The sequence below is a fragment of the Enterovibrio baiacu genome (assembly GCF_004120195.1).
Lineage (GTDB): Bacteria > Pseudomonadota > Gammaproteobacteria > Enterobacterales > Vibrionaceae > Enterovibrio > Enterovibrio baiacui.
On the sequence record NZ_SCHN01000005.1, the window covers coordinates 1 to 57671 of the forward strand.

Annotated in this window: 54 protein-coding genes (1 of these 54 running past the window's edge); 29 read left to right on the top strand and 25 right to left on the bottom strand. The window is 47.4% G+C overall.

All coding sequences use genetic code 11. The annotated features are described in order from the left end of the window. Together EQP46_RS24510 and EQP46_RS00260 are read left to right on the top strand one after the other, a co-directional pair. A partial coding sequence (locus EQP46_RS24510) for a DNA/RNA non-specific endonuclease (RefSeq protein WP_192545466.1) occupies positions 1-3717 on the top strand: 3717 nt, incomplete at its 5' end. Between the two features lie 2 nt (positions 3718-3719). Next, positions 3720-4037 carry an immunity protein YezG family protein gene (locus EQP46_RS00260; protein ID WP_129491737.1) on the top strand — a complete coding sequence of 106 codons (318 nt, stop codon included), beginning with the start codon at positions 3720-3722 and terminating at the stop codon, positions 4035-4037. A gap of 422 nt (positions 4038-4459) precedes the next feature. Here EQP46_RS00260 and EQP46_RS00265 read toward each other — a convergent pair whose 3' ends face one another. Next, the gene (locus EQP46_RS00265; RefSeq protein ID WP_129491738.1) at positions 4460-4948 is read right to left on the bottom strand and encodes a YkgB family protein; all 489 of its coding nucleotides are present in this window, start codon (positions 4946-4948) and stop codon (positions 4460-4462) included. A 40-nt stretch (positions 4949-4988) separates the two neighbouring features. Further along, positions 4989-5258 (bottom strand): glutaredoxin 3, encoded by a 270-nt coding sequence (grxC, locus tag EQP46_RS00270; protein ID WP_074926891.1) that lies wholly within the window; start codon positions 5256-5258, stop codon positions 4989-4991. Positions 5259-5374: 116 nt separating this feature from the next. Between grxC and EQP46_RS00275 the strand changes: the two genes are divergently transcribed. Beyond that, complete coding sequence (locus EQP46_RS00275) at positions 5375-6223, top strand: AraC family transcriptional regulator (RefSeq protein ID WP_129491739.1); 849 nt, start codon at positions 5375-5377, stop codon at positions 6221-6223. A 113-nt stretch (positions 6224-6336) separates the two neighbouring features. On the opposite strand, the gene EQP46_RS00280 is transcribed toward EQP46_RS00275, so the two are convergent. Next, positions 6337-6813 carry an Lrp/AsnC family transcriptional regulator gene (locus EQP46_RS00280; protein ID WP_017015613.1) on the bottom strand — a complete coding sequence of 159 codons (477 nt, stop codon included), beginning with the start codon at positions 6811-6813 and terminating at the stop codon, positions 6337-6339. A gap of 223 nt (positions 6814-7036) precedes the next feature. On the opposite strand from EQP46_RS00280, the gene mdeB reads away from it, so the two are divergent. Next, positions 7037-9709, top strand: coding sequence for an alpha-ketoglutarate dehydrogenase (gene mdeB, locus EQP46_RS00285; protein ID WP_129491740.1), 2673 nt, complete (start codon positions 7037-7039; stop codon positions 9707-9709). Between the two features lie 40 nt (positions 9710-9749). Here mdeB and EQP46_RS00290 read toward each other — a convergent pair whose 3' ends face one another. From EQP46_RS00290 to uraH, 4 genes are all read right to left on the bottom strand, one after another. After that, positions 9750-11114 carry an 8-oxoguanine deaminase gene (locus tag EQP46_RS00290; RefSeq protein ID WP_129491741.1) on the bottom strand — a complete coding sequence of 455 codons (1365 nt, stop codon included), beginning with the start codon at positions 11112-11114 and terminating at the stop codon, positions 9750-9752. Positions 11115-11208: 94 nt separating this feature from the next. Further along, positions 11209-12654: a nucleobase:cation symporter-2 family protein gene (locus tag EQP46_RS00295; protein WP_129491742.1), complete on the bottom strand. Its 1446-nt coding sequence runs from the start codon at positions 12652-12654 to the stop codon at positions 11209-11211. Positions 12655-12824: 170 nt separating this feature from the next. Next, on the bottom strand, positions 12825-14159 hold the full coding sequence (locus tag EQP46_RS00300) for an NCS2 family permease (RefSeq protein WP_129491743.1): 1335 nt from the start codon (positions 14157-14159) through the stop codon (positions 12825-12827). Positions 14160-14276: 117 nt separating this feature from the next. Then, the gene (uraH, locus tag EQP46_RS00305; protein ID WP_129491744.1) at positions 14277-14630 is read right to left on the bottom strand and encodes a hydroxyisourate hydrolase; all 354 of its coding nucleotides are present in this window, start codon (positions 14628-14630) and stop codon (positions 14277-14279) included. A 416-nt stretch (positions 14631-15046) separates the two neighbouring features. On the opposite strand from uraH, the gene puuE reads away from it, so the two are divergent. The 5 genes from puuE (at position 15047) to EQP46_RS00330 (ending at position 19700) form a co-directional block, all read left to right on the top strand. Further along, positions 15047-15988 carry an allantoinase PuuE gene (gene puuE / locus EQP46_RS00310; RefSeq protein WP_129491745.1) on the top strand — a complete coding sequence of 314 codons (942 nt, stop codon included), beginning with the start codon at positions 15047-15049 and terminating at the stop codon, positions 15986-15988. 38 nt (positions 15989-16026) lie between these two features. Next, a complete protein-coding gene (gene uraD, locus EQP46_RS00315) occupies positions 16027-16542 on the top strand; it encodes a 2-oxo-4-hydroxy-4-carboxy-5-ureidoimidazoline decarboxylase (RefSeq protein WP_129491746.1) in 516 nt (171 codons plus the stop codon). 219 nt (positions 16543-16761) lie between these two features. Then, positions 16762-17763: an allantoicase gene (alc, locus tag EQP46_RS00320; RefSeq protein ID WP_129491747.1), complete on the top strand. Its 1002-nt coding sequence runs from the start codon at positions 16762-16764 to the stop codon at positions 17761-17763. A gap of 128 nt (positions 17764-17891) precedes the next feature. After that, positions 17892-18416: an ureidoglycolate lyase gene (locus tag EQP46_RS00325; RefSeq protein WP_129491748.1), complete on the top strand. Its 525-nt coding sequence runs from the start codon at positions 17892-17894 to the stop codon at positions 18414-18416. Positions 18417-18503: 87 nt separating this feature from the next. Further along, positions 18504-19700, top strand: a complete 1197-nt coding sequence (locus EQP46_RS00330) for a urate hydroxylase PuuD (protein WP_129491749.1) — start codon at positions 18504-18506, stop codon at positions 19698-19700. Positions 19701-20373: 673 nt separating this feature from the next. Here EQP46_RS00330 and EQP46_RS00335 read toward each other — a convergent pair. Then, positions 20374-20886 carry a hypothetical protein gene (locus EQP46_RS00335; protein WP_129491750.1) on the bottom strand — a complete coding sequence of 171 codons (513 nt, stop codon included), beginning with the start codon at positions 20884-20886 and terminating at the stop codon, positions 20374-20376. A gap of 215 nt (positions 20887-21101) precedes the next feature. Between EQP46_RS00335 and EQP46_RS00340 the strand changes: the two genes are divergently transcribed. Beyond that, the gene (locus tag EQP46_RS00340) at positions 21102-22835 is read left to right on the top strand and encodes an SgrR family transcriptional regulator (RefSeq protein WP_129491751.1); all 1734 of its coding nucleotides are present in this window, start codon (positions 21102-21104) and stop codon (positions 22833-22835) included. A gap of 50 nt (positions 22836-22885) precedes the next feature. Here the strand turns inward: EQP46_RS00340 and EQP46_RS00345 are convergent, their stop codons facing one another. From EQP46_RS00345 to msrP, 4 genes are all read right to left on the bottom strand, one after another. Next, a complete protein-coding gene (locus tag EQP46_RS00345) occupies positions 22886-23767 on the bottom strand; it encodes an AEC family transporter (protein WP_129491752.1) in 882 nt (293 codons plus the stop codon). A 199-nt stretch (positions 23768-23966) separates the two neighbouring features. Beyond that, positions 23967-24509, bottom strand: a complete 543-nt coding sequence (locus tag EQP46_RS00350; RefSeq protein ID WP_240671567.1) for a hypothetical protein — start codon at positions 24507-24509, stop codon at positions 23967-23969. 212 nt (positions 24510-24721) lie between these two features. After that, positions 24722-25339, bottom strand: coding sequence for a protein-methionine-sulfoxide reductase heme-binding subunit MsrQ (gene msrQ / locus EQP46_RS00355; RefSeq protein ID WP_129491754.1), 618 nt, complete (start codon positions 25337-25339; stop codon positions 24722-24724). Continuing rightward, positions 25339-26364, bottom strand: a complete 1026-nt coding sequence (msrP, locus tag EQP46_RS00360; protein WP_129491755.1) for a protein-methionine-sulfoxide reductase catalytic subunit MsrP — start codon at positions 26362-26364, stop codon at positions 25339-25341. The genes msrQ and msrP overlap by 1 nt, the downstream gene beginning before the upstream one ends. 435 nt (positions 26365-26799) lie before the next feature. Between msrP and EQP46_RS00365 the strand changes: the two genes are divergently transcribed. Next, complete coding sequence (locus EQP46_RS00365) at positions 26800-27210, top strand: hypothetical protein (protein ID WP_129491756.1); 411 nt, start codon at positions 26800-26802, stop codon at positions 27208-27210. Between the two features lie 189 nt (positions 27211-27399). Beyond that, positions 27400-28338, top strand: coding sequence for a L,D-transpeptidase family protein (locus EQP46_RS00370; RefSeq protein ID WP_129491757.1), 939 nt, complete (start codon positions 27400-27402; stop codon positions 28336-28338). Positions 28339-28699: 361 nt separating this feature from the next. On the opposite strand, the gene EQP46_RS00375 is transcribed toward EQP46_RS00370, so the two are convergent. The 6 genes from EQP46_RS00375 to EQP46_RS00400 all read right to left on the bottom strand — a co-directional run bounded on the left by EQP46_RS00375 (position 28700) and on the right by EQP46_RS00400 (position 32631). Further along, a complete protein-coding gene (locus EQP46_RS00375; RefSeq protein WP_017007952.1) occupies positions 28700-28945 on the bottom strand; it encodes an LPP leucine zipper domain-containing protein in 246 nt (81 codons plus the stop codon). 187 nt (positions 28946-29132) lie between these two features. Beyond that, positions 29133-29597 (bottom strand): copper chaperone PCu(A)C, encoded by a 465-nt coding sequence (locus EQP46_RS00380; RefSeq protein WP_129491758.1) that lies wholly within the window; start codon positions 29595-29597, stop codon positions 29133-29135. A 75-nt stretch (positions 29598-29672) separates the two neighbouring features. Then, positions 29673-30272, bottom strand: coding sequence for an SCO family protein (locus EQP46_RS00385; RefSeq protein WP_129491759.1), 600 nt, complete (start codon positions 30270-30272; stop codon positions 29673-29675). Beyond that, the gene (locus EQP46_RS00390) at positions 30269-30718 is read right to left on the bottom strand and encodes a hypothetical protein (RefSeq protein WP_240671569.1); all 450 of its coding nucleotides are present in this window, start codon (positions 30716-30718) and stop codon (positions 30269-30271) included. Before EQP46_RS00390 ends, EQP46_RS00385 begins: the two co-directional genes overlap by 4 nt. 139 nt (positions 30719-30857) lie before the next feature. Further along, on the bottom strand, positions 30858-31781 hold the full coding sequence (locus EQP46_RS00395) for a polyprenyl-phosphate transporter (protein ID WP_129491761.1): 924 nt from the start codon (positions 31779-31781) through the stop codon (positions 30858-30860). A 169-nt stretch (positions 31782-31950) separates the two neighbouring features. After that, complete coding sequence (locus EQP46_RS00400; RefSeq protein WP_129491762.1) at positions 31951-32631, bottom strand: methanol oxidase; 681 nt, start codon at positions 32629-32631, stop codon at positions 31951-31953. 264 nt (positions 32632-32895) lie between these two features. Between EQP46_RS00400 and EQP46_RS00405 the strand changes: the two genes are divergently transcribed. From EQP46_RS00405 to EQP46_RS00415, 3 genes are all read left to right on the top strand, one after another. Then, positions 32896-33735: a pirin family protein gene (locus EQP46_RS00405; protein ID WP_129491763.1), complete on the top strand. Its 840-nt coding sequence runs from the start codon at positions 32896-32898 to the stop codon at positions 33733-33735. A 176-nt stretch (positions 33736-33911) separates the two neighbouring features. Beyond that, positions 33912-34148 (top strand): hypothetical protein, encoded by a 237-nt coding sequence (locus EQP46_RS00410; protein ID WP_129491764.1) that lies wholly within the window; start codon positions 33912-33914, stop codon positions 34146-34148. A 117-nt stretch (positions 34149-34265) separates the two neighbouring features. Further along, positions 34266-36008, top strand: a complete 1743-nt coding sequence (locus EQP46_RS00415) for a bifunctional metallophosphatase/5'-nucleotidase (RefSeq protein ID WP_129491765.1) — start codon at positions 34266-34268, stop codon at positions 36006-36008. Positions 36009-36496: 488 nt separating this feature from the next. Here EQP46_RS00415 and EQP46_RS00420 read toward each other — a convergent pair whose 3' ends face one another. After that, positions 36497-37420: a hypothetical protein gene (locus tag EQP46_RS00420; RefSeq protein ID WP_240671571.1), complete on the bottom strand. Its 924-nt coding sequence runs from the start codon at positions 37418-37420 to the stop codon at positions 36497-36499. 258 nt (positions 37421-37678) lie between these two features. Between EQP46_RS00420 and EQP46_RS00425 the strand changes: the two genes are divergently transcribed. The 10 genes from EQP46_RS00425 (at position 37679) to EQP46_RS00470 (ending at position 47262) form a co-directional block, all read left to right on the top strand. Continuing rightward, positions 37679-37870 carry a hypothetical protein gene (locus tag EQP46_RS00425; RefSeq protein ID WP_129491767.1) on the top strand — a complete coding sequence of 64 codons (192 nt, stop codon included), beginning with the start codon at positions 37679-37681 and terminating at the stop codon, positions 37868-37870. A 319-nt stretch (positions 37871-38189) separates the two neighbouring features. Further along, entirely contained in the window at positions 38190-38465 is a 276-nt protein-coding gene (locus EQP46_RS00430) for an HlyU family transcriptional regulator (RefSeq protein WP_129491768.1), read from the top strand. Between the two features lie 324 nt (positions 38466-38789). Next, positions 38790-40343: a Re/Si-specific NAD(P)(+) transhydrogenase subunit alpha gene (gene pntA / locus EQP46_RS00435; RefSeq protein ID WP_129491769.1), complete on the top strand. Its 1554-nt coding sequence runs from the start codon at positions 38790-38792 to the stop codon at positions 40341-40343. Positions 40344-40355: 12 nt separating this feature from the next. Next, positions 40356-41750, top strand: coding sequence for a Re/Si-specific NAD(P)(+) transhydrogenase subunit beta (gene pntB / locus EQP46_RS00440; RefSeq protein ID WP_129491770.1), 1395 nt, complete (start codon positions 40356-40358; stop codon positions 41748-41750). Positions 41751-41895: 145 nt separating this feature from the next. Next, positions 41896-43329 (top strand): ATP-binding protein, encoded by a 1434-nt coding sequence (locus EQP46_RS00445; protein ID WP_129492163.1) that lies wholly within the window; start codon positions 41896-41898, stop codon positions 43327-43329. Continuing rightward, complete coding sequence (locus EQP46_RS00450) at positions 43301-43972, top strand: response regulator transcription factor (protein ID WP_017007936.1); 672 nt, start codon at positions 43301-43303, stop codon at positions 43970-43972. The genes EQP46_RS00445 and EQP46_RS00450 overlap by 29 nt, the downstream gene beginning before the upstream one ends. After that, positions 43969-44841 carry a DUF2861 family protein gene (locus EQP46_RS00455; RefSeq protein ID WP_129491771.1) on the top strand — a complete coding sequence of 291 codons (873 nt, stop codon included), beginning with the start codon at positions 43969-43971 and terminating at the stop codon, positions 44839-44841. Before EQP46_RS00450 ends, EQP46_RS00455 begins: the two co-directional genes overlap by 4 nt. A gap of 227 nt (positions 44842-45068) precedes the next feature. Further along, positions 45069-46226, top strand: a complete 1158-nt coding sequence (locus tag EQP46_RS00460; protein ID WP_129491772.1) for a conjugal transfer protein TraF — start codon at positions 45069-45071, stop codon at positions 46224-46226. 99 nt (positions 46227-46325) lie between these two features. Continuing rightward, positions 46326-46478 carry a YoaH family protein gene (locus EQP46_RS00465; protein ID WP_074926903.1) on the top strand — a complete coding sequence of 51 codons (153 nt, stop codon included), beginning with the start codon at positions 46326-46328 and terminating at the stop codon, positions 46476-46478. Between the two features lie 259 nt (positions 46479-46737). Next, complete coding sequence (locus tag EQP46_RS00470; protein ID WP_129491773.1) at positions 46738-47262, top strand: nucleotidyltransferase family protein; 525 nt, start codon at positions 46738-46740, stop codon at positions 47260-47262. 83 nt (positions 47263-47345) lie between these two features. Here EQP46_RS00470 and nadE read toward each other — a convergent pair whose 3' ends face one another. Then, positions 47346-48182 (bottom strand): ammonia-dependent NAD(+) synthetase, encoded by an 837-nt coding sequence (nadE, locus tag EQP46_RS00475; protein WP_129491774.1) that lies wholly within the window; start codon positions 48180-48182, stop codon positions 47346-47348. A gap of 302 nt (positions 48183-48484) precedes the next feature. On the opposite strand from nadE, the gene EQP46_RS00480 reads away from it, so the two are divergent. Beyond that, positions 48485-49012 (top strand): nicotinate-nicotinamide nucleotide adenylyltransferase, encoded by a 528-nt coding sequence (locus EQP46_RS00480; protein ID WP_129491775.1) that lies wholly within the window; start codon positions 48485-48487, stop codon positions 49010-49012. Positions 49013-49144: 132 nt separating this feature from the next. Further along, positions 49145-49579, top strand: a complete 435-nt coding sequence (locus EQP46_RS00485; protein ID WP_240671573.1) for a hypothetical protein — start codon at positions 49145-49147, stop codon at positions 49577-49579. Here the strand turns inward: EQP46_RS00485 and EQP46_RS00490 are convergent. Then, entirely contained in the window at positions 49573-50238 is a 666-nt protein-coding gene (locus EQP46_RS00490) for a hypothetical protein (RefSeq protein WP_129491777.1), read from the bottom strand. The genes EQP46_RS00485 and EQP46_RS00490 overlap by 7 nt on opposite strands. Positions 50239-50459: 221 nt before the next feature. Here EQP46_RS00490 and EQP46_RS00495 point away from each other — a divergent pair, with 221 nt between their 5' ends. Then, on the top strand, positions 50460-51572 hold the full coding sequence (locus EQP46_RS00495; protein ID WP_129491778.1) for a 1-acyl-sn-glycerol-3-phosphate acyltransferase: 1113 nt from the start codon (positions 50460-50462) through the stop codon (positions 51570-51572). Positions 51573-51688: 116 nt separating this feature from the next. On the opposite strand, the gene EQP46_RS00500 is transcribed toward EQP46_RS00495, so the two are convergent. Then, positions 51689-52615 carry a LysR family transcriptional regulator gene (locus EQP46_RS00500; protein WP_129491779.1) on the bottom strand — a complete coding sequence of 309 codons (927 nt, stop codon included), beginning with the start codon at positions 52613-52615 and terminating at the stop codon, positions 51689-51691. A gap of 617 nt (positions 52616-53232) precedes the next feature. Between EQP46_RS00500 and chrA the strand changes: the two genes are divergently transcribed. Continuing rightward, a complete protein-coding gene (chrA, locus tag EQP46_RS00505) occupies positions 53233-54387 on the top strand; it encodes a chromate efflux transporter (protein WP_129491780.1) in 1155 nt (384 codons plus the stop codon). A gap of 463 nt (positions 54388-54850) precedes the next feature. Here the strand turns inward: chrA and EQP46_RS00510 are convergent, their stop codons facing one another. From EQP46_RS00510 to EQP46_RS00520, 3 genes are all read right to left on the bottom strand, one after another. Beyond that, complete coding sequence (locus EQP46_RS00510; protein ID WP_129491781.1) at positions 54851-55879, bottom strand: Gfo/Idh/MocA family oxidoreductase; 1029 nt, start codon at positions 55877-55879, stop codon at positions 54851-54853. 228 nt (positions 55880-56107) lie between these two features. Further along, positions 56108-56872 carry a heme ABC transporter ATP-binding protein gene (locus EQP46_RS00515; RefSeq protein WP_129491782.1) on the bottom strand — a complete coding sequence of 255 codons (765 nt, stop codon included), beginning with the start codon at positions 56870-56872 and terminating at the stop codon, positions 56108-56110. Then, positions 56872-57671, bottom strand: the 3' portion of a protein-coding gene (locus tag EQP46_RS00520; protein ID WP_129491783.1) for a FecCD family ABC transporter permease. It continues 244 nt past the right edge of the window; 800 of the gene's 1044 nt are visible here — the last part of the coding sequence; the start codon falls outside the window, past its right edge — the gene reads right to left on this strand; its stop codon occupies positions 56872-56874. Before EQP46_RS00520 ends, EQP46_RS00515 begins: the two co-directional genes overlap by 1 nt.

A 57671-nucleotide genomic window follows, 5' to 3' on the forward strand; every position in this document is an offset into this window, starting at 1 on the left:
GCGGGCTATGAAATTTATACCCGGTATGACTCAGCGGGACGTGTACTGGAAACGCAAGGTAACGGACAGCACAAGCGCTACACCTATGACAGTTTTGGTAACAAGCAAGCAGATATCTTGCTGTACGGTGGGAGCGAGCGCGCGAGAAAAACGTCAGTCTATGATGCGTTCGGCAAACTCAGCACCGAGACCCTGTATGACGGGAGTGTGGTGGAGCACCATTATGATAAGTATGGGCAATTGGATGAGAAAGCCGGTGCCATTAGCATTAACTATCACTATTACGGAAATGGATTACTGGCGTGGCAGCAGACGGGCAGCAAGAGAGAATCATACACCTACAACGCTGACGGCAAAGAGACGCGCCGAACCCTGCAAGATGGTGATACGACACTCGTTACGACAACACAATGGGATAACTTGGGGCGCATAGCGAAAGTGACCGCGAGCCAGATATCCTTGATCCAAGAGGTGGACGAGTACGAATTCAGATGGCCTGTGGGCCGAGTGAAAAAACCTGATATTGCTCACTCATTATCAACATCAAGTGTGTCGTATCATTATGACGAAGTAGGTAACCGCCGGAAAATCATCACCACGGGCGAGCAAAACAGTACCCGTTGGTACCACTATGACAAAGACAACCGCATGGTGGGGTCACATACCCGCAGCAGTGATGTTGATTTTGACAGCATTGGCAACCGAGCCGGTGACCGCAAAATCACGTACAACACGTTGGGGCAGAAAGAAGTAGAGCATCGCTGGGAGAATAAAACCCGCGACGGTGCAACGGCGCTGATTAATACGTATGAAAAGTTCGGCTATGACGAACATGGGCACCTCAATCGGTTAGAAGCCTATGAAGGGAGCTATCAAACTCGTTTGATGACTCAGGAAAACAACCGTATGGGGTACGCACTCTACCAGACCGACTTGAACTATGAGTTCAACTATAACAACGGTCACATCAGTAGTCGTTCTGGGTTTAAAACCACGCAAACACAGTTTGGTTATCGTGATGGTCGTTTAAGTTCGCAGGTTGTGAGAGAAGCTAGCCAGTCAGTCTATTCGCTTTACTTTGATTATCACTTCAGCGGACAGATGCATCAGCAAAGGACCGTTTATCATAAAGATGACGGCGGTGTTGATACCCTTACGTATGCTTATAAAGGCCGCGAGAGCTTCCAGAAAAATACCATTACCGCGAACTCCACTCGAGAAGGCAATGGGAGTGGCTTTAAGGCGGGTACGACCACTTACGCGTACAATAGTGCGGGTCAGCTTAGCGGCATCACCAGTACCCGAGAAGAGAGTGAACGTAAGCTCCTTACTGATTTCAACGGACAAATCGCGCTGCAGCTGGATGTTGAGGAAAACACACTGCTAGCGAACCTCACGACCTCGGGCAACCCACTAGCAACCATCTCCAAAGGCAAAGTCGATGCCGACCTTCTCGATGACAGCGGCAGCAGCGCAGGCCAACAACCTGGCACCTATACCGTGGGCGCCAATGACACCCTGCAACGCATCTCCCAGATGGTGTACGGCGACAGCCGCTATTGGTACTTGATAGCTGATGCCAATGGCCTATCACCGACAGAGCCACTCACCGAAGGCAAACTGCTGGTCATTCCGAACCAACACACCCAAACCTTTAACGGCGCAGAGAGCTTCAAGCCGTATAACGAAAGTGAAATATTGGGCAATGTAAACCCAGACCCGATTGCCCTGCCACCACCGAAGAAGAGCTGTAACCCGATTGCGATGATCGTGATGGTTGTGGTCGCAGTTGTAGTGACATATTTCACAGCAGGTGCTGCAGGCCCAGCCTTTGCGAGTGCGTTTGGAGCAATCGGTGCAGGGATTGGCACAGCGGCTGGTGTTGGTATCAGCGCTGCCTCTGCAGCGGGGTTTGTCGCTGGTGCTGCAGTCGGAGCCGCTGCCGGCTCAGCGGCTTCTCAGCTTGTGGGCAAAGCCCTTGGCGTGGTTGACGATTTTTCTTGGAAACAAGTCGCGTTAAGTGGTCTAGCTGGCGGCGTAACTGCCGGAATGACGACGGCATTAAATCTAGGTGCACTTTCAATTCCTGGTGGGGCGGTGGGCGAGGGACTTACTCGCTCTGCAGTGTCATATGGCACACGCTATCTGGGAAGCAAAGCATTGGGGGTAGATACCTCTTTTAGTTGGACGAACTTGGCTGCATCTGCAGCGAGTGCGATAGCAAGTGTGGGATCTGCTGACTTAACCAGTGATATCGGTGTCGATATTATTAGTGACACTATCAATGGTTTTGTTGGAAGCGCAGCCGCTCTAGTCGTGAGTGGCGGCTCCTTTAGTGACAATGCAGGTTCATTAGCTCTTGATGCATTTGGGAATGCGTTGGGGAATGAAGTTGTTGGTCAGATTGAAAACTATGAATTGAGAGAATGGTTAGAAAGTCATAATAGTGAATCAATCCCTCTTGGTGGCATCGGGATGATGGCGATGGCAGGTAGGATACCAGCTAGAGTAATGCCTAAATTTGAAGAGTTAGATCACGACCAGCTTAACATGCTCAAACAACTGAAGAACATAGAAAATGCTGAAGGAGGGCTTAGTACAAATTCAGTCGCGCAAGTGCTAGATGCAAGTCGGGGAGAAGATGGATCTCTTGATAATATCCAACTGGCTGAGAGTTTATCGAAGGCAATTGATAAGACAATAGAGGGAGCTAAAACTGTTGCGGGCTTTGGTAAAGGCGTATTTGAATATGCTCGTGATAGTGTTGTTGGTGGTATTGAGGGCATATATGAGCTTGGAAAGTTTGCTGCGAGTTACGAGATAAATAGAGCTGCCTTCCTTCTTCATAACTCATCAAATATATTGGGCTTAGAAACAGACATCTTTGCAGCAGGGGCATCAGCTTTTGTTGAACAGAATCAGATGATAAGTGACGTCGTCAGGAATGCTCCTCAATTAGTAGAGGAAGCATTCATGTCTGGTATTGAAGGAGTTCAAAATCGTTATGATGACATGATGGTAGCTTCTGATGCAGGAGAGTATTTTGACGCTGGGCGTCACGCGGGCTACCTTTTTGCAACTGGTGTTGGAGCGATTGCGAGCATTGCAACTGGTGGTGTCGCACTAGGTAGGGCATCATTGTCGCTAACGAATAAATTTGGTGGTACTTTAACCAAGTTGGGGAGGGGGGTTGAGGTTAGGGATGTTTCGAGCATAATAACAACTCGTAGCTTTGATAATCTTGATGATTTCAATTCTGCCGCAAACTCAGCATCTCCTAACACACGCTATGAATATGGTTCATATTCATGGTCCACAGATGACTCAGGTCGAGTAAATCAAGTGGAAGGTCAGTTAGTTCTTAGTTCTCATGGTAGGGTTGGGCAATCTCTTCAAACCAGAATAGGTAATGAAGGCTTGGATTCTGATGTTGGTTTCCATTTGATTGGAGATCAGTTTGATGGCCCTATTAACCGGTTGAATGTCGTTCAAGGTAATGGTAAGCCCGTTAATGGTTTGAAAAATTTGAACACCAGCGCTTACGCTAGACTTGAACGCTTATGGAAACAGGAGTTATTGGCAGGTAATTCTGTGAATGTAAGAATTAATACTTCATATAGTGGTAACTCTGTTAGACCTGATGATTTTTCTGTTTGGTATCAGATAGGAGATCAGCGGCCTCGGACAGCTACTTTGTTAAATCAAGCGGGTCAGTAAAGATGTTCAATAATTCAATGGAGATTTTCCAAAAAGTTGCAGAAATTATATCTGTGCAAATACCTGAGGTATGGAAGGAGGCTAACATCGAAGCAGAAATCGACGATGAAATCGCTGATTTGTGCGTGTGGTATTTTGATAGAAAAGGAAATGAAAAATACTTTGATGTTACTAGAGAGTTAACAGATTGCTTTGTGAGTTTACGCCAGATTACTGGCAATAATGAAAAAGGCTTATGGACAAAATGTTTGTTTACTATCAGCGATGATGGAAAGTTCAAGACCGACTTTTCTTATGAACCACCTCGGTGGGCATCTTAATTTCGCTCTATAAAGTTGAGCTATAAAAGCCTAGGAAAAGCTAGGCTTTTCAATATCATAAGAGTAATCAACATTAGAGATAAACAAGACGAAGAAAAACAGGGATATATGGATGCTCCCCGAACGTCAAGTCAATACGCTCTTGTCGCTTCGCGTAGCGAGACGATATTGAGGCGCTTTTTACTACTGTGTCCAGCGTCTTGTGTTTCTAAGCTCATATACGCGAGCTGGAGATTACGGGTAAGTAATTGAACGATATTCTTTTCGTATCTCATCGCGTTCATCGCTCACTCCCATGTGGCTATGACAGCGAACCTCAACAAAGCTACTCTCATCGCCCATACAACAAGAAAAATACCGCTATAGAAAACAAAAGAAAGGCGCATTTAAGCGCCTTTCTTTATTCAATACCTGGGTCTGTTTTACTCATCTCGAAGAAGTGCTTTGGCAAGCAGAGAGACTGCAGCTGACAACAATACAATGTCTTTCAGCAGGAATTGCCCAGGTACGACTGAGATTGCAGGGAAACCACCCAAACTTGCTTCGGCTATCGGTGCAGTGAACAAGAAGCTTGTGGTAACAGCAAATGTCATTGTCGCGCCAGCCGCACCAATAATGGCGATAGTGCGATGAAACGGAGCAAGCAACAGAGCTACAGCGGTGGCAATTTCAACGGTACCAATCAAGTTAGAAGCGCCTTGTAAGCTGAATACGTTATAGAGCCAGCTTGTCAGTGGGCTTGAGGCGACAAGACCTTGGATCGCACCTGCTTCATAACCCGTAAATTTCATGGCACCAATCCATGCCAATACAATGACGATGGAAAAGCGCACTGCATTGTCTGCAATATGGTTGAGTGCGTGAGCGCGTTGGTTGTTGATTCGGCCGTGTACATTATTAATCGTTGTCATGATGCTTCTCCTAAAATTTTCGTTTTCTTAATGGGTTGGATTAAACCGCGTTGGTTTGGCTTTCCAGAATCTTTTGAAACTGACCTTTTCTTATTGCGCTTTGTAAGTCGTCGTTACCGCCTACATGAATGTTTCCGACGAAGACTTGCGGCACTGTTCGGCGTTGGCTTCGCGATGTCATTTCATTGAACAATGCTGCGTCATCACTCACTTCAATTTCGCGATAAGCAAGACCCATACGGCCTAATGTCTGTTTTGCTGCTCGGCAGTGAGGGCAGTAGCTCTTGGTGTAGATTTCAATCATCGGCATGGTTGTGCTCCGTCGTGTTTGTGTATGGTTCTACTTTAGGTGTTGCGCTTCGGACTATCTATGCACAATAATCTTGAATAAATACATCGATCGTATATTGGTAAGGAAGGTACACAATGGAAGTGATGAGCGATATTCTCCGCGCCATCCGCGTGGTGGGCAGTGTGTATTTCTGTAGCCAGGTCGAGGCTCCGTGGACAAAAACGTTTCAGGATTTGGATTACGCCAGCTTCCACATGATTCGTCGTGGCGCATGTTGGGCGAATGTGGATGGGCAGATTGAAAAGCTAGAAGCCGGAGATTTGATTTTCCTCGGACCCGGCCAAAACCATGTTCTTTCCAGCCTTTCACCCGAGAAAAGAAAGCCGGATCTGGATGACACGACGCTACTGCTTTGCGGTTCATTCAGTTTCTCGCGCACGGCAACAACGCCATTGATAGACGTGTTCCCCCGTATGACAATAGTGCGAGACCAAGACTTTCTCGATCACCCTTGGCTGCGCAGTACCTTTGATCAACTGAGTGCAGAATATATGTCGCAAGGGCCAGGCTCTGAGCTTATCGTCAACAAACTCACGGAGATCATACTGGTTGAGCTCATTCGGATTAATTTCGGGCGCAAGCAATCAAGCTCGTTTCTCGATGCACTGAACGACAAACGCATCTCCCGTGCTCTGCAACTTCTTCACGATAATCCCGAGCAAAACTGGACGCTCGTGTCGGTTGCTAACCAGATCGGTATGTCGCGTGCAGCTTTTGCTAGTCGGTTTTCTTCCTTGGTTGGTCAGCCAATGTTTGGTTACCTCACCAACCTTAGAATGCAAAAAGCGCAAGAATTACTGCGCGAGTCTTTGCTGCCGATTTATGACATTGCTGAACAGGTGGGGTATGACTCGGAGCGGGCGTTTACCTTGACGTTTAAGAAACGCATTGGCACAACGCCGAGGCAATTTCGGGCGCAGTAAAAAGGGATTAGGTATCTAAAGATGAGTATCGTGCTGCCAGTTTCACGGCTTCGCGTTACTTGGTGAATGACAAGCACTGCTCATCAGTGTCGATGTTCGCTTTTGATTTCCCCTTAAAACTTCATCGGTGCATTGGTTTTCACTTCTCTTACCACAAAGAAGGTTCGCGCTTGTCGAACGCCGGGCAGGGCGATGAGATTCTGAGCGAGGAAGTGATGATAATCTTCCATGTCTTTCACGCGTAACCGCAACAAATAGTCAAAATCCCCCGCGACCAAATCGCAATCTAGAATGGCATCAAGCACATCAACAGCCGCTTCAAATGCGGCAATGCTTTCTGGTGTAGAACGGTCAAGCACAATGCCCACCATCACGAGCGTGTTTAAACCCAAACGTTTTGGATCCACCAACGCTCTCACACTTTTGATATAGCCTTCATCAAACAACCTCTGCGTGCGCCGGTGGCAGGTTGCCGCGCTCACGTTCACTCTCTGTGCCAACTCTGCATTGGTCAAACGTCCGTTGTCTTGAAGCAAACGAAGGATGTTGAGATCGATGCGGTCAATTTCTGATGCGTAATTATCTTTCATAAAACAACCCAAGAAATAGCAGATATTCCATTCATAAACTAAATACTACGTCATTAGGGAATTATCAATGTGAATTTGAAAGCACATTTCAAACACTGATTGGTAGGATTTTTATAGGGTTCAGCAAGGGCGTTCTCTAAAAAATGCCGAGTCGACAGCATTCAATGCGTCTGGTTCTTCGCCTTGCTTGAATATTTCTCTACCGAAAATCAGGACGATTCATATGCATGGAAACCGAGAGCAACAGAGCGACATTGATCCATCAGAAACACAGGAGTGGGTCGATTCACTGTTAAGTGTGAAACAAGAAGACGGCGTGGATCGCGCAAAGTACCTATTAAAGACGTTAGAAGACACTGCGCGTGTTGAAGGGCTGAATACGACAGAGCAACCTTACTCTTCTTATCGAAATACGATTTCTCTCGAACAGCAAGGTGTGTATCCAGGTGATCTTGCGGTTGAACATCGCCTAACTGCCATTATGCGCTGGAATGCGTTGGCAATCGTCGTGCGTGCCAATGAAGCTTATGGCGGGTTAGGGGGCCATGTTGCCAGTTATGCATCTGCGGCTGAAATCTTCGAAATGGGGTTTAACCATTTTTTCCGGGCTCGAACGGATACCTTTGGCGGGGATCTGGTTTACTACCAACCGCACTCAGCGCCAGGGGTGTATTCGCGCGCCTTCTTGGAAGGTCGGTTAACACGCACGCAAATCGACAACTATCGACAGGAGGTGGGGGGCAACGGCTTATGTTCTTACCCGCACCCATGGTTGATGCCTGATTTCTGGCAATTCCCAACAGGCTCCATGGGTATTGGCCCGTTGAATGCCGTCTATCAAGCGAGATACATGCGATACACACAAGCACGTGGTTTGTTGAACACAGATGACCGCCATGTATGGGGTGTATTTGGGGATGGCGAGATGGATGAACCCGAATCCATTGCAGGGCTGACGCTAGCGGCACGCGAAGGGTTGGATAATCTAACGTTCATCGTGAACTGTAATTTGCAACGGCTTGATGGCCCTGTTCGGGGTAACGGGCAGGTTATTCAGGAACTGGAGTCGCTCTTCATTGGTGCGGGTTGGAATGTCATCAAAGTGCTTTGGGGATCAGAGTGGGATGACATTTTTGCGCGCGATAAAGACAATGTCTTGCTCCGCCGCTTTGCGAACACAGTCGATGGAGAGTATCAGAACCTTGGTGCGAAAGACGGCGATTACAACCGCGACAAATTCTTCAATACGGATCCGCGCAGTGCCTCCTTGGTATCACACTTGTCAGATGACGAGATAAACAACCTTAAACGCGGTGGTCACGATTTTCGTAAGCTTCATGCTGCGTTTGCTGCGGCGAAAGCGCATAAAGGTCGTCCGACCGTGATCTTAGCAAAAACCAAAAAAGGCTTTGGCATGGGCGGTGCGGGTGAATCACGAATGATCGCTCACCAAGCTAAATCATTGGATACCGGTGCGCTTTATCAATTTCGTGACCGCTTTAACCTTCCTATTTCGGACAGCGATGTTGAGAATCTCAACATTTTTGTGCCTGATGCTGACAGCGAAGAGATGACGTATTTGCATGCTCGCCGAAAAGCGCTGGGGGGCTATATGCCAGAACGGGTGCGGGTTGCGCCAAAAGAAACCTTAGTCGCGGTGCCCGATATCAATACCTACGGGAAATTCGCACTCAAGGCGGATGGAAAAGAGATGTCGACCACCATGGCGGCTGTTCGAATGATGGGAGGGTTGTTAAAAGATCCTGCGTTTGGACAGCGTGTTGTGCCGATTGTGGCGGACGAGGCGCGTACTTTTGGCATGAATAACTTGTTTCGTCAGATCGGTATTTACTCGCCAGATGGACAACAATATGAGCCTGAAGATGCGGGCTCAATGATGTACTACAAAGAATCATCCAGCGGCCAATTGTTAGAAGAAGGCATCACGGAGGCTGGGGCTCTTTCATCTTGGGCTGCGGCTGCCACGTCTTACTCTATTCACGGCATGCCCATGCTACCGATTTATATCTACTATTCGATGTTTGGTTTTCAACGTATTGGTGATTTGATCTGGGCGGCGGCAGACCAACGCGCGCGCGGTTTTTTGCTGGGCGCAACGGCTGGTCGAACGACGTTATCGGGTGAAGGACTGCAACACCAAGATGGGACGAGCCAGCTCATTGCATCAACCATTCCTAATTGCCGAAGCTATGACCCTGCGTTTGCCTGCGAGCTTGCTGTTATTTTTGATTACGGCACAAAACGAATGATGGAAGCGCAAATTGACGAGTTCTATTACATCACGGTCATGAACGAAAACTACGCGCAGCCTTCGCTCACTGACGGCGATGAAGAAGACATCATCAAAGGGCTTTACGAACTGCGTGAATACGAACAGAGCAATGCCATGATCAATTTGGTGGGCGCTGGGACCATCATGATGGAGGTGATTGCGGCCGCTGAGCTGTTAAACGAAAAGTTCGATATTCCAACCAAGGTGTTCAGTGCCACGAGCTTTTCAGAGCTGGCGCGTGATGCGGAACGTGTAGAGCGGCAGCGTCGACGAAACCTGGACGCGGCTTCGCCGACGTCGCATGTGGAAAAAATTCTTGGCGCTACCTTACCCACGGTTGTTGCCACAGACTATGTGAGGGCAGTACCTCAGATGATCGCGCAATACCTTCCTCAGCGTTTTGTTGCGCTGGGTACGGATGGTTTTGGTCGCAGTGATCAACGAGAGAATCTTCGCGCGTTCTTTGAAGTTGATCGCTATAACATTGCTCTAACAGCGATTGAAACTTTGGTGAGAGATGGGAAAGTGGATAGGTCTGTGCAAGCCGCGGCGATTAACGCCTTTAACCTAGAGCCAAACAAACCGGCATCTTGGACACAATGAAACAGTGTCGAGGCTGAGTGCGCTGTCGCTGGTATTGGGTTTACTGTCTTTGTTTCGCCTTGCTCGCCAACCTTTTCGCGGCTTCTCGATGGCGCGCGATCAATGCGTGTTTATCAACACCAAAAAGCTCGCCATTTTTCACACGCCACTCACCGTTAACCATGACATGGTCGGCGTGTTGAGCACCGCAAAGGACCAACGCGGCGAGAGGATCATGGCTCCCCGAAAATCGAATGTCATCAAGGGTAAACATGGCGATGTCTGCCATCATGCCGGGCGCAAGTGTGCCGATATCGTTTCTGCCAATGTTGCGCGCCGAGCCTTGCGTGGCCCAGCGGAACGCATCCAAATGGCTCACGCTGGCAGAACCGTAACGCAGGCGTTGTATGTAGGTCGCCATGCGCAGTTCGTTGACCAAATTTGAACCATCATTGGACGCGGAGCCGTCTACGCCCAAGCCAACAGACGCGCCCGCAGCTTCGAGCTCTAAGTTTCGACAAATGCCCGATGCGAGCATCATGTTTGAACTCGGGCAATGGCAAATGCCGATGCCTGCCGCGCCTAAGCGAGTAATCTCTTCATCATTGAAATGAATACCGTGCGCCAACCACGTTCGATCGTGCAACCAACCCACATCTTCTAGGTAATCAACGGGGCGTAAACCGAATTTTTCTAAGCAAAACGCTTCTTCATCGATGGTTTCACACAAGTGGGTGTGAAGCATCACATTGTGCTGTTTGGCAACGCGCGCCGTTTCTTTCATCAAGTCGGTGGTGACGGAAAAGGGAGAGCAGGGCGCGAGCGCGATTTGTGTCATCCCGCCGTGTTCTGGCTGGTGGTAGCGATTGATCAAACGAATGCTGTCATCAATGATGGTTTGCTCGGTTTGAATGGTATGTCTGGGTGGCAAGCCGCCCTGATCTTCGCCGAGGCTCATTGAACCGCGGGTCAGTACGGTGCGAATGCCCATTTTCTGCGTCGCTTCAATCTGTACATCAATGGCATGCTCTAGGCCAGTAGGAATTAAATAGTGATGATCAGAAGCCGTCGTGCAGCCTGAGAGTAATAATTCTGCAGAGGCAAGCTCGGTACTCAGTTGCATCATTTCTTCATCAAGACAGGCCCAAACCGGATATAAGGCCTTAAGCCAATTGAACAACTCTTTGTCCAATGCGTCTGGGTAAGCTCGTGTGAGTGTTTGGTAGAAATGGTGGTGGGCGTTAACCAGCCCTGGAAGAACAACATGCTGGGAAGCATCCACTACGCAATCAATGGTTACAGAGGGTTGAGCTTCTTTTTCTAGCACCTCAACGATACACGCACCATCAACCACAATACCGCCTGATGCCTTGTGTTCCGTGCCAGTCCAAATGGCGAGCGGGTTCTTTATCCATGTTGTTGCCATAGCCAATGTCCTTTGGGTTCACGTTGTTGTTCGTTGAGCCGAGATGCATGAAACACACCCTCTGTGAAGGAGGAGGGTGTGAAACAGGTATAACCTATTGAACAGGTTTTGTCGGGGAATCACCGTCTGGAGAAGACGTGTCAGGGTTCTTTGATAAGGCGGCTTGAGAATCAGTGTTGTCGTCATCCAACGATGAGAAATCGCTGTTCTGTTGCGCGAGTTCTTCTTCCTCTGCTTCTTTTTCTGCCACCACGTCTTCTTTGGTTTTTGGCAATAAAAGGTTCAGCATCACCGCCACGATGGTGCCTGTGGTGATGCCAGAATGAAGCAATTGAGCAACGTCATGATGCAAGTGTTGAAGAATGTTGGGTTGAACAGTTACCGCAAGGCCTGAGGCGAGTGACACACAGATCACGAGCGCATTACGGCGTGTGTCTGCAGCTTTGATCAACATGCGAATACCGGCGTAGGCAATCATGCCGAACATAATAAAGCCGACACCGCCGAGTACGGGTTTTGGAACGGTAACCGCCAGTGCACCAAATTTAGGGAATAGACCTGCGAGAATGAGCAATACGCCTGTTGCGCCCACCACGAATCGACTTGCCACACCTGTAATTCCCACAATGCCCACGTTTTGGCTGAATGATGCCAACGGCAATGCATTAAACATGGCACCGATGGCACTACCAATCCCATCACCAAGCAGGCCCCGTTTCAGATCCTTTCCTGAAATGTTTTTATGGCAGTTACTGGCAAGCGCAAGGAAATCACCTGTCGCCTCTGCAATCACTACAATGTAGGCCAGCGACATACTCACGATGGCAGTGAGTGAAAACGTAAAGCCGTACTTGAACGGCTCAGGCGTGGCAAACCAGCCCGCATTGCTAATTTGCGTTAAATCCACCATGCCCATGCTCAAAGCAACCAAGTACCCGCCCGCGAGGCCAATCACAATGGCAGATGCCGCAACCGCACCTTTTGCATAGGTTGAGACTAGCAGCACCACGGCAAGGGAAACGGCGGCTAGAAAGAGTTTTGGCAAGGTCGCAAAATGCTCGCTGCCAGCAGGCGCATCACCCACCCAATTCATGGCAACAGGCAGAATGGTTAAACCAATGAGGGTGACGACGACACCACTAACAACGGGAGGAAACAGTTTTCGTATTTGTTCCATAAAGAAACTGGCAATGATCACCAGAAACGCACCAACAAGGGAGGCCCCAAGAATGCCGGACATGCCATCGACTTTGCCGATGCCAATGGCAATCCCCAGAAAGGCAAAACTCGAGCCCATGACGACGGGCAACCGAATGCCGACAGGCCCCAGTCCAAGACATTGAACAATGGTGATAGCACCTGAAACAAACAAGGCTGCGTTGATGAGTGTGACTATTTCAGCACCGGGAAGACCAATGGCAGAACCCACGATCAGCGGTACTGCGATTATCCCTCCAACGGATGCAAGCATGTGTTGAACTGCGAGCATGAAGGTGACGCCCGTGGGCGGCTTGTCATTCAATTGATATAAGAGCTTCATCGTGCTTTCCTTCGTGAAACGATCTCGAATGGTTAAAGACACCGACACATGGTGTTGCCACATGTCGAGCTACGGTGGACGCGTTTCAGAGAGTACGGTTAAGTGTCTGAAGACGCGTTGTTTCTTTATCAATACGCTAAGAAAAAGGGGCGTATTGCCCCTTAATTTATCTATCCCAGTAGTACCAACTTGAATGCAAACAAGATGCTCAGTGCGTACATGGCAATGGATATGTCAGAGAACTTACCCGTACCGGCTTTGAGCACGGTGTAGGTAATAAAGCCGAGTGCGATACCGTTTGAAATGGAGAAGGTCAACGGCATCATCAGTGCGGTGACTGCAGCGGGAACGGAGTCGGTGAAATCTTCCCAATTCACATTTTTAATGCTGCCCATCATAAGAAAAGCCACATAAATCAATGCACCTGCAGTGGCATAAGCAGGGATCATGCCAGCAAGAGGAGAAAGGAAAATAGCGGCTAAGAATAGCAGGCCGACGATGATGGCAGACAAGCCTGTACGGGCGCCTGCAGAAACACCTGCAGCACTTTCCACATAACTGGTGACAGGTGGACAACCGAAACATGCACCAATTACGCTCGACATACTGTCCGCTTTTAGTGCACGAGGTAGACCCTCGATTTTGCCTGTTTCTTTATTCATCAAATTGGCGCGCTCTGCGACACCCATCAATGTACCCGCGGTGTCGAACATGTTGACGAACAAGAAGGCGAGGATGATGCTGATCATGCCAACATTCAGTGCGCCAGCGATGTCCATGGCCATAAACGTGGGCGCGATGCTTGGTGGCGCGGAGAAAATTCCGTTGTATTGGAACAAGTCCAGCCCCAACCCAATCAAAGTCACGCTGAAAATGCCGATCAGTACAGACCCAAACACTTGCTTAACGGAAAGCACTGAGATAATGAAAAAGCAGACTGCGGCGAGGATGGCTTCAGGTTTGGTGAAATCACCCAAGGTCACTAAGGTTGCTGAACTGCCTACGACGATACCGGCGCTTTTCAAGCCGATGATGCCGAGGAATAAGCCAACACCCGCCGTCATGGCATAGCGTAAACTGCTTGGAATACTGTCGATGATCCACTCACGAACACGAGAGACACTCAGGCCGACGAATATCACGCCAGAGATAAAGACTGCCCCTAGCGCGACTTGCCATGAATACCCCATTTCTCCAACGACAGTGAAGGCGAAGAAGGCATTCAAGCCCATGCCCGGAGCCAATCCAACGGGCCAATTGGCGAACAGTCCCATCATCAAGGTACCAATGGCTGCACCTATACAGGTTGCAACGAACAGTGCGCCCGGATCCATGCCAGATGCGGACATGATGTTTGGGTTTACAAAGATGATGTAGGCCATGGTGGCGAAGGTGGTGACGCCACCTATCACCTCATTTTTAATGGTTGTGCCGTTTTGGCTTAACTTAAACCAAGATTCAAGAAACCCTTTTGAGGTTGTCTCTGTCGCGTCTTGCTTTTCCATGTGTATGCGTCCTTTTTTATTGATTTGGACAGAATGAATTCCTTTGTCCACGATGCTTTACATGCACATAGCGTGGTAGAGCATAAAAGTGATGTGCGCACGTAAGCTGTGTTTGTGTTAACTGCCCCGATACGTTGAAAAGCTGTAAGGAGAAACTAAAAGAGGGACATGGTAGTGGGCGTCACTATCATTAATACCAAAGCGGATCACGACATCATCTAAAAAAGGGATGTCATCTAACTGAATGCCTTGGCGGATAAAATACTGCGCGGTGTTGAATTGGAGTTGGTATTTGCCAGGCTCCATATCGCTGTCTTCAAGGAGGGGAGAGTCAGTGCGCCCATCTTGGTTGGTGAGCGAACGCGTGATTGGAATAAGGCCAGCACTGGTATGGCGGAAGAGCGTGATTTCAATCTCTGCACCTGGTGTGCCATTTGCCGTGTCTAATACGTGTGTGGTGAGCCTTCCCATTTCTTCAATCCTTGTATGATTGTGTACATTCCTCGGATATATACAGTGGTAGCGTTGTACAAATAAGCGTTTATTTACCCGAATCATGGATATTGAATACATTGCGATTAACTAAATGTACACAATAAATTTGCAGTGTGATGTGCTCCATTTTTGCGATTTTCGTAAAGTTAATGATGAGTCTACTGCTTTATAAACAAGGGATAAGCAGCGCATCAGGCAATGCTTTGTCGGATAAAGCGAGTTTTCAAAAACTTGATCACGATAACAATCTGTTTACTTGTTCTTGTGGATTGTATACAAAATGCGGATACTTAATTTGTTCTTCGGTGTTAGAGCAAACATGCTTCGCGATAATCAGATCAAAAGAACATGTCGCGACTGTTTAAGAACGTGAGTGTTGGAGAATTGGCGCTATGAGTAGTGATTACCCAAGAGACTTGGTGGGTTATGGAGAGCATCCTCCCCATCCCAGATGGCCTAACAATGCAAAGATCGCTTTATCCTTTGTGTTGAATTATGAAGAAGGTGGAGAACGTTGCGTTCTGCATGGAGACAAAGAATCTGAAGCATTTCTGTCCGAAATCCCCGGCGCACAGCCTTTGACTGGCGTGCGTCACATGAGCATGGAATCCATTTATGAATATGGATCGCGTGCGGGAGTATGGCGGGTATTGCGTTTGTTTAGACAGCAAGAAGTGCCCTTAACCATCTTTGCTGTGGGCATGGCTGTCGAACGGCACCCTGACGTGATCAAAGCAATGATGGCGGATGGGCATGAAATATGCAGTCATGGATACCGTTGGATCGATTATCAATATGTGCGTGAAGACGATGAAAGAGCGGATATGCAAAAAGCCATTGCCGCGATTGAATCCGTCACTGGCGAGCGTCCTCTGGGATGGTACACAGGAAGAACGGGGCCGAATACGAGGAAACTCGTTGCCGAGGAGGGGGGATTTCTTTATGACTCCGACGCTTATGACGATGATCTTCCTTACTGGCACGAAGAAGGCACCCAGCCTGGAAAACCACAATTGGTGATCCCCTATGCGTTGGATACGAATGACATGCGTTTTTCGACATCCCAAGGCTTTAATGCGGGCGAGCAGTTCTTCCAGTACCTAAAAGACAGCTTTGATGTGCTGTATGAAGAGGGGCAAGATGCACCGAAAATGCTCTCCATTGGGCTTCATTGTCGATTGGTGGGTCGCCCTGGTCGGCTTGCAGCACTCAAACGTTTTGTTGAGTACGTGAAGCAGCATGACGACGTCTGGATGACAAGGCGCATTGATATTGCGAAGCATTGGCACACGCATCATCCACATCCATCAATGAAGAAAACCAATGGACGCTGAGTCTCAGCGTTATATTGAGAAGTAAGGAGACTTCGTACATGGCACGTTTTACCCGTTGTGTTCCTAACCAAATGAATGAAGACGCATTTTTGAACGTGTTTGGTGGAATCTACGAGCACAGCCCTTGGGTTGCGCAGCGCGTATTCGAAGCAGGGTTAACGGAAGATCACAACGACCATCATGGTCTTCATGACAGCATGGCTGAAGTCTTGAATAACGCGTCGCGGGAAGAGAAATTACAGGTGATCTTGGCGCACCCCGATTTAGCCGGTAAAGCCGCGGTCGCGGGAGAGTTAACGCCTGAATCCACGTCGGAGCAAGCAAGCGCTGGCATTAATCAGTGCAACGATGAAGAGTTCGCGCGTTTCACGCGCTTGAATGACCGCTATAAGGCGAAGTTTCAGTTTCCTTTCATCATGGCGGTGAAAGGTGCTAACAGGCATTTGATACTGTCGGCCTTTGAAGAACGTATTGAGAATGATCTAGACACAGAATTCGACACCGCAATCAAAGAAATCAACAAGATTGCTCTGTTTCGGCTGCAAGACTTGTAGCCAACTCACTGCCGACAACAGTCGGTGCATTGAGCGTCTCGCAAATTGAAGCTGGACAGGCATGCATGAGGTGACATTACCGCTCATGTTTGACTGCACATAGTGAAAGGGGAAAAGACGCATCCTTTTTATCAATCATGGGGCAAGGTTTGCTTCTTCCTATTGAAGCTAATCCTTTGCTAGTGAGAGATAACGACAAAATGAAAGGAAGCAAACACCATGGATCTAGCACTACCTGACTTCACCAAACTGGTTAATCTCGCGAGTAGCCGTTTAGGTACGCAGGCCATTTATGCGACTGACGATTTCTTCGCAGACAAACAACGCTTGGTTGATGATAGCGCTGCTGAGTGGAAAGAAAATGTCTATGACGACAATGGCAAATGGATGGATGGCTGGGAATCACGCCGTAAGCGTGGGGAAGGTTACGATTACTGCATTGTTCGATTAGGGCTCGCTGGCGTCATTCACGGCATTGATATCGATACCTCCCATTTCACGGGCAATTTTCCGCCTTCTGCTTCACTGGATGCATGCTACTCACCCGACAGTGACCCGAGTGAAACCAGCGAGTGGCATGAAATTCAACCGTCGACCAGCCTTGCCGGCGACAGTCATCACTTTCTCCCTATCAGCGATAGGCGTGCGTTTACCCATGTTCGTTTGAACATCTACCCTGACGGCGGTGTTGCAAGGCTGCGTGTTTTTGGTCATCCCAACATGGATTGGTCTAACGTCGCGCCCTACGAAGAACTGGATTTGGTCGCTGTTGAACACGGGGGCCGCGCTTTGGCGTGTAACGATCAACACTTTGGTCATATGCGAAACCTCATTATGCCGGGCCGTGGCATCAACATGGGGGATGGTTGGGAAACTGCACGTCGTCGTGAGCCGGGAAATGATTGGGTGATTCTCTCATTAGGCCACGCTGGCGATATCGCCCGCATCGTGGTTGATACTGCGCACTTTAAAGGTAACTTCCCTGACAGCATGTCCATACAAGCCGCGAATGTGAAAGGCGGAACAGACGATCAGATCGCAACGCAAAGCTTGTTTTGGCGCGAGTTGCTTCCCAGTCAAAAACTTTCAGCGGACAACCTTCATGAGTATGCGGACCAAATCAATGACATCGGAACGGTGACACACGTTCGCGTGAATATTTTTCCCGATGGCGGAGTGAGTCGGATCCGATTGTTCGGCACCAAGGCGAGTACCGTCTGAGCCTTGAGCTGATTTTGTTGAGAAGATGTTCTGATACTGGCGTGCCGTTGATGTAGCTGGCATTGAAAGCGGTATGTCGACAACGTGTGAACAGTGATATTTCAAAACCACAATTTAGAGAGTGGAAAATGCGCAACGAAGTCGTGTTAGAGATAGAGCCATTAACTCAAGCAGCGTTTGCTGAGTTTGGGGATGTTATCGAAACAGAAGATCGCGAGTTTTTCATGATCAACGGGGGCTCTACACGTCGTTATCATAAATTGGCGACGACCGAGGTAGATGACGGCTCTCGCGTCATCATCAATATCTTTGAAGCGACACCCCTGAAATATCCTCTTCACATTGCAATGTTGGAAAAGCACCCGAAAGGGTCGCAAGCTTTTTTTCCGTTACAATGTAACAATTATTTGGTTGTGGTTGCACCGCGTAGCAATTCGCCCTGTGTTGGGGGCATCCGTGCCTTCTATGCCAAAGGCACGCAGGGTGTTAATTATCACGCAGGTGTATGGCATCACCCTGTTTTGGCGTTATCAGACCGTGCTCAGTTTTTGGTTGTAGACCGAGAGGGTGAAGGCGGTAACTGCGATGAACACTTCTTTTCTGCTCAAACGAAGGTGGTTTTAGCGTTAGACGGGTTGAACATCTCTCAGTGATTGAAACCGTACTCGCGAGAAACCAAACAAAGACAGGATAAACAATGTAGGCGGCAGAAAGTGCCTGCGTTGATACAGGAGTTATTTATGGATCCGTATATCACAGAGTGGCTAAATCTGGCGATACGATGGGCACACATGATCACAGGTGTTGCTTGGATTGGCGCATCGTTTTATTTCGTTTGGCTAGAAAACAACTTAAACCGAGTCAACCCCAAAGACGGCTTATCAGGTGACCTGTGGGCCATTCATGGCGGTGGTATTTATCACCTCGAAAAATACAAACTTGCGCCTCCGACCATGCCTGAAACCCTCCATTGGTTTAAATGGGAAGCATATTTCACTTGGTTAACCGGCGTCGCATTGCTCACCGTGGTGTTCTACTCCAATGCCGATCTTTACTTGGTAAAACCGGGGTCGGGATTGTCATCTGGCACCGCGATAGCCATTGGTATTGGTGCGCTGGTGGCGGGTTGGTTTATCTATGACCTTCTTTGTGATTCGCCGTTAGGTAAAAAGCCGCTATTGCTTGGTGTTGTTCTGTTTGCAGGTTTGGTTTTTGCGGCGTGGGCATTGAGCCTCGTATTTAGCGGGCGAGGGGCATACATCCATGTAGGTGCCATCATAGGTACGATCATGGTCGGGAATGTTTTCCGTGTGATCATGCCAGCGCAGCGTGGTTTGGTTAAAGCCATAGAAGAAAACCGAGAGCCAGACCCTGCATTACCTGCGAAAGGGTTATTGCGTTCTCGTCACAACAATTACCTCACATTGCCTGTTCTGTTCATCATGATCAGTAATCACTTCCCAAGTACTTATGGGCATGAATATAACTGGGCGATTTTGGCTGCCTTGTCAGTGCTGAGTGTCATGGTTCGCCATTACTTCAACACGCGCCATGGAAGCCAAAAGTTTGCGTGGACAATTCCAACGGCAGCATTGGGTTTGGTGTGCTTGGCGTTTGTATCATCGCCAGCGATGAAATCAAGTGATGGCGTTATGGCCGCGCCAGTGCAGGTCGCACCTGTCTTTGTCGAAGTGAATAATATCATTGCTGAGCGCTGCACGGTTTGTCACTCGCAAAGCCCAACGCATCCCGCGTTTGCTGTTGCGCCTGCTGGCGTGGTGTTAGATACACCCGAACAAATACAGTTAGAAGCTGCACGAATCGTGGCGCAGTCGGTCACGACCAACATCATGCCGCTGGGTAACATGACGCAGATGACGGAAGACGAACGGTCTTTGATTGGGCAATGGGCGGAGAATGGGGCGCTGATTCAGTAAAAGCTACTGATATAGTATGACATTCCCTAAATGTGAATTAACAGGCTGTTAACAAAGTCGCCGTGCATTTCGGCGACTTTTCATTTTTGCGCACTATATCCTATAAAAGTTAAAGGGTTAGGCGCGCTGTCATAGTCATAAACAACGATGTTTTACTATAATATTGCTTGTCCGATAGCGTGAAAACGTAAATTCACGTAAAAAACACCAATTAGCAGACAAATAATTAACAATTCATAATTTCTTGCAACTAAAATTACTGTATACTCTTGCGCAATTTATGTTCAACGACACGTAAATACAGAAATATGTGGTCAATGAACAGCGCATTTTTAACGCCCAATAATCGAAAGGAACAAATCGTGGAAACAGTACTGGTTATCGCATTTATCGTTGCAGCATTCTTCATCGTTAAGAAAGAGCGCTCTTCACGCTCTTAAGCGATACACACTGAATGATTTGCTGCTGATTGGCTTTTGACTACCACTTTTCAGTCGGCGATAGGTTCAGTTTTACTATCGACCAGCGTTCCGATCATCGCTGGTGGGTTGGTGTCGTCTTTTCGCTTTCAATACATCGCTAAAGACTGACATTCGCCGACAGTTGAGACAAAAAAAAGCAGAGCCCAAGGCTCTGCTTTTTGTTTTTGAATGCTTAGGTCGTTGTTTAAACGTTATTCGCTGACGATGGTATCTGCAGATGTTGAGATTGACACATGCGCTAACATTGCACGTTTAGCATCTTCGTTTTCACCAAACACATCGTATATTCCCGCAACACTTCCCGTCTCTTCTTCACTGGTAAACACCATACCGGTCGCAACAGGCGTTCCCTGCGACATGGCTACATACAAGGTAATGTCAGTGCCCGGCGCTGGATCGATGTCTGTGAGAGAAAGTTGAGAGAGGAACTCAAGCATTAACGCGCGATCAGACTCAGGCCATTTCTGTGCCAGTGTTTTGGCATAGCGAACCATGAGAGGGTGGCAATCGACAGCGTAAACAGAGATACCTTCAACAGGGGCGTACGAGCCGTCGGCATCGTGAAGGGTAGGAAGAGATTCAGCCCCTTTGTATATCGCCAACCCCTGTTTACTTTCTGCTGTAGGAAATTGCGCAGCGTTTATATGACTCGCCATCCACGCTTGTTTTTTGTGGAAGTGCGAAAGAATTGCCGTGTCAGCCATGCGGGCTCCTGCTGCTTTGCCTGAAATGCGTAATGCATGTGAGCCTCGATAATAGCGATCTAGAACAAAATAACAATGCTCGAATTCGAAATAGGGGAAATAAACTGTGAGTGCGATCTCGCTATAACCCCTTGATTGTGTGAGGCGAACACACTGAATTTCGGTTAAAATAGGAAATCTAAGCGTTATTTTTTCTGAATTTGGGTTCCTCTTTTATGTCAGGCCAACGTCTTCAAGCGCAATTTTCCAAAATCTATGCGCACTTTCACGGTAAAGACAGCGACACAAACCTCCAAGATATGTCGGAAATCTTGTTCTGTACCCGCCGCAATGCACGCATGGTATTGAACAAAATGGCCGAGCAGGGGTGGTTAACGTGGGACCCTGCGGTTGGCCGAGGAAAGCAAAGCCGATTGACCTTCCATCGCTCGCAGTCAGATCTCCAAATGAAGCGGGTGCGCGAATGGGTAAAAGACGGAAAACTGGATGCGGCACTCGAGCAACTCGATAACGATGCTTCTAAGCTTGCGCAATTAATTCAAGAACAATTGGGTGTGACGACGCAGGAAGGCAAGCAGATCATACGTTTGCCTTACTACCGCGCGTTTCCAAGTTTGAACCCAGCAAAACCGCTTCGACGCTCTGAGCAGCATTTGATCACGCAAATCTTTAACGGTCTGACTCGTATCAACGAACGCACTAACGATGTTGAGCCGGATTTGGCACACCATTGGGAAGCACTGAGTGATTGCCACTGGCGTTTCTATCTGCGCCCTGCAGTGAAGTTTCATGATGGCAGCTTGCTGAGTGCCGCCGACGTGATTGCGTCGTTAGAAAATCTGCTTGAGAACGCCTACTTTTCCCACATAGAAAAAATCGAATCGCCTGCTGAGAATGCCGTGGACATCTATCTGCATTCACCCGATTGTCGCCTTCATGAAACCTTGGCGGTTCCTATGGCGGCAATTCAATCCAGATCTTCAATGGGCACAAAGAACGCAGAACGTTTCCCGATTGGTACGGGTCCTTATCTGGTGGCGGAAAACAACAGCCGCCAGTTAGTTTTGCGCGCGCACGATCAATACTTCGGGTTTCGTGCACTCACAGATGAAATTGAAATTTGGGTCTTGGACAGCGCAGCAATGTGTTACTTACAGCCGACAGCGTCGCTTGATCCCACTGTGTTGGATTCCCGGCAGGGTGCGTTGCACCAAAGCGCGATAAGCAATGGTGAACACGATCGTTTGGCTTTGGATGAAGGGTGTAACTACCTTTTGCTAAACCGACGCACTGGTATTGCCAAAGATCCGCGTTGGGCGGAGTACCTGCATTCCCGCATCGCTTCTTTCTCTTTAATGCCTTATTTGGCGCAAGATGGTATTGGTGAATATCGCCTTACCAATGCTTATGGATTGGTGCCGGGGTGGGTGCACACCAATGCCGGCTCGACGCAACTTACTGCACCCGCAGTAACCCGTCTGCGTTTGGTACACCAAGGGGACAATCCGCTATTTCCGAAATTGGCACATGCACTGAAAGCCATGCTCGCCGCTGATCATGTAGCCCTCGATATTGATGTATTAAGTTACGAAGACATGATGCAAGGGAAGTCAGCGAAGAAGGTCGATATTTGGCTTTGTGGGATGAGTTTGGGCAATCAACGCAGCGATGCGATGCTGCCATGGCTGATGAATTTCAATCATATGTCGGTGGCAATGCCTGAGGAAGATTATGCAAAACTGGAAGAGAGCATGATGACGTGGCGCAGGACGCCAAACAAGGTGTTCCCTGCTGAAACCTTGGGTCGAATGATCGTGGAACAACGTCAGATCATTCCCTTATTCCATATCTGGTTAGGTGTGGTGGACGGGCGTGATTTGGAAGATGTTTCTTCAAACAACGTGGGTTGGTTCGATTTTAAATCTGTGTGGAAGAAACCCAGCTTCTAAGCCTTATCCGAATTAGCAAAAATCGGTTTGCACAAGCACAGGCTCCACGCTTAAAACCATGCAAATGCAATATACAGCAAAGCAGGAAGCGTAATAATGGTTAGGAAGTTGCCAAACAACACCATAGAGGCAACTTCATCCGCGCCAGCATCATAACGTTGCGCCAATAAAAAGTTCATCACGGCGGGTGGTAACATGGTGAACAGCACCATCATCCTCATGTGTTCTGAGGGTAAAGGAATGAACGCATAGATGGTTGCAAATGCAATTGCCCCTGTAGCAAGGCTTAGCACAGTGCTTAGCATGCCAATTCTTAAACCACTCCATCGTATCGCGGTAAGCTGAACCCCAAGTGAAAGCAGCATGACAGGTACGGCAGCATTTCCGAGCAACACCATGGCTTCATGAAGTGGCGGCCACACTTTTATGTCTGCGAAATTTGCGGTTAGCGCCAAACACGCAGCGATGAGCAACGGCGTTTTTAATATTGAGAGAAAGCGCTGAGATTGATTGCTTAGAAGCGAAATGCCCACCGTGGTGTGCAGGACAACCGAGACCAGAAACAGCATGATGGCAGGGGCTTCGGCGCTTTGACCAAAGGCATAACCAAACAGAGGAATGGCGAGATTCCCGCTGTTTCGGAACATCTGTGCGGGGCCCCATACGCGAAAAGGCATATTACAGAATTGGGCGAGAACCGCCATGAGCACGCCAGGTAATAGCACAGCGACAACGGCTGCGATGATCAGTGAAGACTGCTCCATGCCAAGCGGCATTACAGACAAAGTAGAGAAAACCAAACATGGCACCATGACATCTATGTTAATTCGATTGATGGGACCCATATCTGGCTTAAACGTTTTCCCTACGATAAACCCTGCCACCACGACGGCAAAAACGGGGAAGAGAATACTAATGACTTTTTCGAGCATCCAAGCCCCGCGTTAAAGAGAAATGACGTTGTAAATCAAAGATACAGTGAGCCTACCGACTTTGTATACACCCAAACAAGATCAAGATGACTGGTCAATGAGAATTCATGCGTTTCATGGGCGGATAAGATGTGATATCACCTCGTCATGTGCGATGTATCTTCGCCGACGTCAGCAGGTGATGAGAACGCGGGATAGATTAGACGCGGGTAAGCGGATAAACCGCTGATAGCATGAGGTATTTAAACAATGGAAGCCCGTCGCGTTGGCGGTGAAAAGGGTGGAATATACGGTGCAGACCATCGTGCAATCGACAATCGTTTTGAAGATCGACCGCAAGAGAGTTTGGCGAATCCACGAGTTTGATCCCTTGCGCAACAAATTCTGGCAGGTGAATAGGCTGATGTCCTAACCACCAACTGGGAATGGATTTACTCGCTGCTGAACGGTCAATCCAATGGTCGGAAATAATGATGAGCCGTTTTTCTTTTTTATCGTTTACGTCCAGTCGATCCAGCATCCAGCAAGTGTCTTTTACCAAACCACGACGACAAGCGACGTTGGCGCTAATTAAGTTGTGCGCAACGATATATATTTGGTGCTCGGGGGAATCAACGCGGAATACCATTTGTTTTAATGAAGACGCATCTTCAAGTTGAACAAAACTCGCAGGAATATCGATATTATCGTATGAGTGGATAAGCCGACGAGACAATGCCTTGCCAAGGTGGCTTTCTTTCATTCCACGGTTATGAATCGTAGGATAATGTTGTTCACAGAAACGTAAACAATCAGACTGAAAGTCACGTAGACTCTGCGAGATAATTTCATCCAGCAAAAACGCCCACTCCAAAAATAAGAACGACTACATAGGGTTGCCTTAAAGTATGGCAAAAATTATGAGAATTCTAGAAATAGTTAACTCAATTAGGAGATATGGGTCAAAATAGGACATTAAGTACGACGAATGGCTGGGCGAATAACGATCCTTTTAATCGATTTCCAACGAACTGCGAGTAATCCCACAGACAATAAAATATAGATCGCAGGTTCAATAAGACCAGATTTCACCGACCAGTAATAGTGAATTGGCACTAATAGCGCAGCGAGATAAACCGTATTGTGCAGTTTCTGCCACTTCGCGCCCATCTTGCGTTGAATGGCACTGGTGGATGTCACCGTTAGCGCCAGCAAAATAAGCCATCCTACTGCACCTACCGTCATGTAAGGGCGAGTGACGATTTCTTCCCACAGAAACGCAAAGTTGAATGCCAAATCCAGCGCGAAGAAGGTTGCCATGTGCAGCGTTGCCCAAACAAAGCTGTAGATGCCGACGACACGGCGACACCTAACCAACATCCCTTGTTTGGCAAATTTTGCGATAGGGCTAATAAGTAGGGCGACCACCAAGGTATTAAGTGCGGCAATGCCAGTAAAGTGCGTAATTCCTTCGACAGGATCTGCCCCAAAACCATTATTAAAGGTCAGCCAGACCAAATTGATGAAGAAACCAAGGCTGATGAGATGCACACCCGCCTTGATACCCCGAATGTGTTTCTGCGTTAATCGCATCAATAATTAGCTCGCAAGTCCATGCCAGAATACAAGCTCGCGACTTCTTCTCCGTAGCCATTAAACATGGCGGTAGGTTTTCTGCGCGAACTGAAGATAGAACCTTCACCAATAAAGCGTTCTGAAGATTGACTCCAACGTGGATGGTCAACTTGCGGGTTCACGTTGGCAAAGAAGCCGTATTCGTGACGCGCCAGTAAGTTCCACGTCGTCGGCGGTTGTGCTTCAAGCAAGTGGATTTTGACCACAGACTTGATGCCTTTGAAGCCATATTTCCAAGGTACAACCAAGCGAACAGGCGCACCATTTTGTGGGGCAAGGGTTTGACCATAGAGACCCACGCTAAGCATGGTCAATGGGTGCATGGCTTCGTCAAGACGCAAGCCCTCTACATACGGATAATCAATACCGCCCCCCACGAACTGCGAGCGCTGCCCCGGCATTTGGTCTGGGTCATACAGGGTTTCGAAGGCGACATATTTTGCACTGCCAAGCGGATCCGCTTCTTTGAGTAATGCTGCAAGGGAGAAGCCAATCCATGGGATGTTCATTGACCAGGCTTCGACACAGCGCATGCGGTATAAACGCTCTTCAAGCGGGAAGCGCTTGAGTAGGTCGTCGTAACCTAAAGTAATAGGGTTGTTGACCAAACCTGTCACTTCAAGTTTCCAAGGGTCAACCTTGAACCCTTGGCTGTTCTCAACCGGGTCACCTTTCCCCGTACCAAACTCGTAGAAGTTATTGTAATTCAACACTTTGGTTTCTGGCGTTAGCTCAATGCCTGCGCCATAGGCGTTGTTCTTAGGGGCGACGATTGGAGAGCGCTGAAAAATAGCACTTGATTCGCTTTTCTTGTCATCGCCGCCGAAGATATCAAAAATACTGGCTTGGCTCTGTGCTGCAAAAGGCAATCCAGCAGTAACAATACCCAGCTTTTTTAGAATCTCACGGCGCGATTTATAAACCGACTCTGGCGTCAGGTCGCTTTCCTTTAGCTCAGATTTTTTCGTTCTACGGATCAACATGCCCGCTATCTCCTCAAACTAGATGCATCCAACACACCCGCAACTGCAGGTTGCTTGGGTATAGACCTATTAAACGTTGTTTTTCTTTCATTAGTTTATGTCTATTACGAGTAAATGATTGTTTTGTCGCGTTGAACATGGTGTTCAATACCAAACATTGGACGATCAACCGCTTAGACCCAAACGACTTATGAATTGGCGCATCTACAGGCCGTTTGGGTATACGTTTGAAATTGCACCTAGGCTTGAATGCGCGTTAGACCATTGGAATTGAGGCATTGATGGTAAATTGACTGCATGACGCTGGTTTAACCTAGACCCGCAAGGTAAAGTGATTCGGCTGATTCTCGACGAATGATATAGCGCATTTTAAGCATCAGACTTGTTGGCTCGCATTTTTTTGCTGACGGTGAATTTTTAGATATGGATAGAGTAATGAAAAGGGTTCTTCTTTTACTGGCACTGGCTTCGCCAATGTCCACAATGGCCGCTCAAGGGTTTTCGGCTGGCGTATTTTTGGGTACGCCGATGTCTGGGGTGACAGTGTCACAAGATGCCATTCGATTGTCATTCGGCATTGAAGAAACAGGCGTCGCGATTGATGGGCTTTGGAACCTTGGCGATTGGTTAGCAAGACCTGAATTTGCGCCAATCTATGGTTATACGGGCTTTCAATGGGTAGACGATGAACACCATGAATGGGGGCCTCGTGCAGGGTTGGGCTTGGCGGTTCCATTGGGCCACGGTAATGTGGAACTATACGGAGAAGCGGGTTCAACTTGGTATTGGCAGGAAGAATCAGATTTCGAATTTGAAGGCTCATTGGGCGTTCGTATGTATTTTTAAAGGTAGGATGTTTTTCCACCGATCCTAAAAGAGCACCGAGAGGTGCTCTTCACGTTTTGTGTCATTCACAAGAATTGCGTACCGATTTACCCACTCTCCCGAAATGTTAGGCACGAGCAAAGGTCGTATTGCGTGATATCTTTAATACAGAGAAACACCACGGACAACGAACAAAGAGATTTCAGTTAGATGAAAAGCTTTAGATTACTGCTTGCGATGACGTTCAGTGCATTGCTTGTCACCAACGCGCAAGCGACACAATACGCTTGGCCCGAGGCAAATACGCGTTTGGTTGGGGAAAACCCTGTGCATGTCGTTCAACAGGGCGAGCATCTAGAAAAGATTGCTAAACAGTACAATGTTGGCTTTCTCGCGCTTTTATCTGCTAACCCAGGTGTTGACCCATACCTTCCAAAAGCGGGCACATTTGTCACGATTCCCCAACAGCTTTTGCTTCCCGACGTCGACTATGACGGCATCGTGATCAACCTTGCTGAGTTACGTTTGTATTACTTTGATAAAGCCGCGAAGGAAATGTTCATCTTTCCCATTGGGATTGGCCGAATTGGTCGCGATACACCGATCATGACGACCAAAATCAGCCAGAAGCGTGAAAACCCAACATGGACACCGCCACAAAGTATTCGCAAAGAGTATTTGGAAACGAAAAACATTGTGTTGCCGGACGTCGTGCCTGCCGGACCTGAGAATCCGTTAGGCCTGCATGCGTTGCGCTTAGCGTATGGTACGGGAACGTATTTGATTCACGGTACCAACAAAGATTTTGGTATTGGGCTTAGAGTAAGCTCTGGGTGTATTCGCATGCGCCCCTCAGACATTGCGTGGTTGTTCAATCGCGTCAGTGTGGGTGAGAAAGTGCGTGTGATTAACCAGCCAGTAAAAACGAGCTTCGAGCCAGATGGCGCTGTGTACGTTGAAGTGCATCGTCCATTGTCCGCTGACGAATCTCAAGCAGGACAGCGTTTGTTGACGCAGCCTGATGAGCGTGTTTCTACATGGTTGACGTCAAACCACATGAATGAGCGTCGTTACCGTGCAGCCTTGGCAATCCAATCGGGTATGCCTATCGAAATGGGACAACAAATTCTCGCTGACAACGACATTTAATCGGTCGTTGGACTCCCTTAATAAACGCGTTGTTCGCATGACGAGCAGCGTGTTTTTCTTTTCCGTGACGCCGCTTTCTGCGTTCTGCTTCTTACTTTTCATCGTCGCCGCAAGGTTCTAGTGCTTTGAATTCACCGTGCATGCACACTAGGTCGAGTATCGTATTCTCATCTCATGACCGATGAAGTGTTCCGAGCCAATCTAGAAAAACTAAGACTGATGTCTTGATCTGAAATCAATGGAAATGGAAGCGAAGAGTAACGGCTCGTGGCGTTGAGGTTGAGGGAGGTTTACGTGGCGTATAAATAGCTGCGGCACCCGAAGGTGCCGCAGAATCATAGGGGGTGTTACTTGCTAAATCTTACTTAGTGTAAGACTGAGCCATGTTGTCGATACGCTCGTTAGCGCGTGCTGCTTCGTCATAAGAAAGCGCTGACGCCGCTGCTACATCTGATACATCGCCTTGTAGAGCTGAAACCTGGTTAGATAGAGAATCTACTTTAGACGAAAGATCAGCAACACTCTGCTCTAGTGATGAGCTGCCTGAACAACCTACCAATACTGCACTAGAAGCGATTGCCGCTAAAGTTAGAAGACGCATTTTCATAGTCAAAACCTCATTGTTTTTGTTTAGATGCCGAACTGCTTTTTACCTGTTTAACAACTGGCTGCAGTTTAACAATAGACCGCGATTGTCTATTCTGCCGCCTTAGGTAGACATCGGTGCGACTCATTTTTGATACAGCACAAAAACTAAGCCTGATGTCAGCCTAAAAGTTTAGAATTTTAGGAGTTTAGTGGTGATCTTTCTTTTTGTGCTTATGCATCTTACTCACCATAATCTTCTTTACGGGTATGTTTTGGTTGATTTTTGACCCGTCTGAAAACATCAAAGAGAGCGATACTTCGTCGCCTTCTTTCATTGGCGAGGTCAAATCAAAAAACATGACGTGCAAACCACCCGGTTCCAATACCACTTTGCCATTGGCTGGCACTTCAATCTCTTTCACTTGACGCATTTTCATCATGCCGTCATGCATTTCGTGATTATGCAACTCGACCTTGCCTGCAGCAGGGGATGTCGCGCTAATCAGTGAAATATCGTTGTTCGTCGAGTTCTCGATGGTCATGAACGCTGCGCTGTTCGGGGCACTTGGTGGCATCGCACGTGCGTAAGCGTCATGAATATCAACACTTGCAAATGCTGAGAGTGAAGCGAAGCTCAGTGTTAACCCGAGTAGCGAAGAACGATATTTCATTAAGTGACTCCGTTTGTATGTCAATAATAGCGATAAAAATGAAGAATGTAGGCTAAATTTCGTCACTATTTTTGGTTATTGTGTTTGCGTTTTTGTTGTGAGTCGAGAAATGGCATCAGACACCATATTTGGATTGAGTGTGTGAGGCACTTTCTCTAGCAAATTCCCGTTTGGCGCTAGGAAGTAAAAGTAGGAGCTGTGGTCAACGGCATACTCCATTGCTGAATCTTCAAGCGCTGAAATCTGGTAAAGCACGCCATACTTTTTAGCGAGCGCATCAATCGCATCTTGTGAGCCGCTGCTGCCTTCAATGCGCGGGTGAAAGTAGCCCGCATATTCTTGTGCGGCATCGCCATCATCGCGTTCAGGATCCAGCGTGACGAAAACAGGGCGAACTTTATCGAGTGTTTCATCGGGCAGTGATTTAAGCGCGGCAGAAAGGATAGCCAAAGATGTTGGGCAAACGTCGGGGCAATGCGTATAGCCAAAGTAAACCACACGTACGCGTTCATCGGCATTATCGAAAAGGTTGATGGTGTCCTGTCCACTTTGAAGCAACCCAAGATTGACGTTGGAAGAGGCAACAGGTTCATCTGCTGCGTTCTGTTCAACGAAATAACGGGCTCCGAGTCCGGCGAGTAGCGCCGTGGCGAGCACAAGGATCTTTATCTTCATCGCACCATTCTTACGTCAATGGGAAGAGAAATAGACTTATCAGGGCTGCTAATGGTGCCTCGCCATGTCATTTCTGCATCCATGCAAATTGGCAACATCACATCACCTTGAAATTGGTTTTTGTTGGTTTTCGCCAACTTTAACTTGTAGATACCCATGTTCATTTCTACACCCTCAAGCTCAACGAGCAAGTAGGGCGCTTCGCTTTCCGTGTTCACACTCAGCGTGGAAGGCACAAGCGGTTCTACGGTGTCATTTTCCAAGGTCGCCGTAGCATTGGTGAAATCACAGGCTGTGGTGCTTAATACGCAATCTGATGCGATGTCGTTTTGTTCATTTGCAGAGGCAAACAAAAAGCTGTCTGCAAAAAAGTAACCAATCCAAACACATGCAAAGAGAGAAAATACACTGACAAAACGGCGAAGAGGGTGTTGCGAACTTTTCATTAGGTGATGTTTTAGTAGTGAATACATCAAAAAGCTTACCACCAATTGTTATAAATCTGTGTGAGGGATGTCTTGAAATTTCGCCTATAAAAAAGGGCCGCATTACGCAGCCCTAGGTGTTTGGTTGAATAGTGAACAATTAGTCAGCGAGTTTCTCAGAAACCTTCTCTAATCCAATCACGATACCAAAGCCAATAATCATCATTACAATGGCGATCATCAGTTGAGAAGGTTGACCGGTTGCTGCTTCAAACGCAGAAGGGGAAAGCACTTTTTCCACCAATGGCACTTTCTCGCCCGAGGAATTGATGCGGAAGCTAATGGCTTCTTTCCACGGCCATACTTTACCCAGCGCGCCAATCAAAAGACCGGTTAGGAAGGCAATGGTCAGGCTGCGATAGTTATTTAGAAGCCAAGACAGCACATGAGAGAAAGAGAGAATACCGACCACGCAGCCGAGCGCAAACAGCGCAAGGATAGGCAAATTAAAGCTCTTCACTGCATCGAGCACGGGTGCATACATACCAAGAAGAAGCAGAATGAAGCTGCCTGAAATGCCTGGCAGGATCATGGCGCAGATAGCGATTGAACCTGCAATGAACACCGTCAGCATGCTGAATTCAAGCGTAATAGGGTTTGCAACGGTAATGCCGTAGGCAAATACGGCCCCGCCGATTGCCAATGCGATTTCACCGATTGCCCAGCGATCGACTTGTTTAATCATGTGAATGGCAGATGCCACGATCAAACCGAAGAAGAATGCCCAAATGATGACAGGGTGTTCAGTGAGTGCGTAAGAAACCGCTTTTGCGAGCGTGAGAATCGCCGTCAAAATACCCGCCAGCAAAGAACATAAAAATGTGCCGTTAACGTGTGTCCAAACAGCTGCGAAGCCTTCTTTGCGCCATTTGGAAAACAGCGATGGGTTTACACGGCGAATGCTTTCTAGCAGCGTGTCGTAGATACCGGTGATGAATGCGATGGTACCGCCTGAAACACCAGGGACAACGTCTGCTGCACCCATGGCCATACCTTTGAAAAAGGTGAGAATATTTTGCTTCATGAATAGTTAATTTCTGCTGTTGAGAGAAAATTGCGCGTCATTATATACACAAACAACTTCAAGATGCTTGTTTAACAAAACTCGCCCTATGGGTACCTCTGAATCCTGCATCTTTAGGGGGTTGGGTATAACGTGTTTAGCACTAAAGGGGTTGAACAACGTGCTGTGTTCAGTGTCCGAGTAGCCATGCGTAGGCATGAGCCAGTTTCTTTTTACCGTCGAACCATATGGGATCTCCATGTACAGGCAATATGTGCTCAAACGGCCATGTTAAGATTTCTTGGAGTGACCATCGAAGCAGATTTCGTTCTTTCACGGACATTTGGTGATAGAAAGGAATGGCCGCTTCATTGTGGCAACCCAACAGCTTTCCCGCCAATTGTCGGCCCAGTGATCCTTCGTTTAACCAAAGAATACTCTCTCCAAAGAGTAATGTTTTACTCAAAGGGTCACAAAAAACGACGTCTTCGCTGCAATCATTGCCGCGCATGATGGTTTGATAGAGTTGTCCTTTCCAGCGAGGTGAGGTGGTCGAGTTTAATGTGCCATCAAAGCCAATGTCTGTTCGAACGGATGCGAGGCCAGGTGCGGAGTAAAAGTACGCATCGGGGTAAGCAAGCCACCAATCGGACAATGCAGCATGAAGGTGGTTATTAACGGTAGTGATGATGCTGACAGTGCCCAGTTTCGCGATGTGTTGACGAATGTCTTCTGTCAATGTGGTGGGGTTGTGAATGAGCAACTCGCCGTTGTCCAAACGAACAATCATCATTCGCTGGCCAATATTCACGCCGAAGCAACGGTAATCATCAGATTGATACCAAAGGCGGTTAGCTTGCCACTCGATCATGTGTATTCATCCGTGATTAACCTTGTTGTTCGATAAATATCAAAAATTGTACGATCCACAAAGAGAATCTTTTCGCTCCCCAAAAGCAAAAAGCTTTATGGAGACGATCTGCACGTTTCTTCCACAACGCGATGCAACGTTCTTTACCGATAATTTTGTTGGTGAGAGGTGTGTTGTTCGAATAACTTGAATGACTTGTTCTTATCTCGGTGGTGTTGTCTCTCTGCGCTCCTTCGTAAACTGGGTGCAACTAAGGAGAGAACAATGACAACAAGAAATGTAACTCGCATCATTCGCTCACATGCTTCTAAAGACGGTGACGGTGTAAAAATTAACCGAGTACATGGCTTTAACGATGCAAAGTTCAGCCCGTTCTTATTGGTCGATGAGCTGAAAAGCGAAAATCCTGATGATTATATTGGCGGTTTTCCACCGCACCCACACCGTGGTATTGAAACACTGACCTACATGCTGACAGGCCATTTCCAACACCGTGACCACATGGGCAATGTGGGCGAATTGAAAACAGGTGGCGCACAATGGATGTCTGCGGGTAAAGGCGTGATCCACAGTGAAATGCCAATCATGAGCGAAGGTGGTCTGCATGGTTTCCAGATTTGGATTAACTTGCCTGCCGCCAAGAAAATGAACCCCGCGCAGTACCATGATTTTCAGACAGAAGAGATCAATGAGTACGGTTCAAACAAGAACTTGCTTCGTGTGATTTCAGGCAACCTCACCGAAAACGGTGATGCGCTAACAGGTCCGCTTCAAAAAACGGGCGTTGAAACTGTCGTCGCTGATTGGCGCGCGAATGAAGGTGAAACGCGCAGATTGAATATATCAGAACGCTATCAAGTGAACCTGTTTGTTTATCGCGGTGATATTGATGTTGAAGGTACGACGGTGCCTCAAGGGCATTTTGCACAGCTTTCTGCAGGTGAGACCATTTCTCTCACAGCGCAGAAAAAAGCGGGTGTGTTGATTCTGGCAGGTGAACCCATCAACGAACCTGTGGTGCATTATGGCCCGTTCGTCATGAATACTATGGAGGAAATTAACCAAGCCATGCGTGATTATGAAAACGGCGTGCTGACGGATTAAGTCAGCCTAAACACCCTATCAACAGCGTAAAATCGTAAAGAGGAGCTTGGCTCCTCTTTTTGTTGGGATGCAAGTGCCTTCACATCTAGGGCGCAAAAGCCAAACAAAACGTTGAATGTTTTCGGGTCATTTGTTTAATTTGAATAAGACATGACCCAAAAAGAGAGAATTCAAGCGTGCTGATAGTTATCGCGCAGGCAGTTGAAACGGTTTTACTGGTCTCTGGCATTGTGATGCTGGTGCGCTGTGCGTTTCAATATGCGGCGAGAACGGACAATTGGCATCAAGTGAATGTGGTTCTTTTTCGTGTTCGAAGCCTTTCAAATGACGAGTTGAAGTGGTGGTATGCTGCCATGATCAGTTTGTCCCTCGGGTTGATGATTAAAGTACTGATGCTTTTTCTTGCGCATTGATTCACCCATCAAGCTAATGTCTCCCTGCAATCAAACGGTTTAACTAAAATGTGATGTATGTGAACGAGGCTTAGATTCTGATACCATCTCGTTTTGTGCACTGCATCAAAGGGAATCATGCCTAAAGTCACTCATTTCACGCTCTCAATTGCACACATCAACGATACGCACTCCCATTTTGAGCCAACACCTGTTTCGCTGTCTGTAAAAGGGCAGGAAAAGCGTGTCTATGCGACAAGCGGCGGTTTTGCACGTATCAAAACGGTGGCAACACAATTCCGTGAAAATGCTGAACGCGATGGGAATGCGTTTTTATTCCTACATGCTGGGGACTGCTTTCAAGGCACCTTGTACTACAACCTTTTTAAAGGCGATGCCAACGCCAAACTGCTGAACATGCTTGATCTCGATGCCATGGCGTTGGGGAATCATGAATTAGATTTGGGCAACGCCGCGGTATCTAAATTCCTTGATCACATCTCCTTCCCATTGCTGGCTGGCAACTGGGATTTAAGCCAAGAAATTCAGGACAAGCCTTGCCCGCTAAAGGGAAAGCCCTTGTTGTATGACTTCGATACACAAGAACAGCGCGCGAAAGTGCTGGTGAAAACGTTCGGCGATCATCAAGTGGCTATATTTGGTGTCTCTATTGATAAAATGGCACAAATCGCCATGCCGGATGCTGATACGCCTTTCCTCGAATCAAAAATGGTGGTGTTGAATACCCTTGCCTACATTCGCAACACCTTAGGGATACGCAATATCGTTCTGCTTAGCCACCTTGGGTATGACCAAGATTTGAAAATGGCGGAAGAAGTAGAGGGCCTCTCCGTGATTGTGGGTGGGCACAGCCATGTCTTACAGGGGGATTTCAGTAATGTCGGTTTGGGCAATTCTGAGCCTTATGGCCGTAAGATTAACAACACGCTGGTGGTACAAGCGGGGTGTCATGCTTTAGCCATTGGCAAGCTTGATGTCACATTAGACAGTGATGGTCATGTTTTGTCGCACACGGGTGATAACTACTTGATGCTCGGCCGTGGTTTGGCGTTGGATGCCTCTTGGGATATGGCGCTTGATGAGCATGATTTTGATGCGGCAAAGACTTATCTTGCTGAACAATCGAATGTTTTACACTGTCGTGGTGACAAAGAGGTGAAAGCTTTACTGAACACGGAGTACCGTCCAGCCGTCTTAGCTATGCGCAGTGACGTTGTCACTAAATTGACTGATCGACTCCGCCATATTCGTGTCCCTGACGAAAAAGGACCGAGCCAAATTGCGCCGCTGGTCTGCGAAGGTTTGCTTTATTCCGCCAATATCCGTGGTCATGGGGTGGATTTCGCCATTCACAATGCTGGCGGTGTGCGTGTGTCGCTTGAAGCAGGAAAACTTACCGCGGCAGATGTTGCTGGGCGACTGTTGCCGTTCGCCATCGATTTGATGGTGTATGAACCAACGGGCGCGCAGGTCAAAGCCGCTTTAGAAGGGGCGATCAATAACGCGACCAACAACGGCGTTGAAGGGACGGGCGATGGCAGTTTCCCTTATACCGCTGGGTTGCGGTATACCTATGAATGCAACATGCCAGAAGGTCAGCGAATCACTCAGCTTCAATACCAGCTTGTGTCTGGGGAATGGCTCGATGTAGCGTTAGAGAAAACCTACCGTGCCGTGTCGTCTGCCTACACATCGCAAGGAAAGGAAGGGTATGACGCCTTGAAGAACCTCGGTTCTCAGCCTGTGTCTATTGGCGTTATTTTGTCGGACAGTTTTATTGAATATGCCCGCGCCAATGACAATCTACGTGCGCCTAAAGAAACGCTTCAACACTACGTGCCTTGTGCTGAATCGAACTGAGCACTGAATGCTTCCATTAATACCTAAGATTACGGAACTGACTTCTCCGTAATCTTAAAACCATCTATTGCTTTACTTTCCCCATTGAACACTTCTCGCGCAATGTGTGCCCGCTTTTTGCATATAAGAACGTAGAGGAACAAATCGGCGAATATTTGCCGCTCAACGCGACGTGTTCATGCAGTGTCAATCATTCCTCCGAAAACCTAATTAACGGCCGCATCATCGGAAAATGTTTCACGGGTGTTGGAAAACGTAAAGTTTCTTCGTGGCATGCCGATATCAAAAACAGGCTTTCCTTAGGGGGATACTATGGTGGAAAAGCGTGATTGGTTAGATTTTGGATTAATTGCCTTTTGGATCGTTGCTTGGGCGTCGCTCGTTTACTTCGTTCCAGCCACTGGCATGTGAAGATGCTCCCGCCTCGCTACGTGCAGGCGGGCCTTCTTATTGCTCGATAAAGCAAGCGTTTCTATCAACTTGCATCGTTAGGTGCGTTGTAGCTTTTGATGTCGTTTAAGCAGAAAGCGAATAACGATAGGCTGCATATAAGTAGGTAGCTGTAATGCACCGATAAGTGGCAGATAAAGTGGCCCCAGGAATGCGCCCGCCACGGAATAGGTCAGTAACACATTCCTGTTTCCTGCAGTAATCGCAGCGACAAATGCCTCTTCCTTTCCATGCTTTCGATAACAAACAAATCCCACGATGAAAAACAGTACGCAAATTGCTAATGCGAGAAAGAACATCGCAATGGCAAATTCGCGATCACTGTTCCACAGCCATCGATATTGACCTGCCAGTCCAAACGGAAAACTGAAAACCAAAAGCACCGTAAATTGCGCCAACTTGCCATGAACACGCGTAAGGCGGTCTTTCGACACGTTTTTGTGTATCAGGAAAGACAACCCCATTGGGCCGAAGATGAACACCGCCAACCGAAGACAATAGCTTTTCATATCAAGCGCGAAGTTGTCGCCGCTGAACAACGTCAGATTGACATAAAGGATCACGGGCATCATGAGGGTGCTGGCAATGGTAAATGCCATTGCTTTCAGCGGCTCAAAGCCCATGGAACGAACAATGGCTGGGGTGGCGAAGAGGCTGCCCGTGGCACATACGGCGGTGAGTGCAAGCAATAACGCTGAACTTGCATTGAAGACGAGCGCGATACTCGCCACGATCACTGTTGTGACGCCACCATGCAAGAGGGCATAAAGCCACGCCTCTTTTTTAAATAAAGCTTTAACGAGAAGAGGTTGATCGATACCTATGAGGGTAAACAGCATTAGAACAAACAATATGTAGGGCAGAAAAGGCAACGCAGCTTGAGATAAATCCGGAAGTAAAAAGCCGAACACTGCTGCCAATGCGAGAAGGGAGGATGAATGTTTACTCAGAAATGCTAACAAAGAAGCCTCAGAAGGAATCGTTAAAGCCAAATGCTATCAAATTGTAATCAGTATGATAAATAAAAATTAATAATGTCTCATTGGGCGAAATTTGGGTGAGAAATTCTGTTTATACAGGTAAGTATGTAGATTGCGTGTATCTGAAATATTCATTCGCATTAGATAATCTAATTCAAAGTCGAAAAAATAGTCATTATGAACAATGCGATTAAATGACTAGAATTTGCACAGTAAAGTCAATCACATAGCGAGCATAAAATGACACAGGCAGTTGATTTCGGTCACGTTGTTACTTCTGTTGATAACTCTCAAAAAAGCTATGCGGTTTCTCTCAAAGGATTGTTTGCCCATGCAATGGATATTTTGCAAACACGTCAAGTAAACAAAACGTTGCTTTCAACGTCTGATTTACCAGATCACATCAAGCGTGACATCGGGCTGATCCGCTAGGTTTATTGAAGACCTATCATCGATAAAAGCGTTGGTTTTTAACCAGCGCTTTTTTGTACTTGTTGAATATTTAAGTGACGCTGTCACTTGCATCTCAAACCTACTTATCCCTCTCTATTCTTAGACTTTTATGGTCTATCATATTGATTAACTATTCTCATCCACGTCACGCTCACCGCCTATTTCCTTTATTGAACAAATAATTATGTCGTTGAGTGATGGCATTTAGTCATGATTAAACATCATGCGGAAAGAGGCTAGACAAGGCGTTCTCAGTTCGTCACTATGATTCAAAGACAACAAAAAAGAGTGATTTAACGTGGGTCTATTTAATTGGTTGTTTGGTAGCAATGAACAAGGGAAAAGTGCTGTTGAGCCAACTGAGTACAAAGGCTACCTCATTTACCCAGAGCCAAAAGCAGAAGGCGGACAGTTTCGAATTGCTGGACGTATATGCAAAGAGATGGATGGCGAAATAAAGGAGCATATTTTCATTCGCTCAGACTTACTTCCAGGTGAAGAAAGCGCGAAAGATCTCATGCTTCAAAAAGCCCACACGTTTATCGATCAAATGGGCGACAGAATGTTTGGCTAACTGACCGAGATCAAAGCAAAATTTCGCAATTTCGGTCAAAAAATAGCCCTAGAAAAACGCTTGATTGATCTTGTTCGGAACGATGAAAGCGTGTTTTTACGCTAAATGAGCCTTTAATCAATAGCTTGAAACAGAAAAGTTATGAGAGGTCTGACCTCTGTCCATGGCTGAATTACGTTATTTTCTTACTAAAACTCGTTAGTATGGCTTTAAATCTCGTTTGATCATTGATTGTTTTAGTATTTTTCCTACATATATCTTGATTGAGCGCTTTGAGTGCATTACAAACAATTTACTTACACTGCCAATAGTCAGGGATTAACTATGCAAATTGGTGTACCAAAAGAAATACTTGCGCATGAAACGCGAGTTGCTGCCACACCGAAAACGGTCGAGCAGCTATTAAAAATGGGCTTCGACGTTGTCGTCGAGCGCGATGCAGGTCTGCTTGCCAGTTTTGACAATACTGCTTTTGAACAAGCAGGTGCCAAAGTGGTTGATGCCGAATCCGTTTGGCAATCAGACATCATTTTCAAAGTTAATGCCCCTGCTGAGGTAGAAGGGAATAACGAGTTTGAGAGCCTAAAAGAAGGCACAACACTTGTTAGTTTCATTTGGCCTGCGCAAAACGAAGCATTGATGGAAAAGCTTGCAGCGAAAAATATCAATGTGTTGGCGATGGATGCGGTTCCACGTATTTCACGCGCACAAGCCTTGGATGCATTGAGCTCAATGGCAAACATCGCGGGTTACCGTGCTGTTGTTGAAGCTGCTCATGAGTTTGGCCGTTTCTTTACGGGCCAAATTACGGCGGCAGGTAAAGTCCCACCAGCGAAAGTCTTCGTTGCGGGCGCAGGTGTTGCTGGCCTTGCGGCTATCGGTGCTGCGGGTAGCCTAGGTGCTATTGTTCGCGCATTCGACGTTCGTCCTGAAGTAAAAGAGCAGGTCGAAAGTATGGGTGCTGACTTCCTTCAAGTGGCTTTTGAAGAGCAAGCAGGAAGCGGTGACGGTTATGCGAAAGAAATGTCTGATGACTTTAATCGCAAAGCTGCTGAGCTATACGCCGAGCAAGCGAAAGACGTTGATATCATCATCACGACCGCACTGATTCCAGGTCGTCCAGCACCTAAACTGATCACCAAAGAAATGGTCGACTCAATGAAGTCGGGCAGTGTGATCGTTGACTTGGCCGCGGCAAATGGCGGTAACTGTGAATACACAGAAGCCGACAAAGTTGTGCTAACGGACAACGGCGTAAAAATCATCGGTTATACCGACATGGTTGGTCGTCTTCCTACCCAATCTTCACAACTCTACGGTACTAACCTCGTTAACTTGATGAAGCTGCTTTGCAAAGAAAAAGACGGCAACATCGACATCGACTTTGAAGATGTTGTGTTACGTGGCGTTACCGTGATCAAAGAGGGCGAGGTCACTTGGCCAGCGCCACCAATTCAAGTTTCTGCACAACCGCAGGCGAAGCCAAAAGCACAACCTGCCGCAAAAGTTGAGAAAGTTGAAGAACCTACGTCTCCAGTGAAAAAAGTCGTCGGCCTTGCTGCGGCTGTGGGTGCATTTGCTTGGGTTGCTTCTATTGCGCCAGCTGCATTCTTGTCTCACTTCACCGTATTTATCCTTGCTTGTGTGATTGGTTATTACGTGGTTTGGAACGTAACACATGCGCTTCATACGCCTTTGATGTCAGTAACGAATGCAATTTCCGGCATTATCGTTGTTGGTGCACTTCTTCAAATTGGTCAAGGCAACGGGGTGGTTTCCTTCCTCGCGTTTATTGCCGTTTTGATTGCGAGCATCAATATCTTTGGCGGTTTCACAGTCACCAAGCGCATGCTTGAAATGTTCCGTAGAGATAAGTAGGAGTAGCCGATAATGTCTGAAGGTTTAACACAAGCGGCATATATTGTAGCTGCTCTCTTTTTCATCTTGAGTTTGGCAGGTCTGTCAAAACAAGAGTCTGCGCGTACTGGTAACTACTTCGGTATTGCAGGTATGGCGATTGCTCTGATTGCGACCATTTTTGGTCCTGACGCACAAGGCATCGCGTGGATCATCGTTGCAATGGTAATTGGTGGTGGTATCGGTATTTACTACGCAAAACGCGTGGAAATGACCGAAATGCCAGAACTGGTTGCTGTGCTTCATAGCTTCGTAGGTTTGGCGGCGGTATTGGTAGGCTACAACAGCTTTATCGAGCCACCAGCAATGAACCTTGCGAACCCTGCTGAAATGCATGCTGCGCATGTCATCCACATGGTTGAAGTGTTCTTGGGCGTGTTCATCGGTGCGGTGACCTTTACGGGTTCAATCGTTGCATTTGGTAAACTGCGCGGCATCATCTCTTCGTCTGCACTGAACATTCCACATAAGCATAAGTGGAACCTTGCTGCGATCTTAGTCTCAACGGCACTCATGATTTACTTCGTGAAAGCAGACGGCAGCATGTTTGCTCTGATTGTGATGACATTGATTGCGTTCGCATTTGGCTATCACTTAGTGGCCTCAATCGGTGGTGCAGATATGCCAGTGGTTGTGTCGATGCTGAACTCATACTCGGGTTGGGCAGCGGCAGCAGCGGGTTTCATGCTGGCAAACGATCTTCTGATTGTAACTGGTGCGTTGGTCGGTTCTTCAGGTGCGATTCTGTCTTACATCATGTGTAAAGCAATGAACCGTTCTTTCATCAGTGTTATCGCCGGTGGCTTCGGTCAAACCGTATCGGTATCAAGTGACGAAGAAGAAGGTGAGCACCGTGAAGTGAGCGCTGAAGACGTAGCAGAAATGCTGAAAGATTCTCGCTCAGTCATCATCACTCCAGGATACGGCATGGCGGTTGCGCAAGCGCAATACCCAGTGCACGAAATCACTGAGAAACTGCGTGCGAAAGGTATCGACGTTCGTTTTGGTATTCACCCAGTAGCGGGTCGTCTACCTGGTCACATGAACGTGCTTCTGGCAGAAGCGAAAGTACCGTATGACATCGTTCTAGAAATGGACGAGATCAACGAAGACTTCCCTGAGACAGACACTGTGCTTGTTATTGGCGCGAACGACACGGTTAACCCAGCAGCGATGGAAGATCCAAACAGCCCAATCGCGGGTATGCCTGTCCTTGAAGTGTGGAATGCGAAAAACGTTATCGTCTTTAAGCGTTCAATGAACACAGGTTACGCGGGTGTTCAAAACCCACTGTTCTTTAAAGAGAACACAGCGATGTTGTTCGGCGATGCAAAAGCATCGGTAGATGCGATTTCTAAAGCAATCTAATCTGCTTATAACGCAAAACATACATCATTGACGAGAAAGCCAGCATCTTGCTGGCTTTTTTTTATGCAAACGTCAGCAATGGTATCGCTCTCTTACAAAATGCTGACATTTCAAAATGTTTTGGTGCTAATCTCACGCTATGCGAATGTTTCTTCTTACCTTTCTTCTCTCTGTTAGCGGTTTTGCGATGGCAGAGGCGTCTTTCCCTGAACAGCTAAATGCGTTCAGAGCATCGCTATTGGAAGAAAACCCCGTCGCTAGTTACGAACTCAATGCCATTCATAGCGAATACCCCAAAGCACTGTTGGTGCCAGACAGTCTTCTTCCTCAGTCGGCGTCATACCCGCTCAAAGATTTGAAGCGCCTTTATCAAGCATCTGAGAAGTGTCAGGGGCCTTGGCCGGTGAGCCCGCTTGTTACCGATCCTTTGGTTTTTACTCGGGCGTTGTGCTTCAACACGCGCCTTCCTCCAGTCTGGTTTTCGCGTTCTAATTTAATCCATCCCGGCGGCGGTAGTTACGCCGCTAAGTTCGTCGAAAAATATCCGGATGTGCGTGATGATCTATTACGTTTCTTTCATATCAAGGAACGTTTATTATCCCCGCCAGACACATTGCTCGGACGTTTACAAAGGATGTCTGAAAATGGCATCAATGCATTGAATGGCGGCGCAGAATTCATACTCTCTGGTGACGAATTGTGGGTTCGCCAAGGTAGTGACTATGAGATCTATTCCGCTGAAGAGTGGTTAGCGCCACTTGGACGTGCAGATTTGTTGATAGCATCGACAGGATCTGAAAATTACTGCTTATCGCGTATCGGTAATGTTTGTTGGAATATCGAGCGTGCCCCTTCTTATTGGTCGCAGCTTGTTTTAGGGCTAGGTGCGATTAACTTAGTCTGGTTTGGTGTTTGGGTATTTAACCGTTGGGCGATCAAACGACGCTTGATGCAAGAGCGTATGTTGGTGTTGCAGATCTTAACGCATGAATTGCGTACACCGATTGCGAGCTTGTCGATGACGGTTGAAGGCTTTCGTCGAAAATTCGATAGTCTCCCAGAACCTTTGTATGATGAATTCCGACGCCTATGTGAAGATTCGATGCGATTGAAGCAACTTGCTGAAGCCAGTAAGGATTATCTTCAATCGAATCAACAGCAACTTTATCGCGAACACATTCCTTCCTATGTGGAATGGCTTTCTTTCATTTGTGAAGAGCGAGAAGTTGAATTGATAGTGGGAGAGGACGCTGAAATCGCGGTCAATGTGTATTGGCTAACGACCTCTCTCGACAACTTGATAAGTAACGCCAAGAAATACGGTATTGCACCGGTTAACGTCATGGCGGAAATCAATGGCGGTCTCCTGACAATCAAAGTGCAGGATCAAGGACAGTTATCCGCAAAAGACTGGAAGACAATAAGAAAACCGTTTGTGAGTGAAAAAGGCCTCGGCCTTGGCCTCACGATCGTTGAATCAATGATTGATAGGATGGGGGGTCGATTAACCTTAGTTGGACCGCCTACCACGTTTATTCTGGAGATACCTTGTGACCCAAACGACACTGCTGCTCGTTGAGGATGACGCAAACTTAGCAGATGGCCTATTGGCGAGTCTGGAGCAAAATGGCTACAAATGTTTATACGCTGACTGTGCTGAAAAAGTGGAAGCTTTGTGGGCAGATGCGGACTTAGTGGTACTTGATCGCCAATTGCCTGAAGGCGATTCAATGGATTGGCTTCCTAACTGGAAAAAGATCAAAGACGTTCCAATTATCATGCTGACAGCCATGGTATCTGTACGTGATCGCGTTGGCGGTTTGGATTCAGGCGCGACAGATTACATGACCAAACCCTTTGCTGAGGCTGAGTTGCTTGCGCGTATTCGTGTGCATTTACGTCGCCCAGTGACGGAAGGCGATAGCGTGTCTGAAGATGACATCATCGTTGGTACTTTGCGCATTAACATGGCACAACGCAGTGTGATTTGTTCGGGCAGTGAAGTGATCTTAACCCGTACAGAGTTTGACCTCTTGGCTTTCTTGGCGAAAAACGCAGGACGTGTATTCACGCGTGATGAATTGCTTGATCAAGTGTGGGGTTACAACCATTACCCAACAACGCGAACGGTCGATACGCACGTACTTCAGCTTCGCCAAAAACTCCCTGAAATTGAAATAGAGACGTTGCGTGGCGTTGGCTACCGCATGAAGGTGCAATGATTTTTAGGCTTGCTTGTTTCTTCCTTTTCTTAACGACGTCGTTCTCTGCAACGGCGGCGTGGTTTAGTGGTTCTGATGCGTTGACCTCAGCACATCAGCGATTACTCGAAGGCGAAACAGCAGCCAGTTTTGATGCCATGGTTGAAGCTTGGCAACAAGTTAAGAACGACACCGAAGAACGCCACTTGGCAGAACTACTTTCGTTAGCGATCAATGAAGATTGTGGTCGGAGCCTGAGCACGCTTTCGTTGCCAAGTTGGCTTCAAAGCGTGGTCGTGCGTCGAGAAACGGTTCAAACGCCTAACCGTGTTTACTATCAGTTTTCTCTGTATGGCACGTCTAAGCAGGGTATTGGTAAAGTGTCGTTTTCTGCCTGGCCAGATCGTCCATTAGTGCTGGTCGATTTGCCCGAAGACAAAGCCAACGATTTTAAGTTAGAAATCGAGGGGCTATCTCGTGCGGTCAAATCGGGGCTCTACAAGCTCGAGCTCACCTCGTTGACTGGCGAAGTGTGGTCGTCATGGGTGATCGTGAGTCAGCCCGAGCCGATTCAAAAAATCAGTTGGAAAGACAGCCGCAGTTGGCGAATATCGCCACCGACCGATCTCAAGGGGTCGTGTCCAAGACCTTTCCTTTCGATGAACCTTTATCGCCAAGATACTGACGATTCAGCACCGATATGGTCTGAGGAAAAAGACAAAAACCTACCGACATCTTTGCCGGTTCTTGATGTTACAGATGGCCAATATTGGCTGACTGTAGCCTTGATAGAACGTCGTTGGCAGGGCGCCATTTTGTTTGAAGAAGTACAGCGAATAGGCCGTGCTATTGATCTTCCTGACATCGATTTACGCACACTTTCTCCCTAATTTTCATTACGTAACCTGAATGTTATTCAGGTTACTCTTCCGAATCATCTCTCTAAAATGCTCGGTGCTTTGTTTAATTCCTGTATTAACCTTTGAATAGCGTCACACCTTAGAGACACGTCGTCATCATCTTAAATCGCCTCGACTAGTATCAGTAAAAGAACTTAGGCAGTGTGCTTCCTTAGCGCGATTGCTTGTAACTGGCACTTGGAGATGGATTTCAAATCATGAAAAAAAGTATTGTGGCGCTCAGCGTAGCTTTTGCTTCTTTCTCAACCTATGCCGCCAACTACAGTGTTGACGCGCGTATCGATGCTATGGGTGGCGCTGGCACTGCAGCCGCAGATTATTTGGCCGCAGGTTTTCACAACCCAGCATTGGTAGCGCTAGAGCCAACCAGCGCGTTTGGCATTTTGTTCCCGACAATTGGTATCCAATTTCGCGACCCTGATGAGCTGGTGGATGGTCTCGAAGACTTTGGCGATGTGTACGATAATTTCCAAAACAACCCGACCAATTCGGACAACCAGACCAACACCGCGAATGCATTGAGAAACCTCGACGGTCGTGTTGCGTATATCAGCGGCGGTATTGGTGGTGCGGTTGCTATCCCTACTAACACGGTTTCGGGTAACTTCTTTGTAAAAGGGTATACCGAAGCCATTGTCCTTCCGGAAATTTCAGATTCCGACATCTCTGCCATTGAAAATGGTACGTCTACGTCACTGTCATCGAATGCACGTGTTCTTGCATTTGGCGTGGTTGATGTGGGTCTAGCTCTTGCTGGCAATGTTGAATTGGCGGGGCAACGGATCGCTGTTGGCGTGACGCCAAAATCCCAAAAACTGTATACCTATCACTATGAAGTGTCGGTAGATGATTTTGATGTGGATGATTGGGATGCCGATGAACACCGAACAGAAGACAGTGCCTTTAACATGGACATTGGTGTGGCATGGCAGAATGGACCTTTTCGTGTCGCGCTTGCCGGTAAAAACTTGATTTCGAATGACATCAAAACTGCTTTCCGTACCCGTGAATATACCTACCATGTTGATCCGCTTTATACACTGGGTACAGCTTATGTCACTGATCTTGCGACCTTCGCGTTAGACATTGATTTGAATGATCAGACGCGTTTTTCTGGCTCTGGCCCTGAGATCAAAGACAACACGCAGCTCGTTCGTGTCGGTGCTGAGTTTAATGCATGGGGCTGGGCGCAACTTCGTGGCGGTTACATCAACGATCTAGAAGACACGCTAGACGGCACCTTAACCTTGGGTCTGGGCTTGTCCCCAGCTAACACTGTGCACTTTGATATTTCAGCGTCGATCATTGATACCAATAGCTATGGGGCATCGGCGCAGCTCGCCTTTATGTTCTAAGACGTTACAAAAGTAGTGAGTTGGAAAGGCGAACAGTGACAACTGCCTAAGTCGGCATTAGAATACGCGGCATCCTAACTGATAGATTTGAGATCGCCAATGAACAATATGCCGACGCTAACGCACAGTGAACAACAAGAAGCCGCTGAGCGAATTCACGCATTAATGGCGACAGGAATGAGTAGTGGCGAAGCCATTATGATCGTTGCTAATGAAATCCGTGAACGTGAAGCAGCGAAGAAAGACGATTAATGTGAAAACGGCCAATTTATTGGCCGTTTTCTTTTTCAATTCCCCTCAAAATGTCGGAAAATTAGCCACATACCAATACCCAAACCAACTGCGATGACAACGTCAGCGCTTTACATCACGTTCGATGTAAAACTGCGAGGTTTTCACGTTATTCTGCCCCTGAGCGGAACGATTTGAAGCCCTGTAGCGTGAATGAGTCTGTGTTTTTAAGTTACTTGGGTACAACATCTCTAAATCATCGTCTTTGTAGGGAAAGCGCTTGAACGATCGATTGCTACTCGCCAGAACTTTTGCTCGTGCACGCCATGAAGGACAGTGGTATGGCGAATTTCCTTATCATGTTCATTTGGATGATGTAGAGCGCCTAGCTCAACCGTTCGGCATGAATGCCATGATCATCGCACAGCTTCATGATGTGCTTGAAGACACGACAACCAGCATCGACGAAATCGTTCACGACTTCGGTGAACTCATTGCACTGTCGGTAAGCTATGTGACCGATCCGATCGCCAGCGATAGGGCAACACGCAAACAGCAGTTGAACGCCCGTTTACGATTGCTCGACGAAAATGAAGATGCCGCAAAGCTCGCACTCATTGTCAAAGCGTGTGATCGACTGGCGAACGTCAAAACTTGCCGATTGTTTAGCCCCGACAAATTCGTGATGTATCAATCTGAACATGCGGAATTTAGAAAAGCTGCGTATCGACACGGTATGTGTGAAATGGTGTGGTGGGAGCTGGACATGTTAATTGAGGTGGGAGACAAACTCGCGCGATTTTAAAACGCAGTTTATACAACGAATAACGTAAAAACGCCTGTTGTAAGACAGGCGTTTCTTGTTTTTGCTGATTACTTGATGAGCGATTATTCGTCGTCGTAAATCGTCGGAATAGGTTGGCGTTTGTGTTGCGTCATCTTGTAGATTGAAACTAAGCGCTCAGAGACACGCGCTTCCACATCTTTGCCTTCCAAGAAATCATCGATTTCATCGTAAGTCAGCTGAAGTGCATCTTCATCTGCTTTTTGCGGTGCCAATTCTTCCAAATCTGCTGTCGGTGTTTTCACCACTAACAATTCTGGCGCCCCCATGAAAGCCGCAAGCTGGCGGACTTGGCGTTTGCTTAAACCAAACAAAGGGGCAAGGTCGCAAGCGCCGTCGCCAAACTTGGTGTAGAAACCCGTGATGTTTTCTGCTGAATGGTCAGTACCCAGCACGAGGCCGCCAACAAGCCCTGCAATTTCGTATTGTGCAACCATGCGAGCACGGGCTTTAACGTTGCCTTTCACGAAATCTACTTTTGCATCGTCTTGTGGAATAAGACCGGTATTTGCTAGCGCAGAAAGGGAAGACGCGTGAAGCCCGTCAACACCCTCTTTAATGTTAACGCTAACGGAGTGTGTCGGCTGAATGAAGCTAAGTGCAAGTTGGGCTTCGTCTTCATCTTGCTGAATACCGTAAGGAAGGCGAACAGCAATAAACTGGTAATCCGTTGAGCCGGTTTCTTGATTTAGCTGATCCACCGCCAATTGTGCGAGTCGACCACAGGTTGAAGAATCCACACCGCCACTGATGCCCAACACGAGTGAACGTGTGAAAGAGGCTTTGAGTCGGTTCTTGATAAAGTTAACACGGCGCTCAACTTCAAAGGCAGGGTCAATTGACGGGAGTACTTGCATCTCTGCGCGGATAGCTTGTTCCATTTCGCGGGTTTCCTCATTTTCGCTTTCGCTGAACAATTCAGACTATTTTGCAATATCTTGACGACAAAATCATGTTCATTCATGGGTAAAACTGTCATTACGAACGATTTATACGCGAATTCAATGAATTTAGTTTCTTGGCTATTTGTTGCTTAAAAAGAAAATAATAACGCGCGTTGCAGTTTTGTGCGTTAATTCATCAGTTGAGCCATTGAGAGGCCTCAAAATAGATAAATCGACTTCTCCTTGATCATGAACTGTGTCAGATTAAGGACTACTAACAAATTGATAAACATTTTGAAATGACTGAGAAGAATCCCCCCAAACAAATTGCTATATTTGGTAGCGCATTTAATCCGCCGAGCCTTGGTCATCTCAGTGTTATTCAGCGACTCTCTCATTTCGACCGTGTCTTACTTGTCCCCAACTATGCGCACGCATGGGGCAAGAAAATGGCGGACTTTGAAAAACGGTGTGCGTGGGTAACGGCATTTATTCAAGATGCAGCCCTCGATAACATTATGCTGTGTTCGGATGAGAGGGATATAGCCGGGGGAGAAGCGGTAACAACGTGGGCGTTGTTAAACCATCTTCAGAACCAATATCCCACTTCTGAACTGACGTTTGTGCTTGGGCCTGATAATTTCCTAAGCTTTGCAAAGTTCCATAAGTCTGCAGAAATTATGGCGCGATGGAACATTTTGGCTTGCCCCGAAACGGTGAATGTCCGAAGTACGCATATTCGAGAGCGCTTAGGTTCAGAAGATGACGTGTCTTCATTAACGACACCAACATTGGCAAGACAGTTAACGAAGAAGGATTTTGATTAGATTTACCTGCCCAGGTATGGCAATCATCTGATGCTTTCGTTTTTTTAAAAGAATAACAATATTCAATATTTACGGGATCTTTGTACTGTGTTGAAACACTTTGTATGTGCAAGCCTCACTTTATGCACGCTTGTGACGCCGTCACTTTTACATGCAGCTTATTCTCCCGAACATGCATCATCACAAACCGTCATTACAGACGGTGGTAAGTATCAGCTAAACACCGATTTTGGTCGTCGATCTGATTTGATGGAATGGAGAGTTGAAGACGTCGAGCTTCCTAATATTTGGGATGGCTGGCGTTATGGTTTGGATGCACCCAATTATCTCACCGCGGAGGCGGGGAACAGTTATTACGGATTCGGCGTTTGGAAACCCGAAGAACTTGAAGAATACAGCTTGGGTTCTGATGGTGTGAGCACACAAGAGTGGTTAATGAACCACGGATTGAATTTTAGCTTTGGTACTGAGTCCGTCGACGGAAGTGCCAGATATCGGTTTGACGTGCGTTGGCATGAACAAACCGATACCGAATTTATGTTGCAACTTCAGGTTCCCTTTCAGTAACCCGCAATCGCTTTCAGCTTGGCGGCCACTTCTTCTTCATTGAGTGACGCCTTGCTCGCTATCTTCGCCACTTTTTGACCAGACTTTATTGCACGCACCCATTCTCGCACCAAAAGTTGGTCTGAAAGTGCATCGACGGAAAGTTGCAACGACAGTTCCAGTGCATTGTTCTCTGCAATGTCACCCAACTGGCCCTTTGCTAACTTATCAATCGCCTTTTCTAACAAAGCCGTTTCTTTCGAGATGCCCTGCAAAGGCGGGTGGATGGTGACATAGTCACGTAAACAACGCAGCAAACGACCATAGGCAGAATCCCAGTCGGTTGTGCCGAGTTTTTGATGGTGACCGAGCTCTGCCATCAGCCCATCTAACAACGGAGAAGGCGAGAAGAAACCTGATTGCGTTGGAAGCGCGACAATCGTTCGTACTGAAAAGTCCAACGTGGACACGTCAGAACCTTGCAATATCGTTACCGCATTCAAACAACCAGACGGAAGCCAGTAGCTTTGGCCTGCACACACTGGAAACTCGTTTTTGCCGAGTCGAATTAGGGCCGCGCCTTTATGCACATAAAGGAAAGTGGCGTGAGGCTGTGCTTTGCGTCCGCCCACAAAAAGTGTATCGGCTTGATGAAAGTGAAATTCGATGGCTTGCTTCATGTAATGATTCTCTTGTTACAAGGCGCACATACTCATTGGTTTTGCCGATGAGATCAAGCAACTCGGTATTTGATTGGAGAAGAAATAGTCAGCTTGTTACATTCTTTGTATATTAACTTGTGGTTAGACCTCCAACCTCTCAGGATTTATGATCAAAACAATGTTTGAAATTCTTTATCCACGTAGAATGGCGTGGTTTTCAACGGAGTAAGTAGAGTCTCGTGCAACAAACTAATGATCCTTTCTCAGAAATCCGTCCTTTTCGTGATGACGAAGTACCTGGCGCACTCGAGCGCTTGGTGAATGACGAAGAGTTTATCAATGCAATTCTTAAATATCGTTTTCCACAAATCTCGGGTGTAGCAGGTTGGTTAATCAAACCTTTCCTTAAACACTACCTCCGCTCTAAGTGGAAAAAGATCTCGACGATAAGTGATGTGCAATTACATGTCGCGAAATACATGGAATCAATGATAAAAAACACGTCGGAAGGATTGTCGACGAGTGGCCTCGATAAACTTGATCCTAACCAAAGCTATTTGTTTGTATCCAACCACCGCGATATTGCGATGGATCCAGCAATGGTTAACTGGTGTTTGCATAATAATCAGTTCGACACAGTGCGTATCGCGATTGGCGATAACCTACTGAAGAAACCGTGCGCAACTGAATTAATGAAATTGAACAAAAGCTTCATCGTTAAGCGTTCGGCAAAAGCGCCGCGTGAAATGATGAAAGCACTCTCGCAATTGTCTGCGTATATCAAATCATCGCTCGATGAAAAGCAATCTATTTGGATTGCGCAGAAAGAAGGGCGTGCAAAAGACGGCGACGATAAAACGGATCCAGCGATCTTAAAAATGTTTTCGTTGGAAGGCCGTCGTCAGAAAGTTGATTTTGCTGACTACATTTCTCAGCTACGTATCGTGCCAGTGACAATCTCTTACGAGAATGATCCGTGTGACGCCGCGAAAGCGAATGAGCTATTTCAAAAAGAAACAGCCGGTGCGTATGAGAAAGGTGAATTCGAGGATATCGAAAGCATCGTTCAAGGCATTGTTGGACAGAAACGTCGCATTCATGTCGCGTTCGGTGATGTGATTGGTAACGAGTTCGATACACCGGAAACACTGGCTGCGGAAATTGATCGCCAAATCTACAAGAACTATCATTTGTTCCCGTCCAACTACATTGCTGCAGGCCGTGAACACGAGTCAGTGACAGACAAAGAGCGCGTGCAATTTGATTCTAAGTTGTCAGCATTGCCAGAAGGTGTTGCTGAAATCGTGCGAGCGATGTACGCGATGCCAACAGGTAAAAAAGCAGATATTTAACGCTCTGTTCTATACGTAACATATTGTTATATAGGGTATTATAAAAAAAGCGGATTTAGTGACAACGTCACTAAATCCGCTTTTTGTTTGTCTATAGCGTGAGTGAAAAAGGCTGTTTATAGCTGTCCGTCACTCAATGGCGCTAGCGCTGAACGTTCAATGTTCTCCGCAAGGAAGTCGACAAAACGGCGTACCTTGGGTGCTAAATATTCGCGACGAGGATAAACAGCATAGATCGGCAGTTTCAATGTTGGCTTCCAATCCGACATCAATACCTTGAGCTTTCCTTCCTGCAACTCGCTCCCAAGCAGGTAAGTCGCAATGTAGGCGATACCGACACCTGACTTTGCTGCCTCTAACACCGCAGGGGCATTATTGATTCGATAACCGCCACGCACGGTAACTGACTGATCGCTGCCATCGCGAGAGAATGGCCATTGGTCGTAGGTGCGCTGAACACTTTGATAGGTTATGCAGTTATGGTCACGAAGATCAGAAGGGTGAGATGGCATGCCATGTTCTTCGATATAAGCCGGTGATGCGACCAATTTAAACTGACAGTCCGCCAACTTTTTCGCCACCATACCTTCAGGTAAATTTTCATGAATCGCTAGCCAACAGTCGAAGCCATCTTCCAGAAGATTAGGGCGATGATCGAACAAATGCACTTCTAATTCGAGGGAAGGGTTTTGCTGTTGGAAGGCAGACAGTAGGCGAGTGATTTGCACATTTCCAAAAGATTGCGCAATGCCAATCTTTAGCCTTCCGGACACTTCATTTCTGTACCCAGCAACCATTGCTTCGGCATCTTGCATGGTCTCCATCAGCTTTCGCCCATAAGCGGCATACTGTTCGCCAGCTTCTGTTAACGAAACCGAGCGTGTATTTCTCTGAACAAGCTGAACACCAAGGCGTTCTTCAAGGTAGCGGATTTGTTTGCTGACTTGAGATTTTGAAATCCCCAAGAATTCTGCTGCACGGGTGAAGTGCTGTTCGTGTGCAACGGTCGCCAGTACGACCATTTGCTGAAGGTTATCTAACATGCGGTAATTAGGTCACTGATAAGATAGAGGATAAGACTACCACATTTCTCTGTTTATTCATGAGTGACGTTGTCACATGAAGAATCTAATCGCCATTGGTGATGATAGGCTGTGATCTGTCTATCTATAGCAAACAACCGACCAACAATTTTCACGCATTTTTACCTTCCATTCTTTTCCTGCCTTCAATGCAAATCATCAAAAGGGATGTGCCGTCTTTCTTACATCGTCGATCTTACTTTTAGGCGTGTTAGTGGGCGAGAGATCGATAAATAGGTGAGATGTAAGTGACTTTCAATCATGTTCCGGCTTTCTCCTGTTACTCTCTAAGGCTTTTAAAGCTATTTAAAACAATGATATAGGTGCTTTGTTGATTTCTGGAAACAATACGCCGGTAAGTTAGTGTGCACTCACATACATTTGTAGTAAAGATACAGATCCACACGATCTTTACCCGAATAACTGCGGTTTAAAGGGATCTTGTTCGTGCAGGAAACACAGCTAAACCGGTAATGCTTACTCATCGATGAGGTTAATAACCTTGATTAGTACAAAGTGTTTTCATTGATGGGATAGCCTCCGTTAAAATTGGCGGCATAAATGGAGGTACACGAACAATGTTTGAAGTTTTTTATCGTTTCTTTGTTTTGGGCTGTATGAGTTTTGGTGGCCCAGTTGCTCACATCGGATATTTCCAACGAGAGTTTGTGGAGAAACGTCATTGGATAGAAGAAGAGACGTTTTCGACGGGGTTAAGCCTTTGTCAGTTTCTACCTGGACCTGCAAGTAGCCAGTTAGGCATGTACATTGGTTATCACAGAGCTGGGTACTTAGGTGCGTTAGCAGCGTTTGTCGGTTTTACCTTTCCCTCTTTCGCGTTGTTAACACTGGCTGCGGTATACAGTGCAAAACTGGGCGATTCGACGGTTCTGGCTCTACTGATTTCAGCGGCGAAATTATTGGCGGTTGTTGTCGTTGCGGATGCAATTTGGACGATGGCGAAGAAGTTTCTCACTGATGCTGTGACCGCGCTGGTGTGTTTTGTGTCAGCGGCATGGATCTTGTGGCAAACCGGACTGGTTGCGCAGCTGATGCCTATCGTAATTGCTGGCGTGTTAGGGTGGGTATTCATAAGAAAGCCCGAGTCAACCGCACCTAAAGCGCGTGAAGGCGTGAATCTGACACAAACGCTTGTTCTATTTGGTGTGTTTGCAGCCTTGTTGGTGCTTCCTGCATTGGCGAGCGGTTCTGGCCTTATCACCTTATTCAATCACTTCTATCAAGCGGGTAGCTTTGTATTTGGTGGTGGTCACGTCGTGCTGCCGTTGTTACAGCCCTTAATTGGCGACGCAGTGTCGGGTGATGCCTTGGTTGAAGGCTATGCGGCAGCACAATTGGTTCCGGGCCCTATGTTTACCATTGCAAGCTATATTGGTGCTTCAATGGAAGGGATCCACCCTGTGCTTGGCAGCGTCGTTGCAACCTTGGCGATATTTCTGCCTGGCGCGTTGTTGTTGTTCGCTGCATTGCCTGTATGGCAGGCAGTGATGAGTCATCATAAGTTTGCTGGCGCTGTAACACTGATTAATGCGGCGGTAGTGGGCTTATTGGTGGCAGCCTTCTACCAGCCTGTTTGGGTGTCTGCCGTCCACGGTATTGCTGACATCGTTGCAGTCGTTGTTGGCTTCGCGGTGATGCGTAAATTCAATATCTCGGTGTTCTGGTTGCTGGGTGGCATGTTGGTGTATGTTGTTGCCAGCTCGATGATTTGATTTACCGAAAACTCAGATTTATCTGAACCATGTTGATACCTAAAGCCTGCCTTTGTGCAGGCTTTTTTTCGTTATAACAGGCTGTTAAGTGGCAGAAAGAGCATCTCATAATGCACTATAACTTATATGTAGTGGCGAATTTATAAAATGATTGGGTGTGATGTATTCATGGGTGCCGGGCAGCAAAAGCAAGGAAGGATGTGCAGTTTGGTTACGAGAGTGGAACCCTAAGCAGCGTCTATCAACGCGCTGGCATTATTAACACGGTGAGCGCTGTATCTCGGTGAGTGTTGTATCTCGGTGAGTTTTGGAGGAGAAGGGCCAGTACTCGCGGGTGTTCGGCTTATAAGGGTTAACAAAAAAGCGCCGAGGCTAATCGACAGCCTCGGCACTTTTTACTTTTCTTTAATTGTATCTACGTCGTGATAACCCTGTGGGCCAGGCTTTCGCGACAAGCGCGGGATTAGAATTCCCAGCGTTCTGTCTTGCCTGCATCTGACGAATGTTGGGCGAGTTCCAGTGCGTAGATAACTTTAACTGCATCATACGCATCAATCGGTGATGAACCCGCATTCAGTATGGCGTGAGCAAGCTCTGCGAAGAGTTGACTATAACTACCGAATTCAAGGTCGATCACTTTATCAGTGACGCTGTCACCGATTTCAAGCTTACCTTGGTGTTGTTGGCGGCCAAATTCTGAATAGGTGATAGTGACACCGTCACGCAATTGCTGTTCTTGGATGTCTAATCCACTGCATGAAAAGGTAGCGCGTTCTCCTTGCACAACAAATCGTGTTCCTGTCCCAGAACGATAAGGGCTAGATGATAGCATCACGTCTTTATCAGGGTAGTGAAGTGTCATGTTGAAGTAATCGTTGGTTTGAGACTGCTTACGAATGGCCTTGCAGGTTGCCGTGATTGAATCAGGGTCACCGAACAACACCAACGCCTGATCAACCAAGTGAGAACCCAGGTCGTACAGAATGCCAGCACCATCACCCGGCTGTTCACGCCAGCGAGGACGCACATCGGGGCGGAATCTATCAAAATGCGATTCAAAGACGCGTACTGCGCCGAGCTCGCCAGATTCAATCAATGCTTTTGCGGTAAGGAAGTCACCGTCCCAGCGTCGGTTTTGATACGGACAAAGGATCTTGCCACGTTCTTTCGCGATTTTGATGAGATCGAGACCTTGGCCACTTTTCACGACGAAGGGCTTTTCGAGCAATACGTGGCAATCGGCTTCAAGCGCCTGACGTGCGAAATCGTAATGCGTGTGGTTTGGAGTGGTGATAACGACCAAATCGAGGTCAGCTTCACTGAGCATCTCTTCGATTGAGCCATAGAGCCCAGCATTAGGGAGGGCGTGATGAACCGCGTCACGTTGCGTTGATACAACCGCCACAGGTTCGAAATCTGGTAGTACTGAGAGAAAAGGGAGATGGAATGTTTGCGCTGACAAACCAAAACCGACAATACCCGTCCGAATCATTCTCGTATCCTTGCTTGTGATTTAATTTCGGCGACCTAAAAACTATAAGGTATCTCGGTGTAACCAAGCAACCTGAAGGTGAAGGATACCTGTTCTCCCGAGGTTAAAAAAAACAAAGCCCTCATGAAGAGAGCTTTGTTGATGACGTGCTATGTGCGGCATTCGCGCGATCATATCGCTCGCGCAGCTTGCCAAATCGGTAGGACACTTAGCCAAATCGATAGGGCGTTATGCCAATACGACCGGATATGCTTCTTGCGGGTGAGGGATAACTTGTACCGCCCAGCCGTACACATTCTCGATATTGCTTGGTGTGAGCACTTGGCGTGGCGAGCCATCTGCCACGATGTGTCCGTTATTCAGCATCATAATGCGGTCGGCATATTGCGCAGCGAGATTAAGATCGTGGATCACGGCGATCACCGTCGATCCCTCTGAGGCCAACTGCTTAGCCAATCGCAATGTCTTGTGTTGGTGTCCGATATCCAGTGCCGATGTGGGCTCATCCAACATCAATACGGTGTCTCTTGGCGATTGAGAAAGCTGCGTCAATACGCGCGCTAAATGCACTCGCTGTTTTTCACCGCCAGACAGACTTGGATAGAGACGCTCTGCGAGATGCAATACATCTGTCACCTGCATTTTCTCTTCTGCAATCGCAGATAGGGTCTTTTGAGAGGCGCGTAAGGCAAGGCCGCCCAGTTCAACCACTTCTCTTACCGTGAAAGCAAAGGTCAACGAACTGTACTGTGGAAGAATACCCACAGATTCCGCCAATTCTGCCGGTTTCCACGCTTTTACTGATTTGCCATAAAAAGACAGCTCACCGTTACACGGCCACTCCTGACTGAAGAGTTTGAGCAGGGAGCTTTTTCCTGTGCCGTTTGGACCAAGGATGATGGTGAGCTCGCCACCATTGATGGCAGTGCTGAAATTATCCAGCAACACCTTGTTGCCAAGAGTTAACGACGCGTTCTTTATCTCGATACTCATTATGCCAAACGTCCTCGTTGTTTCAGGAGCAAGCCCAAAAAGAATGGGGCACCGATCGCCGCGGTAATAATGCCGACAGGGATTTCAAGCGGTGCAACGATGGTACGCGCAATCATGTCTGAAACCAGCAATACCAAGCCACCCAACAACATCGAGACTGGAAGCAGGGTGCGGTGGTCAGGGCCTGTCAGCATGCGCCCGATGTGAGGAACAACAAGACCAATAAAGCCAATCATGCCTGATAGCGCAACGGTGACGCCCACACCTGCAGCGGTCAGCAAAATCAGCGTGCGCTTGAGTGTTTGTACGTTGATGCCTAAGTGACGTGCTTCTGCTTCACCTAATAGCAACGCATTCAAGTGTTTCGCATGACGCTGGTAAAGGAATGCAAGAATCGCGAGAGAGGCGTAAGCCAGAATGATCGCATCCCACGTTGCGCCAGCCAGTGAGCCCATGGTCCACAAAGACAAATCACGCAGTGCTTGATCATCCGCGAAGTAATTCAGCAAGCCCATGCCAGCACCTGCAATTGCGCCGAGCGCCACGCCTGCAAGCAGCATAATGGTCACAGACGTGCCGTTGCTGCTTGTACCTAGGAAGTAAATGGCATACGTCGCCAATGCACCGCCGAGGAACGCGAACACAGGCACAGTCCCTAAAACAAGGAATGCTGTGTGGCCAATCATGCCGCCAAACAGCACAATGGCAATCGCTGCCCCCAACGAGGCACCGGCGGACACACCAATAATGCCTGGGTCAGCCAGCGGGTTGCGGAACAAGCCCTGCATGACGGTGCCAC

What these genes read in the sequence shown, in the direction of transcription:
- EQP46_RS00260 (WP_129491737.1), top strand. Translation starts at nt 3,720, where the DNA reads ATGTTCAATAATTCAATGGAGATTTTCCAAAAAGTTGCAGAAATTATA.
- EQP46_RS00265 (WP_129491738.1), bottom strand. Translation starts at nt 4,948, where the DNA reads ATGACAACGATTAATAATGTACACGGCCGAATCAACAACCAACGCGCT.
- grxC (WP_074926891.1), bottom strand. Translation starts at nt 5,258, where the DNA reads ATGCCGATGATTGAAATCTACACCAAGAGCTACTGCCCTCACTGCCGA.
- EQP46_RS00275 (WP_129491739.1), top strand. Translation starts at nt 5,375, where the DNA reads ATGGAAGTGATGAGCGATATTCTCCGCGCCATCCGCGTGGTGGGCAGT.
- EQP46_RS00280 (WP_017015613.1), bottom strand. Translation starts at nt 6,813, where the DNA reads ATGAAAGATAATTACGCATCAGAAATTGACCGCATCGATCTCAACATC.
- mdeB (WP_129491740.1), top strand. Translation starts at nt 7,037, where the DNA reads ATGCATGGAAACCGAGAGCAACAGAGCGACATTGATCCATCAGAAACA.
- EQP46_RS00290 (WP_129491741.1), bottom strand. Translation starts at nt 11,114, where the DNA reads ATGGCAACAACATGGATAAAGAACCCGCTCGCCATTTGGACTGGCACG.
- EQP46_RS00295 (WP_129491742.1), bottom strand. Translation starts at nt 12,654, where the DNA reads ATGAAGCTCTTATATCAATTGAATGACAAGCCGCCCACGGGCGTCACC.
- EQP46_RS00300 (WP_129491743.1), bottom strand. Translation starts at nt 14,159, where the DNA reads ATGGAAAAGCAAGACGCGACAGAGACAACCTCAAAAGGGTTTCTTGAA.
- uraH (WP_129491744.1), bottom strand. Translation starts at nt 14,630, where the DNA reads ATGGGAAGGCTCACCACACACGTATTAGACACGGCAAATGGCACACCA.
- puuE (WP_129491745.1), top strand. Translation starts at nt 15,047, where the DNA reads ATGAGTAGTGATTACCCAAGAGACTTGGTGGGTTATGGAGAGCATCCT.
- uraD (WP_129491746.1), top strand. Translation starts at nt 16,027, where the DNA reads ATGGCACGTTTTACCCGTTGTGTTCCTAACCAAATGAATGAAGACGCA.
- alc (WP_129491747.1), top strand. Translation starts at nt 16,762, where the DNA reads ATGGATCTAGCACTACCTGACTTCACCAAACTGGTTAATCTCGCGAGT.
- EQP46_RS00325 (WP_129491748.1), top strand. Translation starts at nt 17,892, where the DNA reads ATGCGCAACGAAGTCGTGTTAGAGATAGAGCCATTAACTCAAGCAGCG.
- EQP46_RS00330 (WP_129491749.1), top strand. Translation starts at nt 18,504, where the DNA reads ATGGATCCGTATATCACAGAGTGGCTAAATCTGGCGATACGATGGGCA.
- EQP46_RS00335 (WP_129491750.1), bottom strand. Translation starts at nt 20,886, where the DNA reads ATGGCTGACACGGCAATTCTTTCGCACTTCCACAAAAAACAAGCGTGG.
- EQP46_RS00340 (WP_129491751.1), top strand. Translation starts at nt 21,102, where the DNA reads ATGTCAGGCCAACGTCTTCAAGCGCAATTTTCCAAAATCTATGCGCAC.
- EQP46_RS00345 (WP_129491752.1), bottom strand. Translation starts at nt 23,767, where the DNA reads ATGCTCGAAAAAGTCATTAGTATTCTCTTCCCCGTTTTTGCCGTCGTG.
- EQP46_RS00350 (WP_240671567.1), bottom strand. Translation starts at nt 24,509, where the DNA reads ATGAAAGAAAGCCACCTTGGCAAGGCATTGTCTCGTCGGCTTATCCAC.
- msrQ (WP_129491754.1), bottom strand. Translation starts at nt 25,339, where the DNA reads ATGCGATTAACGCAGAAACACATTCGGGGTATCAAGGCGGGTGTGCAT.
- msrP (WP_129491755.1), bottom strand. Translation starts at nt 26,364, where the DNA reads ATGTTGATCCGTAGAACGAAAAAATCTGAGCTAAAGGAAAGCGACCTG.
- EQP46_RS00365 (WP_129491756.1), top strand. Translation starts at nt 26,800, where the DNA reads ATGAAAAGGGTTCTTCTTTTACTGGCACTGGCTTCGCCAATGTCCACA.
- EQP46_RS00370 (WP_129491757.1), top strand. Translation starts at nt 27,400, where the DNA reads ATGAAAAGCTTTAGATTACTGCTTGCGATGACGTTCAGTGCATTGCTT.
- EQP46_RS00375 (WP_017007952.1), bottom strand. Translation starts at nt 28,945, where the DNA reads ATGAAAATGCGTCTTCTAACTTTAGCGGCAATCGCTTCTAGTGCAGTA.
- EQP46_RS00380 (WP_129491758.1), bottom strand. Translation starts at nt 29,597, where the DNA reads ATGAAATATCGTTCTTCGCTACTCGGGTTAACACTGAGCTTCGCTTCA.
- EQP46_RS00385 (WP_129491759.1), bottom strand. Translation starts at nt 30,272, where the DNA reads ATGAAGATAAAGATCCTTGTGCTCGCCACGGCGCTACTCGCCGGACTC.
- EQP46_RS00390 (WP_240671569.1), bottom strand. Translation starts at nt 30,718, where the DNA reads ATGAAAAGTTCGCAACACCCTCTTCGCCGTTTTGTCAGTGTATTTTCT.
- EQP46_RS00395 (WP_129491761.1), bottom strand. Translation starts at nt 31,781, where the DNA reads ATGAAGCAAAATATTCTCACCTTTTTCAAAGGTATGGCCATGGGTGCA.
- EQP46_RS00400 (WP_129491762.1), bottom strand. Translation starts at nt 32,631, where the DNA reads ATGATCGAGTGGCAAGCTAACCGCCTTTGGTATCAATCTGATGATTAC.
- EQP46_RS00405 (WP_129491763.1), top strand. Translation starts at nt 32,896, where the DNA reads ATGACAACAAGAAATGTAACTCGCATCATTCGCTCACATGCTTCTAAA.
- EQP46_RS00415 (WP_129491765.1), top strand. Translation starts at nt 34,266, where the DNA reads ATGCCTAAAGTCACTCATTTCACGCTCTCAATTGCACACATCAACGAT.
- EQP46_RS00425 (WP_129491767.1), top strand. Translation starts at nt 37,679, where the DNA reads ATGACACAGGCAGTTGATTTCGGTCACGTTGTTACTTCTGTTGATAAC.
- pntA (WP_129491769.1), top strand. Translation starts at nt 38,790, where the DNA reads ATGCAAATTGGTGTACCAAAAGAAATACTTGCGCATGAAACGCGAGTT.
- pntB (WP_129491770.1), top strand. Translation starts at nt 40,356, where the DNA reads ATGTCTGAAGGTTTAACACAAGCGGCATATATTGTAGCTGCTCTCTTT.
- EQP46_RS00445 (WP_129492163.1), top strand. Translation starts at nt 41,896, where the DNA reads ATGTTTCTTCTTACCTTTCTTCTCTCTGTTAGCGGTTTTGCGATGGCA.
- EQP46_RS00455 (WP_129491771.1), top strand. Translation starts at nt 43,969, where the DNA reads ATGATTTTTAGGCTTGCTTGTTTCTTCCTTTTCTTAACGACGTCGTTC.
- EQP46_RS00460 (WP_129491772.1), top strand. Translation starts at nt 45,069, where the DNA reads ATGAAAAAAAGTATTGTGGCGCTCAGCGTAGCTTTTGCTTCTTTCTCA.
- EQP46_RS00465 (WP_074926903.1), top strand. Translation starts at nt 46,326, where the DNA reads ATGAACAATATGCCGACGCTAACGCACAGTGAACAACAAGAAGCCGCT.
- nadE (WP_129491774.1), bottom strand. Translation starts at nt 48,182, where the DNA reads ATGGAACAAGCTATCCGCGCAGAGATGCAAGTACTCCCGTCAATTGAC.
- EQP46_RS00480 (WP_129491775.1), top strand. Translation starts at nt 48,485, where the DNA reads ATGACTGAGAAGAATCCCCCCAAACAAATTGCTATATTTGGTAGCGCA.
- EQP46_RS00490 (WP_129491777.1), bottom strand. Translation starts at nt 50,238, where the DNA reads ATGAAGCAAGCCATCGAATTTCACTTTCATCAAGCCGATACACTTTTT.
- EQP46_RS00500 (WP_129491779.1), bottom strand. Translation starts at nt 52,615, where the DNA reads ATGTTAGATAACCTTCAGCAAATGGTCGTACTGGCGACCGTTGCACAC.
- chrA (WP_129491780.1), top strand. Translation starts at nt 53,233, where the DNA reads ATGTTTGAAGTTTTTTATCGTTTCTTTGTTTTGGGCTGTATGAGTTTT.
- EQP46_RS00510 (WP_129491781.1), bottom strand. Translation starts at nt 55,879, where the DNA reads ATGATTCGGACGGGTATTGTCGGTTTTGGTTTGTCAGCGCAAACATTC.
- EQP46_RS00515 (WP_129491782.1), bottom strand. Translation starts at nt 56,872, where the DNA reads ATGAGTATCGAGATAAAGAACGCGTCGTTAACTCTTGGCAACAAGGTG.